This window comes from Hydrogenophaga luteola, from assembly GCF_042648585.1.
GTDB lineage: Bacteria > Pseudomonadota > Gammaproteobacteria > Burkholderiales > Burkholderiaceae_C > Hydrogenophaga > Hydrogenophaga luteola.
On record NZ_JBHRXX010000007.1, the window covers coordinates 497,296 to 552,430 of the forward strand.

A 55,135-nucleotide genomic window follows, 5' to 3' on the forward strand; every position below is an offset into this window, starting at 1 on the left:
TCGCCACGCCGGGTCCAGCTGCGTCTGGCTCTGGAAGAACACCACCGCCACGCCCACCAGCCAGGCCCCGATCCAGTTGGCCGCCAGCGTGCCCCAGGGCAGCACGGCGTGGCCCTGGTTGAGCCACAGACTCAGCTGCCAGCGCGAGAGGGCGCCGACGCTGGCGCCGAGGCTGATGGCGATCACTTGCAGCATGGTTCAGGTGCGGGTGGCGCGATCAGAACGGCGCTTCGCCGTCGCCCACGGCGGTGACGGCTTCCTGCTTGGGTTTGGCCGGCGCCGATGCAGGTTCTGCACCGGGCAGCGCCGCGCCGGGCTCGATTTCGCCGCCCAGGGCCTCGATCAGCGCCGGAATGAGCTGGCTCAATTCGCCGGTGGCCAGGGCCACATCGGTGTCGAAGCCGCTTTCGTCGGTGTTGGGCCGGTCGTCGAACACGCCTTCCAGGAAGGCCAGCTTCTTGAGCTGCATGGATTCGGTGAGCGTGAAGCCGATTCGTCCCTCCCAGCTCAGCGCCAGCCGCGTGGGCAGCTTGCCTTCGGCCAGGTGCTTGCGCACCTCGTCGGTCAGCAGGTGGTGGCGCGTGAACTTCACAGCCGACTTCTCTTCGTCGGCCGACTTGAGTTCACATTCGCGCTCGACGTTGAAGCCCTCGGGCCAGTCGTTCTCGGGCTCGGTTGTCGCCAGCCACTGCGTCATGGCGGTCTGCGGCGTCATGGCCGTCTGCAGCAGGGTGAGGGCAAGGCCATCAAACACGCGCACCAGCGCGGTCACGACCTCGTCGTTTTTGCCCTGGCTGCCGGCGTCGGTGACCAGCAGACCGTTCTTCATGTCGAACCAGACCCAGACGCTGCCGCGGCGCGGGAAGGCCTGGGGCAGCAGGGCTTGCAGCGCGTCCTCGCGCAGTTCCTTGGTTTCCTTCTTGCCGGGCTTGCGGCCGGTGGTGGCCTCGATGTGGTCGGCCGCTTCCTGCGCCTTTTCTTTCACCACGCTGCCGGGCACGGCCTTGGTCTCAATGAGCAGCTTGAGGATGCGCTGGCCGTTGACCGATTCGACCAGCGGGCCATGCTCCTCACCCCGGGGTTCGGTCCAGCCGACCGACTTGTCCTGCGAGGCGCTGCAGGGGACGAAACGCGCCGCGTCCAGCGCGGCCTCCATCGATTCCAGCGTCGCGTCCCAGCCGGGCGCGATGCGGTAGATCGTCACATTCTTGAACACGTATTTCCTTGGGTTGCAGGCCGTCAGCGGCCGACCTCTCCAGCCGGCGGCAGGAGAGGCCTGGGATCAGGGCGTTCGATGATACCGAGCCAGTGGGTGTGTCCGGGCGTTTGCCTATACTGCCGGCGGAACAGATCGGGCAGGGCGGCCAACAGATGTGCACCAGCCACCCTGCCAGCAAAACATCAAGGAGGTGTGTGTGCATGAGTTGCCTTTCAACCGCGGCGCCCGTCTGGCCTGCGCCACCGTCATGTGGGGGGCTCTGATGGCCTGCCAACCCACCGCCCCTGCCGCACCTGCAGCCCCTTCGCCGGGCGCATCCGCTGCGACCGACCAGCCCACCGGCGCGCAGAAGAACGACCAGTCGGAGCAGGCCCACCTCTTCAAGCTCAATCCGGCGCCCCGTCGGGTTTTCGAGGTCACGTTCGAGATCCACGATGCCCCCGGGCCGCTGATGGCTGTGCGAGGCAGCGCCGGTTACAGCGCGCCGCAGGCACCCAACTGCACCTTTGTCACCAATGCCTGGGCAGGCACCTGGGGCACGCCGTTCAAAGGTCTGAGCCTGCCCGTCACACCCGCTGGTCCGAATCGTTTCGTGATGACGGTGGCGCTGGATGCCATGCTGGACGAGGACTACTACGGCAAGGGGGTGTGTCGATGGGAGATGGGGGGCGCGGGGGCGGGTTTTGCTGCCAGTGAAGCAAAAGAGGACACCGTGTACGGTCTCAGCTTGGACGCGAAGGAATTCGTGGACGGTGCCACGTACCGGCAGTACTACTGGAAAGGGGACTATCCAAAGCTGGAGACGCGCGATTCGGCTGTTTCCGTGGGCAACCCCGGGCGGCGCGACCCTGACGGCTACAAGGAGCCCTTCCGCTCCAACCTGTTCTCCATCACCGCACAAGTGAAGGCCAAACCATGAGTGTCTCCAGTCAGCAATACGCAGACCTGGCGTGGCATGTGTACAAGCCAGCGCAGACGGCTAATTACGACCGTGGCGATGACTCGGCCCCAAAGGTTGTCTCGGATGGTGTCACGTTTCACGTACGTGCCCATGTGGACAACCCGAGAACCGGGTACCAGGGCACCATCTATCAGCGCAGAGATACCGGAGAGTTGGTGGTTGTCCACAGAGGCACCGAGTTTGATCGGGAGGCGTTCAAGGACGGCGCGTTGGCCGACGGCGGCATGGTTCTCAATCGTTCCAACCTCCAAGCGGAGGATGCAATAGCCCTGACGCGCGAAGCTCTACGTTTGAAAGTGGCGGATGAGGCGCGGAACTTGACTTCTGGCCCTGTTACCACCACCGGCCACTCCCTGGGCGGCACGCTGGCCCAGGTCAGCGCTCACCACTTCGGTCTCAAAGGGGAAACCTTCAACGCCTACGGTGCGGTCAGCCTGAGCCGGCGCATTCCCGAAGGCGGCCACTCGGTCATCAACCACATGATGGCGGGCGACGCGGTGAGTGCGGCCAGCCCGCACTTTGGAGAGACACGGATCTATGCCCGGCCCGAGGAGGTGAACACGTTGCTGTCCAAGGGCTACGACAACCAGACCCACTGGAGCGATCCGTTGCGGCCCTACTCTCCGGCGATGTGGGCGATGGGCATGACGCCGCCCAGCACCCTTGGCGCGGCGGTGGCGCTGGGGGGCAGCCACAGCATGCACCACTTCGTGGAGGTGGACGCCGGCGGCCAGCCCGACCGCTCCATCCTGGCCGATCCGCAGGCGCGCAACCTGGCACAGCAGCAGTCGGTGCAGATTGGCGAGTACCGCCGGGACGTGCGCCAGATGCGTGGTGTGCTGACGGCGGTGTCCCGCGGCATTGATGGCAACGCCCGCGACGCGATCGACACCATCCGCGGGCCGCTCGAACCGGGGGAGCCTGCCCAGCGTGAGCCGCGCAAAGGCGCCGCACTGGACCCGGCGGCCCTGCCCGAGACCGGCCGGCAGTTGCTCGAGGACAGCCGAGGTCATGTGCAGCGGCTGGCCGGCCAGCACGGACTGGCCTGGGACCAGGGCATGGAGAACACGGTGCACGCCGTGGCGCTGGGTGCGCGGGAGGCCGGCCTGTCGCGCATCACCCACCTGCGGGTGGATGCGGGTCAGATCCGCGTGGCGGAGTTCGATGGCATCGGCTTGAAGGAAGGTGCCGTCGATGCACGGCAGGCGGCCAACAGGCCTGCGGATGAATCGCTGCAACGGCTGGCCGTGGCGCCGGAGCCGGCTGCCGAGTTGGCGGCTGTTCAACCCCAGGAGAGACAGGTTCCGGTCAGGGCCTGAGCCGCGCCACTGCGAACCCGGTTCTCGGAGACCCTTTTCAGACCAGTGCTGGCAACCCCGCGAGGCGGTGGCCGGCGGCTTCCAGCGCCGCGCGGATCGCCCGCGCCGCCGCCACCGCGGCCGGCCCGTCGCCGTGCACGCAGATGCTGTGGATGGGCGTGGGCAGGCGCTGGCCATCGGCGGTGACGATGCCGCCGGCCTCAAGCATGCGCTGCACGTGCAGCACGCAGTCCTGCGCCGCATGCAGCACCGAGCCCGCCTGCGAGCGCGGCGTCAGCTGGCCGTCGGCCTGGTAGGTCCTGTCGGCAAACACCTCGCGCGCCACGCGCAGGCCGGCCGCCTCGCCCGCGTGCTCCAGCGCCGAAAGCGCGGGCGCGAGCAGGATGAGATCGCGGTCCAGTGCCCTGACGGCGCGCGCCACGGTGGCCGCCATCGCCTCGTCGGCGCAGGCCATGTTGTTGAGTGCGCCGTGCGGCTTGACGTGGGTGACGCGCCCACCTTCGGAGGCCGCCATGGCCTGCAACGCGCCCACCTGGTAGAGGATGGTCGCTTCGAGCTCTTTGGGCGAAAGCTGCATCATCCGCCGGCCGAAGCCCTGAAGGTCGGGGAAGGCCGGGTGCGCGCCCAGGCTCACGTCGTTGGCCATGGCCAGGCGCACGGTCTCGCGCATCACCACCGGGTCGCCGGCGTGGAAGCCGCAGGCGATGTTGGCGCTGTTGATCACCTGCAGCAGTTCCGCGTCGCTGCCCATGCTCCAGGCACCGAAGCTTTCGCCGAGGTCGGCGTTGAGGTTGATGGGGCTCATGGGGTGTCCTCTCCGGGGTGGGTGGCCAGCATGCCGCTGACCAGGTTCGATCCGTATAGCGCGGCCTCGTCGATGTGACCGGGCGGCAGGAAGGCCTCGCGGCCCGCGAGCCACTGCTGCCAGCGCGTGCGCTGGGCGATCAGGGCATCGTGCGCCTGTTCGGCGGTCACGGGCGCGAAGCGCACACGCGTGCCTGGCCTCAGGTGCGCCAGCCGCGGCAGGTCGGCCGTGATCACGGTGGCGATCTTCGGGTAGCCGCCCACGGTCTGCCCGTCGGCCAGTAGCACGATGGGCTGGCCGCTGGCTGGCACCTGGATCACGCCCGGTGTGACGCCGTCGGAGACGATGTCGGCGGCTTCGGCGCTGGTGTGTGCGAGTGGCCCGCCCTGCAGGCGCAGACCCATGCGGTCCTGCGCGGGTGTGGCCTGCCAGTCCTGCGCGAAGAAGCTGGCCAGGGCGTTGGGCGTGAAGTGGTCGTCCTGCGGGCCGGCCATCACGCGGATCGGTCCTGTGTCGGACTCCCAGGGCGAGCGGCAGCGCCATTCACGCGGGTCGTTGCTGCTGGACTCGCCACAGGGCAGCACGTCGCCCGGCTGGAAGGCGCGACCCAGCACACCGGACAGGCCGGCGCGCCAGTAGCTGGCGCGGCTGCCGAAGGCCGGTGGCAGCTCGATGCCGCCCGCCACCGCCAGGTAGGCGCAGCCGCTGTCGGCGCTGCCCAGTTGCAGCGTCTCGCCCTCGTGCAGTGTGGCGGTCTGCCAGGCGGGCAGGGGGGTGCGCGCACCGTTCTCGCGCACGCGCTGGGCGCCGATGCGACCGGCCATCGCCACGCGCACGGGACCGCTTTTCACGCGCAGCACCGTGCCGACGCCGCGCAGCTCCAGCACCGCAGCGTTCAGGTGATTGCCCAGCAGTGCGTTGGCCGCCTGCGCCAGCGGCGCATCCAGCCAGCCCGAGAGCGGCAGGCCGTGGTGGCGGTGGCCGGGCCGGCCCCGGTCCTGCACGGTGCTGCCGATGCCGGGCTGCAGGACTTCCAGCTGGCCGCTCATGCCGCTGACTCTTTCAGGAAGGTCTCGCGCGGCAGGCCGTTGGCGATCTCGCGCGCGAGCCGGTCGTGTGTGGTGCGGTCCACTTCGGTCCACTGCACCTCGTCGCCCGCAGCCAGCATCGCGGGTTGCGCGGCGTGCACCGGGTCGAACAGCACCACCGGCGTGCGCCCCAGCAGGTTCCAGCCGCCCGGGCTCTCCCAGGGGTAGACGGAGCACATGTCGAGCGCGATGGCCACCGACTTCGCGGGCACCTTCTGCCGCGGCGAGGGCAGGCGCGGCGTGACCAGGGCGGGCGGCAGCCCGCCCATGTAGGGAAAACCGGGCTGAAAGCCGAGCATGTAGACGCGGAAGCGGGCGCCGAGCAGCTGGTCCATTACCTCGGCTCGGCTCAGTTGCTTGAGCTCGCACACGCGCGCCAGATCGGGCGCGAAGTCCTCATCGAAGCACACAGGCAGTCGCCACTGGCGCCCTTGCACGGAGGTCTGCTGACCTTCTTGCGCCATCGAGAGCAGCTGCCGACCCAGCGCCGCGGCGTCACCCGCCCAAGGGTCGAAATGCACCGTGAGCGAGCGGAAGGTCGGCACCACGTCGGTGACCCCAGCCATCAGCGGATCGTTCTGCTGCACCGCCGCGACCCGATCCGCCAGGCCCATGACGCGCGCGTTGATGGCAGCGTCGATGGCGCGGCCGAATTCCACCGTCCAGGCGCTGTCGCCCAATGGAAGCAGACGGGGTTTCATGGCGGTCACAGCGACGCGGCCGAACGGGCGGCCTGGTCGTACATGCCCGAGAGCACACGCAGCAGCCGCGCCAGCTCGCCGATGTCCTTGTTCAGCGCGTCGTCGGCGTGCAGCGCCTGGATCAGGCATTGCTCGCGGATCTCACGGTAGCGCTGCACGTAAGCGCCACCCGACTCGGTGGCCGCGTAGGTCACTTCCTTGCCCGATTTGCTCGACGCCACCACGCCCAGGCTCACCAGCTTCTTGAGCGAGTAGTTCACCAGGTGCGTGTCCTCGATGTTCATGATGAAGCAGATGTCGGACAGGCGCTTGTCCCTTGCCCGGTGAGACACGTGGTGCAGCACCAGCACGTCCAGCGGCATCAGGTCCTTCAGGCCCGCGGCGGCCATGCAGTGCACCACCCAGCGGTGAAAGGCGTTGCTGGCCACGATCAGGCCGAATTCGAACTCACTCATTTCCGCGCTGCGAGGGGAAACCAGGTGCGCGGACGACACGATGTGCGATCGTGGTGCGGCAGCGACTGGCGTGGTGCTTGCTTTGGGTGCTTTGGCCATGGTGAGTTTTCGTGATTCGCGTACCGCTGTATTTGACGACAAATTGCCAACAATTTGTTGACGTTAAGGGAAAACACTGGTCACAATGTGTTGCCCCCGCTTCTACATTCCATGCACCCGTTTGCCGCAAGCAGGGCCTTGCGGTTCGTTCAACCCAGCAACCGGAGCTTTCATGAAACGTCGCGCCTTCCAACTCTCCATGGCCGCTGCCGCCATCGCGTTCTCGACCTCGGCGTTCGCCCAGGCCAAGTGGGACCTGGCTACCGCCTACCCGGCCACCAACTTCCACACGGTCAACATCAGCCAGTTCGCGGCCGACGTGGACAAGGCCAGCGGCGGCAAGCTCAAGATCACGGTGCATCCCAACGCGGCGCTGTTCAAGGCGCCCGAGATCAAGCGCGCAGTGCAGGGCGGCCAGGCGCAGGCCGGCGAGATCCTGCTGGTGAACTACCAGAACGAGTGGCAGCTGTTCGGAGCCGATGGCCTGCCCTTCGTGGCCGACAGCTACGACGAAGCCGCCAAGCTGTGGAAGGTGCAGCGCCCGATGCTGGAGAAGAAGCTGGCCGAGCAGGGCATGATGGTGCTGTTCGCCGTGCCGTGGCCGCCGCAGGGCGTCTACAGCAAGAAGCCGCTGAACAGTGCGGCCGACCTCAAGGGCATCAAGTGGCGCGCCTACAGCCCCGCCACCGCCCGCATCGCCGAACTGGTGGGCGCGCAACCCGTGACGGTGCAGGCCGCCGAGGTCAGCCAGGCCTTTGCCACCGGCGTGACCGAAAGCATGATGTCCAGCGGCTCCACCGGCGCCGACGCCAAGCTGTATGAGCACGTGAAGTACTGGTACGACACCCAGGCCTGGCTGCCCAAGAACGCGCTGCTGGTGAACAAGAAGGCCTTCGATGGGCTGGACAAGCCGACGCAGGATGCGGTGATCAAGGCCGCCGCCGACGCCGAAGCCCGCGGCTGGGAGGCCAGCAAGAAGGCCAACACCGAAAGCCTGGACAAGCTCAAGGCCGGCGGCATGCAGATCCTGCCCGCACCGGCGCAGCTGTCCGCCGACATGAAGAAGGTCGGCGACACCATGCTCAAGGAATGGCTGGACAAGGCCGGACCTGAGGGCCAGGCCCTGGTCGACGCGTTCCGCAAGTGAGCGGCGGCAGCAGCATGCGGCGCGCGCTGAACGCCCTGTACGACGGCTGCGCCTGGCTCGCGGCGGTGTTCATGATCGGCGTGCTGGTCATGGTGCTGCTGTCGGTGCTGGGGCGTCAGCTCCACTTCCACGTGCCGGGCACCGACGCCTATGCGGGCTACAGCATGGCGGCGGCCGGCTTCCTGGCGCTGGCGCACACGCTCAAGCGCAACGAGCACATTCGCGTCACGCTGGTGCTCGGCAAGCTCACGGGTGGTGCGCGCCGGGGCATGGAGCTGTGGTCTCTGAGCGCGGCGGTGCTGCTGTCCGGCCTGTTCGCCTGGTTTTCGCTGCGGCTGGTGATGCAGTCGCACGAGTTCAACGACATCTCGACCGGCAATGACGCCACGCCGCTGTGGATTCCGCAGCTGGGCATGGCGCTGGGCACGCTGGTGCTGTTCATCGCGTTTGTGGACGAGTGGGTGCTGGAGCTGCGGGGGCAGCGCGAGCACATCGGCGGACCGGAGACGCGCCATGAATGAGATGCTGGTCACCGGTCTTCTGATCGTCGCGCTGTTTGCCCTGCTGGGCAGCGGGGTCTGGATCGGCCTCACGCTGGCCGGCGTGGCCTGGATCGGCATGGAGCTGTTCTCCTCGCGCAGCGCCGGCGACGCCATGGCCGTCACCATCTGGGGTTCGGCCAGCAGCTGGACGCTCACCGCTTTGCCGCTGTTTGTGTGGATGGGCGAGATCCTGTTTCGCACCAAGCTGTCCGAGAACATGTTCAAGGGCCTGGCGCCCTGGGTCAACGCACTGCCGGGCCGGCTGCTGCACACCAACATCCTGGGCAGCACCATCTTCGCGGCGGTGTCCGGCTCGTCGGCCGCCACCTGCGCCACCATCGGCAAGATGACGATTCCCGAACTGACCGAGCGCGGCTATCCGCCCGAGCGCGTGATCGGCTCGCTCGGCGGTGCCAGCACGCTGGGTCTGCTGATTCCCCCCTCGATCGTCATGATCGTCTACGGCGTTGCGGCCGAAGTGTCGATCGCCCAGCTGTTCGTCGCAGGCGTCATCCCCGGGCTGTTGCTGGCGGGGCTGTTCAGCGGCTACCTGATGGTCTGGGCGCTGATGAACCCGGACAAGATCCCGAAGGCCGATGCGGGCATGAGTTTTTCAGAGAAGCTGCGCGCGTCCAGCGAGCTGATCCCGGTGATCCTGCTGATCGGTGGTGTGATCGGGTCGATCTATGTCGGCGTGGCCACCGCCACCGAGGCGGCAGCCATCGGCGTGGTCGGTGCGCTGCTGCTGTCGGCCTACCAGAAGTCGCTCTCGTGGCAGAGCTTCCGGGACGCGCTGCTGGGCGCCACGCGGCTGTACTGCATGATGGCTCTGATCCTCGCGGGCGCGGCCTTCCTCACGCTGTCGATGGGCTACATCGGCCTGCCGCGCCACCTGGCCGAATGGGTGGGTTCGCTGGGCCTGTCGCCGGGCCTGCTGCTGGTCGCGCTGGCGCTGTTCTATATCGTGCTGGGCTGTTTCCTTGACGGCATCTCGATGATCGTGCTGACCATGGGCGTGATCATTCCCACCGTGCAGGCCGCTGGCATCGACCTGATCTGGTTCGGCATCTTCATCGTGATCGTGGTCGAGATGGCGCAGATCACGCCGCCGGTGGGCTTCAACCTGTTCGTGCTGCAGGGCATGACGCGGCGCGAAATCAACTGGATCGCACGCGTCTGCATGCCCTACTTCTTTCTCATGGTCCTCGCGGTGTGCTTGCTGTACTGGTTCCCGCAGATCGTGATGTGGCTGCCGGGGAACATGTGATCACGCGGTTCAGGACTGCAGGAAGCGCTGCGGTCTGAACGGGTGCGGGTCGATGGCGGTCGGCTCGCCCAGCATCAGCTGAGCCAGCAGTTCGCCAGTGCCAGGGCCGGTGGAGAAGCCGATGTGTTGATGACCCAGCGCCAGCCACAGCGCGTCGTGTCCTGGGCATTCACCGATCATCGGCCGGCAGTCGGGCAGGGTGGGGCGGCTGCCCAGCCAGTCGGGGTCGGCTGTCCGTGCGCCCAGAGGCATCGCCTGGCGCGCCGTACGTTCGGCTGCTTCCAGCTGCGCCCGGTGCGGCGGCGCGAATTGTGCGTTCAATTCCACCCCCGTGGTCAACCTCAGCCCGCGCACCATCGGCGCCAGCACATAGCCGCCAGCGGTGTCGTACACCGGCCGGCCCAGCGCTGAGGCCCCGGCAGGGTGGAAGTGGCGGTGCTGGCCGCGCTCGAAACCCATGGGCAGGCGCAGACCGAACTGCCCTCGCAGGAAGTCGCGCGACCAGGGGCCGAGCGCCACCACGACGTGATCCGCTTCGAGCGGAGGACCGCTGCGGGTGTGCACCGTCCAGCCGCCGCTGTGGCGGTGCAGCCCGGTGGCGTCGTCCGTGCGCACCGTGCCGCCCATTGTCTGCAGCCACGCTGCATAGCCGCGCACCACCTCGCCAGGGCTGTCGACCGAGCTGGCGTCCTGCACCCACAGCGCGCGCGGGAACACTGGTTTCAGGTGGGGTTCCAGCTCGTGCAGCGCGGCCGCATCCAGCACGCGCGTCGCCACTCCGAAGCGCGCCAGTGTCTCGCGCCCGAGGGCGCCGCTCTCGAAGGCGACCTCGCTGCGGTAGAGGAACAGCCAGCCATTGTCCTGGCGGCGGTGTGCCACGCCTGCTTCGGCCATCCAGCGCCAGTGGACGATTCTCGAGTGGCGGATCAGTGCGTCCAGCGCGGTGGTGGTCTCCTTGAAGTCGGCTGCCCGTGCATGGCCCAGGAACGACAGTCCCCAGCGCCACTGGCCGAGTACCCAGGGCAGGTGGTATCGAAAGCCCGGGTTCTTCCCGCGCAGCAGCACCGGCAACTGGGCCCACAGCCCGGGGTGGTTGAACGGCATGAGCGAGCTGCGTGCCAGCACGCCCGCGTTGCCGTGCGAGGTGGCGGCGCCGGGGCCCAGCGGGTCGAGAACAGTGACCTCCATGGCTCGCTGGCGCAGCGAGAGGGCGCAGGCAATACCCACCATGCCGGCACCCAGCACCACCACGCGCTGTCCTGCTATGGCCTGTGTCATGCTTCAATCACTTTCTTGTTGCTTTGGATGTGGACACGCAGCTTATCGCTATGAATGGTTCGGACACCGGTGCAGTGGCCTTTCTCGGCGTGATCGTGCTCGACACGCGCTTCCCGCGCCCGCCCGGCGACATCGGCAGTCCGCAGACCTGGGTACGCGCCGGCATCCCGGCCCGGCTGCGTGTCGTGCCTGGGGCATCGGCACGGCGCGTGGTGCAAGAACAGGACCCGGCGTTGCTCGGGCCGTTCATCGATGCGGCTCGATCACTGGCTGCAGACGGGGCCTGCCTGATTACCACCAGCTGCGGATTTCTGGCCGGGTGGCAGGCCGAGTTGCAGGCCGCGGTGCCGGTTCCCGTGATCACCTCCAGCCTGTTGCAGTGTTCGGACCTGCCCGCGCCGGGCATCGTCACTTTTGACGCTGCATCCTTGCACCACGCGCTCCTGCGTCGGGCGGGCGTGCCCGACGGGACGCCGGTGGAAGGGCTTGCGCCAGGCTGTGAGCTGCAGTCGCGCATCCTGGCAGACAACACCTTGCTGGACCTGGCGCAGGCGCAGCGGGATGTGGTGGCGGCGGCCGTACAGCTGGTGTCCCGACATCCGCAGGTGCAGACGGTGGTGCTGGAGTGCACCAATATGCCGCCCTACCGTGCTGCGGTCGAGCAGGCGACCGGGCGGCCGGTGCACGACCTGGAGACCTTGATGCTTGCGGCCTGGCGCCGTGCTCAGAGTTCTTCGACGCGGCGGGCCGGGTAGCTGTCCCAGCTCTGGCAACCGGGGCAGTGCCAGAAGTGCTGGCGCGCCTCGAAGCCGCAGGCGGCGCACCGGTAGCGTTTGAGCGGAGCGGCCGCATGTTCGAGGGCCGCCTGGACCCGTTTCTGCGCCGCCGGGTCCGACAGGGTTTCGCCCGCCAGCCACTGGGTGGCCGCCACCAGCGAAGGTTCTCGTTCCAGGTGGCTGAGGTAGTGGCTCCGGGCTGCAGGGGCGCTACCACTCAGCGTGGCGAGCGCTTCGGTGATGTCCAGCGAAGGGCCGTGGGCCTGTGCCTCGTTGAGCAGGGCAATGGCCTCCTGTTGGCGCCCGGTCGTGATCGACAGATCAGCGATGGGCCGTGCAGCCAGCGGGAAGCCCTGAGGGGCATTGCGCACCAGTTGCAGCAGCGTGTCGAATGCGCCCTTCGCATCTCCCTGCTGTGCCTTTAGCGCGGACAACGCCATCCAGCCGCGGACCATCTGGGGCGCTCGTTCCACCGCCTTGTTGAGCAGGCGCTGGGCCTCGGCGGCGTCGCCCTGGCTCATCGCCAGTTCGGCTTCCTCGCACAGGTAATGCGCCAGACGGGGCGTGAAGCTGCCCTGGTGGGTGTCTTCCAGGCGTTGGGCGAGGGCTTGGGCCTGCGGCCAGTCGCGCGAGCGTTCGGCGATCGACAGCAGCGCCATCAGGGCTTCGCCTTCGTAGGCGGATCCTTCCAGTTTGTGCAGAGCGGACTCGGCACGGTCCAGCAGGCCTGCCTTGAGAAAGTCCAACGCCAGCGCGTGTTGGGCGCGGTCGCGGTCCTTGCGGCCGATGTCGGCCCGTGCAAGCAGGTGTTCGTGAACGCGCACCGCTCGGTCGTAGTCACCGCGGCGGCGGAACAGGTTGCCGAGGGCGAAGTGCAACTCGGCGGTGTCGGGGTCTCCCTGCACCGCCTCGATGAAAGCGTCGATGGCCTGGTCCTGCTGTTCGTTGAGCAGGTGGTTCAGACCGCGGAAATAGGCTTTGGGTGTCTGGCGGCTTTCCATGCGCCACTGGCGCAGGTCCAGGCGCGAGGCCAGCCACCCGAGCGCAAAGGCCAGGGGGAGGCCCCAGAGGAGCCACGTGAGATCAAGTTCCATTCGGGGGGCGGGACGCGGTGGACACCGCATCCGGGACGGTGGGAGGCAAAGGCGCGGGAGCGGTTGCCGGTCTGGCAGCTGAACGCCGACGCGCCCGCAACCACAGCGGCAGCATCACCACGACACCCAGTACCACTCCCAGCAGCAAGGCACACAGCAGAATCAGCACCAGCGGAGCCTGCCAGCGGGCCCCAAAGAACAGGTGCATGGTGACCGTGTCCTGATTGTTCAGCGCGAAGGCGAACAGAACAAAAAAAATGGCTGCATTGAGCAGCCACGTCAGGTATTTCAAATCATCCCCTCTGTGGTGGGACGATTGTAGCGATCAGGCCGTATTTTTAGGCTCGCGACCCAGGATCTCCGCCGTCTTGGCATCGACCTGTTCGCGCAGGGCTTTGCCAGGCTTGAAGTGAGGCACCCGCTTCTCGGGAATCATCACGCTTTCGCCCGAGCGCGGATTGCGTCCGATGCGGGGCGAGCGGCGGTTGACAGAGAAACTGCCGAACCCCCGGATCTCGATCCGGTGGCCTTTCACCAGGGCATCACCCATCGCGTCCAGGATCGCCTTGACGGCGAACTCGGCATCGCGGTGGGTGAGCTGGCTGAAGCGGCTGGCCAGTGCTTCGACAAGGTCGCTGCGGGTCATGTCTGATCTCGGGCGTTGGGGAGTCCGGAGCAGCGCTGGGCCCTGCCGGAGCGTGAAGCACCGGCAGAAGCCTCAGGCGGGATCTCAGTTGTTGCTGTCCAGCTTGGCCTTGAGCAGGGCGCCCAGGTTGGTGGTGCCGGCGTTGCCGGTGTTCTGGTTCAGGCTGGCCATGGCTTCGTTCTGGTCGGCCATGTCCTTGGCCTTGATCGACAGCTGGATGTTGCGGGTCTTGCGATCCACGTTCACCACCACGGCCGTGACTTCGTCGCCTTCCTTGAGCACGTTGCGGGCATCTTCCACGCGGTCGCGGGAGATTTCCGAGGCGCGCAGGTAGCCGATGACGTCTTCGCCCAGGTCGATTTCAGCGCCCTTGGCGTCCACGGTCTTGACCTTGCCGGTCACCACGGAGCCCTTGTCGTTGACCGACACGAAGGTGGTGAACGGGTCGCCGTCGAGCTGCTTGATACCCAGGGAGATGCGCTCGCGCTCCACGTCGATGGCCAGCACGATGGCTTCGACTTCCTGGCCCTTCTTGAAGTTGCGCACGGCGGACTCGCCCGGCTCGTTCCAGGACAGGTCGGACAGATGCACCAGACCGTCGATGCCGGCGGCCAGACCCACGAACACGCCGAAGTCGGTGATCGACTTGATCGGGCCCTTGACGCGGTCGCCGCGCTTGGTCTGCTCGGCGAACTCGTGCCAGGGGTTGGCGCGGCATTGCTTCATGCCCAGGGAGATGCGACGCTTGTCTTCGTCGATGTCCAGCACCATGACTTCGACTTCGTCACCCAGCGACACCAGCTTGGACGGGGCGACGTTCTTGTTGGTCCAGTCCATTTCGGAGACGTGCACCAAGCCTTCGATGCCCGGCTCGAGTTCCACGAACGCGCCGTAGTCGGCGATGTTGGTGATCTTGCCGAACATACGGGTGCCTTGCGGGTAGCGGCGTGCCACGCCCATCCAGGGGTCGTCGCCCATCTGCTTCAGACCCAGCGAGACGCGGTGCTTCTCGGTGTCGAACTTCAGGATCTTGGCGGTGATTTCCTGACCAGCCGTCACCACTTCGGACGGGTGACGGACACGGCGCCAGGCCATGTCGGTGATGTGCAGCAGGCCGTCGATGCCACCCAGGTCCACGAACGCACCGTACTCGGTGATGTTCTTGACCACGCCGTTGACGATGGCGCCTTCCTTGAGCGTGTCCATCAGCTTGGCGCGCTCCTCGCCCATGGAGGCTTCCACCACGGCGCGGCGGCTCAGCACCACGTTGTTGCGCTTGCGGTCGAGCTTGATGACCTTGAACTCCATGGTCTTGTTCTCGTACGGCGTCAGGTCCTTGGTCGGACGGCTGTCGACCAGCGAGCCCGGCAGGAAGGCGCTGATGCCGTTGACCATGACCTTGAGGCCGCCCTTGACCTTGCTGGAGGTCGTGCCGGTGACGAACTCGCCGGATTCCAGGGCCTTTTCCAGAGCCATCCAGGAGGCCAGGCGCTTGGCCTTGTCGCGCGAGAGCAGGGTGTCGCCGAAACCGTTTTCCACGGAGTCGATCGCCACGGACACGAAATCACCGACCTGGACTTCGAGTTCGCCCTGGTCGTTCTTGAATTCGTTCAGAGGCACGTAGGCTTCCGACTTCAGACCAGCGTTGACCACCACGTGGTTGTGCTCGATGCGCACGACCTCGGCGGTGATGACCTCGCCCGAGCGCATTTCAGCGCGCTTGAGGGACTCTTCGAAGAGGGCGGCAAAAGATTCAGACATTGAATTTCCTATGACCACTTGGCGTCGGACAGCGGCGGCACCGCAGAAGGGTGCGCGAGGTTTCGACGTGTGGGCGGCGTTTACGTTGCGGTGCGTGACACCGCGGGTTAAGTGAAAGAACCATCTGGCCTGCGGGCTGTGAGCACCCGGCGGGGCCTTCTGGGCCATCGAAAAGGCGGTTCAGTTGCCTGGGACCGCCGCTGTGCCCTGCCACCAGTCAAGAACCCGTTGCACCGAGGCTTCGATGCTCAGGTCCGAGTTGTCCAGCAACTGGGCGTCTTCCGCAGGTTTCAAAGGGGCGTGAGTGCGGGACATGTCCCGGTGGTCGCGCGTCTTGAGGTCTGCCAAAAGGTTGTCGATGCTAGCAGAAATTCCCTTGGAAATCAACTGTTTATGGCGTCTTTGCGCCCGTTGCTCGACGCTGGCGGTGAGAAACACCTTCAGCCTGGCGTCCGGGAAGATGACCGTGCCCATGTCGCGGCCATCGGCCACTAGCCCCGGCAGGCGCCGGAAGCTCTGCTGCAGGTCGTGCAGAGCCTCCCGCACCGCCGGGTGCTGCGACACCCTGGAGGCCATGCCACCGGTGGATTCCAGCCGCAACGGATCGGTGATGTCCCGGCCACCTAGAAAGACGCGGTGATCCCGGAAGGCCAGCGGCAGATGGGCCGCCAGACGGGCGAGGGCCGCTTCATCGTCCAGGTCCAGGCCTGCATCCTGAGCAGCCAGGGCCGTGGCGCGATAGAGCGCACCCGAGTCCAGCAGGTGAAACCCTAGCCGTCGTGCGACCTCCGAGGCCAGCGTGCCCTTGCCCGAAGCGGTGGGGCCATCGATGCAGATCACCGGAATGCGCGCCGTCGGCGTGGCACACAGTTCGAACAGGGTTTCGAAGTAGTCCGGGAAGGTCTTGGCCACGCACTTCGGGTCTTCAATGCGCACGGTGACGCCGTCCGGATTGAAGGCTGCCAGCGAAAAGCACATCGCGACCCGGTGGTCGTCGTAGGTGTGGATGCTTGCACCCGTCCAGCGGGCGGGCGGCGTGATGCGGATGAAGTCGGCGCCTTCTTCGACCGTCGCGCCCAGCTTGCGGCACTCGGTCGCCATGGCCGCGATCCGGTCGGTTTCCTTGACCCGCCAGCTCGCGATGTTGCGCAGCGTGGTGGTGCCGTCGGCATAGAGCGCCATGGCCGCGAGCGTCATCGCGGCATCGGGGATGTGGTTGCAGTCCAGATCGATGGCCTTGAGCGGCCACTGGCCGCGCCGGATGTGCAGGCGGTTGGCTTCGCCCGACACGTCGGCGCCCATCATCCGTGCCGCTTCGACGAAGCGGATGTCGCCCTGTATGGACGACAGACCCACGCCCTCAATGGTCACGCCATCGGTGTCCTCACGGGCAGGCGCCAGCGCACCCAGCGCAATGAAATAGCTCGCCGATGAGGCGTCTCCTTCGACGTGGACCAACCCGGGGGACACGTAGCGGCTGCCAGCGGGAATCGTGAATCGGGACCAGTCGTCGCGCTGCACGCGCACGCCGAACCGTTCCAGGAGGTTGAGCGTGATCTCGATGTACGGTTTGGAGATCAGTTCGCCAACCACGTCGATTACCACCGGGCGCTCGCGCGCCACCAGCGGCAGGGCCAGCAGCAGGGCAGTGAGGAACTGGCTGGAGACGTCACCACGCACCCGGATGGGCTGATCCAGCTGGAGCGCAGAAGGTGTGCCATTGCCCAGGCGCAGGGGTGGGTAACCTTCCTGACCCAGGCAATCGACGGGGCAGCCCAACTGGCGCAGCGCGTCGACGAGGTCACCGATGGGCCGTTCGTGCATGCGGGTAATGCCGCTCAGCTCGAAACGTCCGCCCTGCTCGGCGGCCAGCAGCGCGAGCGCTGCGGTGAGCGGCCGCATGGCGGTGCCGGCATTGCCCAGGAACAGCGCAGCATCCCGCACCGGCAGCTGACCACCCAGGCCGTGCACGCGCAGCAGGTTGTCGGGGCGTTGTTCGATGTGGCAACCCAGCTTGTCGAGCGCCGCCAGCATGACGCGGGTGTCGTCCGAATCGAGCAGGTCGGCAATGTCGGTGTGACCGGCACTCAGCGCCGAGAGCAGCAGCACGCGGTTGGAGATGCTCTTGGATCCGGGCAGGCGGACGGTTCCGCCCGCACTTTCCAGAGGCGGTATGTCGAGATGGGCAATGGCGTACATGCGCTGGGAGGGTCAGCTCTGGGGCTTGTGGGCGCTCATGCGCCACCGCGAGCGGGTCTGGCTGGCTTTGTCGATCAGGGCTTCGAGTGCGTCCGGATTGCCTGTAGCAATCGCGGACTCGAAAGCGTGCAGGGCACGCTGGAACTGGCGGGACTGTGCGATCAGTTCCTCGCGGTTGGACAGCAGGATGTCGCGCCACACGCTGGGATCGCTGGCAGCGATCCGCGTGAAGTCGCGGAAACCGGGACCGGCCAGGGAAAGGAATTGCTTTCCGTGTTCATGGCCGGCGATGGCGTTCATGAGCGCGAAGGCAATCATGTGAGGGAGGTGGCTGACCGCCGCATAGGCTGCATCGTGCGCCTCGGGTGACATGCGCTGCACATGGCAGCCCAGCGCCGTCCAGAGCTGATCCGCCTTTTCCAGCTGGACCGTCTGGGTGCGTTCGATGGGAGTGAGGATGACTTGGCGGCCCTGGTACAAGTCGGCGTCGACGTTCTCGACGCCTGCCAGTTCCTTGCCTGCAATCGGGTGCGCCGGCACAAACACGCCCACCTGGTCCTTGAGCACACGCCGCGCCGCGTCGATGACCTCCCGTTTGGTGGAGCCGACGTCCATCACCAGTGTGTCCTTGGTCAGCAGATGGCGGATCGCCTTGAAGGTGGCCTCGGTGGCAGACACCGGGACGGCGACCAGCACCAGATCGGCGCCCGAAACGGCCAGCAATGCAGAAGGCGCTTCGATGTCGATGACACCCATCTGGCGGGCGCGTTCGGTGGTGGATGGTGACTTGCTGTACCCGACGACACGTTTGACCAGCCCGGCCTTCTTCATGGCCAGGGCGAACGATCCGCCCATCAGGCCGCAACCGATCAGGCCCAGTTGTTCAAATTTGAGAGGAGGGGCGTTCATGTCATTCGCTGACCGGATAGGCACCCAGCACCTTGTAGAACGCGCACAGGCTCTGCAGTTCCTTCAGGGCCGCGGCCACATTGGGCTGCGAGGGGTGACCCGCGAGGTCGATGTAGAAGTAGTACTCCCACTGGCCGGACTTGGCCGGGCGGGACTCGAACCGCGTCATGGAGACGCCATTGTTCTTCAGCGGCACGAGCAGGTCGTGCACTGCACCCGGGCGGTTCGGAACCGACACCACGAGACTGGTGCAGTCGCGCCCAGAGGCCGGTGGTGTGGCCAGGGTCTGCGGCAGACAGATCACCAGGAAGCGTGTGCGGTTGTAGGCCTCGTCCTGAATGGCGTGCGAGACGATGTGCAGACCGAACTGTGCTGCGGCACGCTCGCTAGCAATCGCAGCCCAGGCGGGGTTGGTGGCGGCCAGCCGTGCGCCTTCGGCGTTGCTGGACACCGCACGTCGCTCGGCCCTGGGCAGATGCTGCGTCAGCCAGCCCTGGCACTGGGCCAGCGCCTGAGGGTGGGCCAGCACCACCTCGACCGCATCCAGGTTGTTCACCTGGCGCAGCAGGTTGTGGCGAACCAGCAGGCTGACTTCGCCCACCACGTGCACGGGGGAACGAAGGAACAGGTCCAGCGAGCGCGCCACCACACCTTCCGTGGAGTTCTCGACACCGACCACACCGAACTGGGCCGTGCCCGCGGCAGTGGCGTGGAACACCTCGTCGAAGCTGCTGCAGTAAATCAGGTTGGCGGCGCTGCCGAAGAACTCGATCGCGGCCTGCTCGGTGAAGGTGCCCTCGGGGCCGAGCACCGCCACGCGTTGCGGGGCTTCCAGCGCCAGGCAGGCCGACATGATCTCGCGCCAGATGGACGCCACGTGCTGGTTCAGCAGCGGGCCCTGGTTGGCGTGCTGGATCTTGTCTATCACCTGGGCCACGCGGTCGGGGCGGAAGAACGGCGAGCCTTCGGCGCGTTTGATCTCGCCCACCTGTTCGGCGACAAGGGCACGCTGATTCAGCAGAGACAACAGTTGCTGGTCGATGCTGTCGATCTGCACGCGCAGACCGGCGAGCGCTTCGGACTGGACGGGTTGTTGGCTCATGCGCAGGTCTTTTCAAAATCGCGCATGTAGTCCACCAGCGCCTGCACGCCCGCCAGCGGCATGGCGTTGTAGATGCTGGCGCGCATGCCGCCCACCGACTTGTGGCCTTTGAGCTGCAGCAGGCCGCGCTCTTTTGCCCCGGCCAGGAAGGCGTCGTTGCGGCCCTCGTCCCGCAGGAAGAAAGGCACGTTCATGCGCGAACGGCAGCCCTTGGCCACCTTGTTCACGTAGAACTGGGAATGGTCGATGAAGTTGTAGAGCAGGTTGGCTTTGCCCAAGTTGCGCGCCTCCATGGCGGCGATACCGGTGAAGTCACCTTCCTTCTGGCGCTTGAGCCACTGGAACACGAGCCCCGCCATGTAGATGCTGTAGGTGGGCGGGGTGTTGTACATGGACGCGTTGTCGGCCACGACGCGGTAGTCGAATGCGCTCGGGCAGATCGACAGAGCGTGGCCCAGCAGGTCCTCACGCACCACCACAAGCGTCACGCCAGCCGGGCCCAGATTCTTCTGCGCACCGCCGAAGGCGAGGCCAACACGCGACCAGTCCACAGGGCGCGACGCGACGTGCGACGAAAAGTCGATCACCAACGGAGCATTGCTGCCCAGGGCCTTGAGATCAGGCAGCTCATGAAACTCGACGCCGTGGATGGTCTCATTGCTGCAGATGTGCACGTACTTCGCATCGGCGCTGAGCTGCCAACTGGCAGGGGGCGGCAGGCTGGTGTGGCCATCGGCTTCATTGCTGGCGATCACCACCGGAGCGGCATACTTTCGCGCCTCTTTGGCCGACTTCTGGCTCCAGCTGCCGGTCACCACAAAGTCAACGGTGCCTCCGCGAGACAGGTTCATCGGGACGATCGCGTTTTCTGCCAGCCCCCCGCCCTGCATGAACAGGATGCGGAAGTGCGATGGCACCGCCAGCAGTTCGCGCAGATCGGTCTCTGCCCGCGCCGCGATGGACATGAAATCCTTGCCGCGGTGGCTCATCTCCATCACGCCCATGCCGCTGCCGTTCCAGTCCAGCATCTCGGTTGCGGCCTGCTGCAGCACCTCTTCGGGCATGGCGGCCGGACCGGCCGAGAAGTTGTAGGGGCGCTGGGTCATTCGGCGCCACCCGCCACTTCATCGTTTCCTTCTGCTGCTTCTGGTGCATTGGCATCGTTTTCCACGATGCGCTGCAAGCCCGACAGCTCGGCCCCTTCGTCCAGCGCGATCAGTGTCACGCCCTGTGTCGCGCGGCCCATCTCGCGGATCTCGCTCACGCGGGTGCGCACCAGCACGCCCTTGTCGGTGATCAGCATGATCTCGTCATCGCTGTGCACCAGCGTGGCAGCCACCACCTTGCCGTTGCGCTCGCTCTGCTGGATGGCGATCATCCCCTTGGTGCCGCGGCCGTGGCGGGTGTATTCGCCGATCGGTGTGCGTTTGCCGTAGCCGTTGACCGTGGCCGTCAGCACGCTCTGCTGTTCGTCCTCAGCCACCAGCATGGCGATCACGCTCTGGCCATCTTCGATCATCATGCCGCGCACGCCGCGCGCGTTGCGACCCATCGGGCGCACATCGTTCTCGTCGAAGCGCACGGCCTTGCCGCCGTCGCTGAACAGCATGACGTCGTGCTGACCGTCGGTCAGCGCGGCACCGATCAGGAAGTCACCCTCGTCGAGGTCCACCGCGATGATGCCTGCCTTGCGCGGGTTGCTGAACTCGTCCAGCGCCGTCTTCTTCACCGTGCCCATGCTGGTGGCCATGAACACATAGTGGTCGGCCGGGAAGCTGCGGAACTCGCCGGTCAGTGGCAGCACCACGTTGATCTTCTCGCCTTCCTGCAGCGGGAACATGTTGACGATCGGACGGCCTCGCGAGCCGCGCGAGCCGGCAGGAACTTCCCAGACCTTGAGCCAGTACAGCCGGCCGCGGTTGGAGAAGCACAGGATGTAGTCGTGCGTGTTGGCGATGAAGAGCTGGTCGATCCAGTCGTCTTCCTTGGTCGCCGTGGCCTGCTTGCCGCGACCGCCGCGCTTCTGGGCCCGGTACTCGGACAGCGGCTGGCTCTTGATGTAGCCGCTGTGCGAGAGCGTGACCACCATGTCGGTCGGGGTGATCAGGTCTTCGGTGCTCAGGTCCTGGGCACTGTGCTCGATTTCGCTGCGGCGGGCGCCCAGCTTGGTCTGACCGAACTCGGTCTTCACCGCCACCAGTTCGTCACCAATGATGGTCGACACGCGCTCGGGCTTGGCCAGGATGTCCAGCAGGTCGTCGATCTCGGCCATCACGTCCTTGTACTCGGCGACGATCTTGTCCTGCTCCAGCCCGGTCAGGCGCTGCAGGCGCATCTGCAGGATTTCCTGGGCCTGCGTCTCGGACAGACGGTACAGGCCATCGCTCTGCATACCGAATTCGCGCTCGAGGCCCTCGGGGCGGTAGTCATCGGCGTTGACCGTGCCGCCATCGGCCTTGGCGCGGGTGAGCATCTCGCGAACCAACTGGCTGTCCCAGCTGCGGGTCATCAGCTCGGCCTTGGCCACCGGCGGCGTGGGGCTCTCGCGGATGATCTTGATGAACTCGTCGATGTTGGCCAGCGCCACCGCCAGACCTTCGAGCACATGGCCACGGTCGCGTGCCTTGCGCAGGTTGAACACGGTGCGGCGGGTCACCACCTCGCGGCGGTGTTCCAGGAAGACCGTGATCAGGTCCTTGAGGTTGCACAGCTTGGGCTGACCATCGATCAGCGCCACCATGTTGATGCCGAAGGTGTCCTGCAGCTGCGTCTGCTTGTACAGGTTGTTCAGCACCACCTCGGGCACTTCACCGCGCTTGAGCTCGATCACCAGACGCATGCCCGACTTGTCCGACTCGTCCTGGATGTGGCTGATGCCTTCGAGCTTCTTCTCGTGCACCAGTTCGGCGATGCGCTCCTGCAGCGTCTTCTTGTTGACCTGGTAGGGGATCTCGTCAACGATGATCGCCTGGCGCTGGCCCTTATCGATGTCCTCGAAGTGAACCTTGGCGCGCATCACCACGCGGCCTCGGCCGGTGCGGTAGCCGTCCTTGACGCCATTGATGCCGTAGATGATGCCGCCCGTGGGGAAGTCGGGCGCGGGGATGATCTCCATCAGCTCGTCGATGGAGCAGTCCGGGTTCTTCAGCGAATGAAGGCAGGCGTCCACCACCTCGTTGAGGTTGTGCGGCGGGATGTTGGTGGCCATTCCGACCGCGATACCGCCCGAGCCGTTGACCAGCAGGTTGGGCAGACGGGTTGGCAGCACCAGCGGTTCTTTTTCGGAACCGTCGTAGTTCGGGCCGAAGTCCACCGTCTCCTTGTCGATGTCCGCGAGCATCTCGTGCGCGATCTTGGACATGCGGATTTCGGTGTAGCGCATGGCGGCGGCGTTGTCGCCGTCCACCGAGCCGAAGTTGCCCTGACCGTCCACCAGCATGTGGCGCAGAGAGAAGTCTTGTGCCATGCGAACGATGGTGTCGTACACCGCGCTGTCGCCGTGCGGGTGGTACTTACCGATCACGTCGCCGACGATACGGGCCGATTTCTTGTACGGACGGTTCCAGTCGTTGTTCAGTTCGTGCATCGCGTACAGCACGCGGCGATGCACCGGCTTGAGGCCGTCCCGGGCATCCGGCAGGGCACGCCCCACGATCACGCTCATCGCGTAATCGAGATAGCTGCGGCGCATTTCCTCCTCAAGGCTGATCGGCAGGGTTTCTTTGGCGAACTGGGTCATGAGCTTTGAAGGGGTCCGTGACGGAGAGGGAAAGCGAATAATTTTAGTGGACGGGTCGGCCGCAGGTCCGGGTGCAGCCATGTTGTGTGTGGGCAACGTGCAAACGGGCTTCGTGGATGAGCTTCTCCCTGTGCCGACCTTGGTATTCCAGAGGCTTGTGGCACAATGATTTGAGCGTTACAGGTGGTGGTCACCTCGAGCGCGCTCAATCAGAAATCAGCCGTCTGCGGCTTACTCCAAGAGGAAAACCATGAAAAAACTGAACTCAGTGGCAATGCTGTTCGCAACCGCCGCCATGGCATCGGCTGCTTTCGCTGCTCCCTCGAGCGGGACTGCGACGAACGACAACTGGCGCAGCGGCCATGGCAACCTCCAGTGGAAGAACGGTGATGGCACTTTGTGCTGGCGTGATGCCAACTGGACGCCCGCCACTGCAGCCAAAGGCTGTGACGGCGCCATTGTGCCGGCTCCTGCCCCGGCACCAGCTCCGGCCCCCGCACCTGCCGCAGCCCCGGCACCGGCCCCCGCACCGGCTCCTGCCGCCCCGGCTGCTCCCGCCGCCACCAAAGTGACCTATGCCGCCGACGCCTTCTTTGATTTCGACAAGGCTGTTCTGAAGCCCGAAGGCAAGGCCAAGCTGGATGATCTGGCCGACAAGGTCAAGGGCATCAACCTGGAAGTGGTGATTGCCGTCGGCCACACCGATGCCACCGGTTCCGATGGCTACAACCAGAAGCTGTCCGTGCGTCGTGCTGAAGCCGTCAAGGCCTATCTGGTGAGCAAGGGCATCGAAAGCAACCGCGTCTATACCGAAGGCAAGGGCGAAGGCCAGCCGGTGGCAGACAACGGCACCAAGGAAGGCCGTGCCAAGAACCGCCGCGTGGAAGTCGAGGTGGTGGGCACCCGCACCAACAAGTAAGACTTGCCCGACTCGTCTCTTCAAAAAAGCCCCAGGCGTGCAAATGCCTGGGGCTTTTTGCTGGGCGCCCGATGCTGCTTCCTGGGCTTCGCTAGCATTTTGATGGCACCGTTGCATGCGGGTGAGGCCCTTATCCTCTCGCCAGAATGTCTCGACGTCGTTGTGCGCTCGGAGTTCCGGCGTCCGATCGTGGTGGCCGTGTTGTCGCCAAGGATGGTTTACAGCATGACCGAGTGGCCCCGCATGAGGGCGGCGGCGGAGGGCGCCGGGTTCGATGTTGTCGCCTGGTGGGCTTCCGACCTGGCGGAAGACGAGGGTGCTATGGCAGCGGAAAAAGCAGGGTGGTCGACCCACGAGATAGCCCATCTTGTCCGGGTGCCCCACGCGTGCTCCGTATTGCTGGGGCATCCGAATCATTACCCTTACAGTCAGGTGCTGGATCGAGGGAGGCTGCACGCTTGGCCGATCTGGGGTGTGATGCCGAATCAGGCTTGGGTTGAATCCTTGCGCTGGCGGTGGCGGTCGTTGCAGCAAGCCGGGGAGGGGCTCGGACCATGACACAGGCGGTGTTGCAGCGAATGGCGCCGTGGACCCTGGCCTGCTGCGTTGGTCTGGCTTGGCCCGCGCGCGCCACAGAGGCTTCATGCATTCCCGCGGTCAGCTACCTGCCCCTGGACGCTGCGGTCGTGGGGGCTGACGCGAACGGTCTGCCCGCCTTGGGCACCTATGAACGCATCAGCCCTGACGGGCGGTTTGTGTTGCGCTCGTACTCGGGCAAACGCCTGGGGGAGGTGTCGCTGATGGAGCTGCCCTACGAGCCGGATGACCGTATCCGCGCCTACCGGACGCCCTTGAGCAACGAGGCCTTTCCTGTGCAAGGCAGCTGGCGATACCTGGTGGATGTGGATGGGCGCCACTTCCGACTGCGCGATGTGCTGCGGTCTGAGGACGGTGCCAAACCGCTGTTTCAGGGCGGAATGCGTGGCTTCTACGCGGCCGCATCCGAACTGGATGCCCGCGAAGCGCCAGATTCGTCACTGGTCTGGATCAGGTCCATGAGCTGGCCGCAAGGAGACCGGTCCGGTCAGGGCACGGGGCCGTTGCAGGTCCGGACCATCGCGATCCGCGACGATGGCCGGGTGGCAGAGGTCGTGTCCGACACCGGTCCCCAGTTCATCTGTGGCTCGCGGCAGGCCGCCGACGGTGGGGTGTACACCTTGCCCATGATTTCTGTGGATGGGCGCGAGTTTTCAGCCATACCCATCAACCCACGGGTGGGCCAACCCTCGATGCGCGTGTATGGGCTGTCGACCGTGATTCCTGGTGCAGATCATGGTTGTCAGCCTAAGATGGACCTCAAGGCTTCGCCAGGGAAGGCTGTGTTCGCATTTCCGGGCCGTGGCTCCGCGATGCTGGCCTTCACCGACAACGCCAGCGTGTACTTCGTCGACCGGCGCACCCCGCTGCAGGATCAGGTGTTTCGCATTGACGACGAGCGTACGCAGGTGCTGGCGAGCGCTTTTCCTGGATTCACGCGCGACGGCCGCATTGTTTTTGGCGCCACTTGGCAGGATTGCACGGCCGATGGTCGGTGTGAAAGCCGGGCTGGCTACGTGGTGGCCGACCCGTATCAGAACGCCGACTACCGGCAACAGGTTCAACGCCTCGGCCTGTTGCCAGAGAAGGTCTGTATCACGCGCGCCGATGTCCAGGGGGAGCGCAAGCGCTTTGCGTCCGAGAGGGGGCTGGCGCCTTGAGCACATGGGACAATAAAAACATGAACAACGTCAATGCCGACCCGGCCGAACTGGCCAAATTCTCCGATCTGGCTCATCGCTGGTGGGACCCCGACAGCGAGTTCAAACCCCTGCATCAGATCAACCCTCTGCGACTGGGCTGGATTGATGCCCAAGTGACGCTGGCAGGCAAGCGCGTTCTGGACATCGGATGCGGCGGCGGCATTCTGTCCGACTCCATGGCGCGCAAGGGCGCGGACGTCACGGGCATCGATCTCTCAACCAAGGCGTTGAAGGTCGCGCAGCTGCATGCGCTGGAAGCCGGAACCCAGAACGTGTCGTATCGCGAGGTCAGTGCCGAGGATCTGGCACTGGAGCAGCCCGCCGGCTTCGATGTGGTGACCTGCATGGAGATGCTTGAGCATGTCCCGGACCCCGCTTCGGTGGTGCGTGCGTGTTCCACTCTCGTAAAGCCTGGCGGCTGGGTCTTTTTCTCGACCATCAACCGCAACCCCAAATCGTTCCTGTTTGCGATCGTCGGCGCCGAGTACCTGTTGCGCATGCTTCCCAAAGGTACGCACGAATACGCCAAGATGATCCGTCCGAGCGAGCTGGCGGCGCACTGCCGTGCCGCTGGTCTGTCGCTGGAGCAAACCCGGGGCATGGAATACAACCCCTTGACCCAGCGCTACTGGCTCAGTAGCGACACCAGCGTGAACTACCTGGTGTCCAGCCGCAGGCCATGACGGCTTTCGCGGGCATCCGGGCGGTGCTGTTCGATCTGGATGGCACCCTGATCGACAGTGCCCCCGATCTCGCGGGCGCGGCCAATGCAATGCGCATCAGCCGCCAACTGGCGCCTATTCCCGTGGATCGTTACCGCGCGCATGCGGGCTCCGGTGCGCGCGGCATGTTGCGGGTGGCTTTTGATACCGGGCCTGGCGATCACGGCTTTGAAGACCTCAGGCAGGAATTTTTCGATTGCTACCAGGACCGGTTGCTGCTGCAGACCCGTCCGTTCGAGGGTGTCGAGACGCTGCTGGACACGCTGTTGAGGCAGGGTCGCTTTTGGGGCGTGGTGACCAACAAGGGTGAGCGCTTCACCCGGCCTCTGACCCAGTCCATGCCGCTGTTTGCCAGGGCCTCTGCCGTCATCAGTGGCGACACAACGCCACACACCAAGCCCCATCCTGAGCCCCTGCTGGAAGCAGCCCGCCGCATCGGGGTTGCGTCCGCGGATTGTCTCTACGTCGGCGACGACATTCGCGACATACAAGCCGGCCGAGCTGCGGGAATGCGCACAGTGGCTGCGATGTACGGCTATCTGGGGCCAGAGGCCGACGTTTCGACCTGGGGAGCGGACGAAATCATTGAAGGGCCCCTTGGGCTCTTGAAATGCCTGGGACTGCCTTAAACTACCGACTCTAAGGGGCTGCACTGGTTTCGACGTGGGTTCGGACACGCAGCAGGGCATGTCGAGGTTCTGTCACCTCGTAAAACAGCAGAAAAAAACTAACTGCAAACGACGAACGTTTCGCACTCGCCGCTTAATTGCCGGTGAGCTTTGCAACAGCAGGCCTATGGGCTGGGCAAGGGTCTGATCAGCGCAAGCTGTGAGGGTCCAGGCTGCAAAGTTATTTACATAGGCTGGTCGTGCGACGGGCAACTTGTCGCACGGTGAGATCCAAGGTTGCTGGCGTCCTGGGCAGCGTGCCACTGCGCGGCTCAGGGGGTGAGATCCAAAACAGACGGCTACACATGTAGAACTGCTCGAAGAAGGCTTGCGGACGGGGGTTCAAATCCCCCCAGCTCCACCACCTACCCAACCCCAGCCGTCACCGGCTGGGGTTTTTCATTGCCGTTTTGTCATGCTTGCGTTGCAGGACATCCTTTTCAGTCAGGGTTTCGGAACCCGCCGTGTCTGCTGCGGACTGGTCCAGCAGGGGTTCGTGCAACTGGGCGAGGCGCGGGAGCCTTGCACGGACCCCGGAGCCATGCTGGATGAGGTCGGCCTGGTTTTCTGGGTGCAGGGCGAGCGCTGGATCTATCAGGAGTACGCCTACCTGATGCTGCACAAACCGGCTGGTTTCGAGTGCTCCCAGAAGCCTGGGGCTCATCCAAGTGTGTACACGCTGCTGCCGGCCCCACTGCGCCTGCGGGGTGGTGGTGCCGCTGCTGGGGTGCAGGCGGTGGGGCGGCTGGATCAGGACACCACGGGATTGCTGCTGCTGTCCGACGATGGCAAGTTCATTCACCGGATGACGTCACCCAAGCACCATGTGCCCAAGGTGTACCAGGTGCAGGTGAAACATCCGCTCGATGAGCGCCAGACAGTCCGTCTGATGGATGGCGTCGTGCTGGACGATGACCCGAAGCCGGTTCGTGCAGCCGCATGCCGGGCTCTGGGGCCGAACCGTCTGGAATTGACGCTCACGGAGGGCAAGTACCACCAAGTCAAGCGCATGGTGGCCGCTGTCGGAAACCGGGTCGAGGGGCTTCACCGCTCCCGGATTGGAGCCATTGCACTGACCGATGAGCTGCCCGTCGGGCATTGGCGGTGGCTAACCGCCAGCGAGGTGGCTGAGCTGAGCCGCAAACATTGAGCCCCGGTCGCGGTCTGCACCGGTCAGAGCAGATCGCCTTTACGGCTGTCGAGTGGCATCAGGAACGAATTGTCCTGCCACTGGGAGCCCAGGTCGCTGACGCGTGAATCACCTGTGGTGCTGCCGGGCCAGGTCGACAGGGGACTGAAGTCGCTGTGACGGGTGTTGCGCTGGCGGTTCAACGCCGAGCGCAGATTCGCCTGAGCCGCGATGATGGCACGCTCTTCCTGCTCGTGCTCGCGCATGCTCTGGGCAGTGGGGGTCTCGCCGAGAAACTCGCTGCGGATTTCGGAAACCGTGGGCAGGCTGGACGAACGAACCACCCAGTAGGGGAGCCCGCATTGCGTGAGAAGGGAGTGTTTGAGTTGGCGCGTGCTCCTCGGGATGCCCGCCCGTCCAGGCACGTCCAGACAGCCGACCACCCGTCCGTCGGACTTGCAGATGGTGAACGTGCAGTAGACGCCCCCAAGCAGCCGGTACCAGTCCATTCCTTGTTGCTTCTCCCGGGGCAAGGTGAAGCGGGTGACCGGTAGCTTGATCATCACGTGGTGATCGTAGAAGGCCCGGGACAGCCAGTGCCACACCTGCAACTCTTCGGAGTTTGCGATCACGCGGGTATCCAGCGGCCACCGCTTGGGAATCCTTCGCTGGGCCCGGGCTTTTCGGCTCTCCCAGAGGCGATATATCCACGCGCCGGTCCCCAGCAGAGCGGGCACCAGCATGGACAGAAGCCAAGGGTTGTTCCAGGCGGTCATGCAAATTTCAGTGACGGAGTGTGACCAAATGTAGTCGGATGATCGCGCAAACAGGCGGTTTTGTCGCAATTTGACACGTCGTTTGCGTGATTTCCTTGGGGATTGGAGCTACTCGCCAACCACAGCTCGCGGTTGTGAGTGCGCGTATCACGCTGGTCTCCGAACGGCAAACCCTACATTCTGCCGGCGCTTGAGGCTTGTTGCCATCCCACAAACAGGGGATTCATGGGAGCTCGGAAAGAAACGTCCCAATGGCTGCGAGCACAGCATCGGGCTGGTCCCGATGCGGGCTGTGCCCGCAAGCCGACAGGACCAGGGTGTGTGCTGCAGCATCCTTGGGCTGTACATCCCATATCTGCTGGAGGGTGCCGTACTCGTCGTTGGCTCCTTGAATGGCCAGTACCGGGGCACGAATGTTTCGGCATTCGCTGCGGATATCGAAGTTCAGGAATGCGGGGTCGAGCCAGATGTCGTTCCATTGCCAGAAGGCGTTGTCGACATTCTTGTGATGGCGCGCCAGGCGCGACCGCAGGCCCTGTTCCCCGGGTTGCATGTATACGGACCTGGCCTGCTTGATGGACCGGATCGAGACCTCCTCCACAAACACATGGGGTGCCATGACGACGCAGGCTGTCACCGGATGTCGGCTGGCGTACAGCAGCGCGATGGTGGCCCCGTCGGAGTGGCCCACCAGCACGGGTGCGTCGATGCCCAGTGTCTCCAGCAAGGCCGGCAGCACATCCAGGGCCTCTCGGTGCATGTAGTCAGGTTCGTGCCGCCCGGTGTGCCAGAACTCCCCGACCTGAGGCGTTCCGCGCACGTCCGGCACTGGGTCAGAGTGCCCGTAACCTCTTCGGGAATACACCCAGCCGGACCGTCCGGTGGCGTTGCACAGTTCCTTCGTCCAGTTGCGGCCTCGTTGGGTCCACATGGACACGCTGCCCAGCCCTTCGTGCAGGAACACCAGCGGCGAGCGGCCGGTCTGGCCTGGGATGTGTCGAACCTCCAGGCGGGTGCCATGGATGATGACGCTGTCCATCGTGTCTCCGCTTCGCGTGCCGCCGGGCTGGCGGGAAAACCGGTATTCTCGTTGCATGACTCAGCTGTTTGATGCGTTCTGGCGGGCGGTTGCTTACTGCATGCACCCGCGGGTGATCGGTTTGTCGTTCCTGCCCCTGGTACTGATGGTCGCACTGTCGTTTGGCCTGGGCTATTTCTTCTGGGACACGTCGGTCGATGCCGTCACGCAGTGGCTGCAGACCTATGAACTGGTTCAGGGCTTTCTGGGCTGGCTGGATCGCGTCGGTCTTGGCTCCATGCGGACGGTGTTTGCACCGCTGGTGGTCCTGGCTCTGGCGACTCCGGTGATCGTGTTGCTGTGCCTGCTGCTGGTCGCCGTGTTCATGACTCCGTCCATGGTTGAGCTGGTTGAGCAGCGACGCTTTCCGTCGCTCGAACGCAGGCGTGGTGGCTCCTTCGTGCTCGGCCTTTTGTGGTCGCTGGGTTCCACGCTCGTGGCCCTGGTGGTGCTGGTGCTTTCCATGCCCCTGTGGCTGGTTCCGCCGCTGGTGCTCATCCTGCCGCCGCTGATCTGGGGCTGGCTGACCTACCGCGTGTTTGCTTACGACGCACTGGCGCAGCATGCCAGCATTGCCGAGCGCAAGACCATCCTGCGTGAAAACCGCGGCAGTCTTCTGGTCATGGGAATCCTCAGCGGCTATCTTGGCGCAGCACCCAGCCTGCTCTGGGCATCCGGTGCCATGTTTGTGGCGCTGGCGCCGTTGCTGGTGCCGGTGGCCATCTGGATTTACACCCTGGTGTTTGCCTTTGCGTCTCTGTGGTTCGCACATTTCACGCTGGCGGCGCTGCAGCGTATGCGAGCTGCGCATGTGGTGGAGGTCCTGGATGCCGAGCCAGGAGGCCAGGCAGCCATGCCGCTGGAAACTCCACCGCCTACCACCGTTCTGCCGCCACCTGGCGCCTGACTTTCATGAGCACCAGTCAAGAGAATCTTCCGACGTTTGGACTGATCATCGTCGGCGATGAGATCCTGTCGGGCAAACGCGCTGACAAGCACCTGCCGAAGGTGATCGAACTGCTGGCGGAAAGGGGCCTCTCGCTGGCGTGGGCGCGTTTCATCGGGGATGACCGAGAGCGCATCACCGATGCGTTGCGAGAGGCTTTCGCCAGCGGTGATGTCGTGTTCAGCTGCGGTGGCATCGGTGCCACGCCCGACGATCACACCCGCCAGTGCGCAGCTGCGGCGCTGCAGGTGGACCTGGTGCTGCACCCCGAAGCCCGTGAGCTCATCGAGCAGAGGATGAGAGATGTGGCTGCAGAGAAGGGCGAGGTCTTCGATCCAGCAAGGCCAGACAACGTGCACCGCCTGAACATGGGGGTGTTTCCGGTCGGTGCCCGGATCATTCCCAACCCCTACAACAAGATTCCCGGGTTCAGTTGCGATGGACCCGGCGGGGGCTCGGTGCATTTTGTTCCCGGGTTCCCGGTGATGGCGTGGCCGATGATCGAGGCTCTGCTGGATGGGCCTTACCGCCACCTGCACCGGCAAGGCGTGTGGCAGGAGCGTTCGGTGGTGGTCATGGGGGCCATGGAAGCCACATTGACACCTCTGATGGAGGCCATCGAGCGCGAGCACCCGGTGAAGGTGTTCAGCCTGCCCAGCGTGGACCACCCAGAGTACGGGCGGCACATCGAGCTGGGTGTCAAGGGAGTCCCCGACGCTGTTGCCCCGGCGTTTGCGTCGCTGCTCGATGGGCTAGAACGGTTTGGTGCGAAATTGGGCCCCGAGTTGGTGCGTCAGTAGATTGCACCAGTGTGGTGCTTTATGCTGGAATGCACCAAAAAAATGCGAAATGAATGCGGTGAACTGCAATCACCCCAAGTACCGGGTGTGGCAGACCGCCGGCTCAACGCACTGCGCCATAATCTGCGCCGCCTTGGGGATTGGCGAGTCGTTTATTGATCCCGACGGCACAACTTTGGCACAGAAACTGCTTCATGCCTTTGTCAAATTCAGTTTTCCACTCACACAGCAACAGGAGTATTTGATGGCCAAGACCGTCGCAGACGTGATGCAAATGGTGAAGGACAACGAAGTCAAGTTCGTTGACTTCCGTTTCACCGACACCCGTGGCAAGGAACAGCACGTCACCGTGCCGATCTCGCACTTCGACGAAGACAAGTTCACCTCGGGCCACGCGTTCGATGGTTCCTCGGTGGCCGGCTGGAAGGGCATCGAAGCGTCGGACATGCAGCTCATGCCTGACCCGAGCACTGCCAACATCGACCCCTTCTTCGAAGAGACCACGCTGTTCCTGCAGTGCGACGTGATCGAGCCGGGCGATGGCAAGGCTTATGACCGCGATCCCCGCTCCATCGCCAAGCGCGCCGAAGCCTATCTGAAGGCTTCCGGCCTGGGAGATACCGCCTACTTTGGTCCCGAGCCCGAGTTCTTCATCTTCGACGGTGTGCGCTGGAGCAACGAGCCCGGCCGCGTGTTCAGCGAAATCGAAGAGTACGAGGCCCCCTGGAACAGTGGCGCCAAGCTCGAAGGCGGCAACCGCGGCCACCGTCCCACCACCAAGGGTGGCTACTTCCCCGTGCCCCCGGTCGACAGCACGCAGGACATGCGCGCCGAGATGGTCCTGATCCTCGAATCCCTGGGCATTCCGGTCGAAGTGTTCCACCACGAAGTGGCGGGCGCCGGCCAAAACGAAATCGGCACCAAGTTCTCGACCCTGGTCGAGCGCGCCGACTGGACCCAGGTTCTGAAGTACGTGGTCTGGAACGTGGCGAACGCCTACGGCAAGACGGCCACCTTCATGCCCAAGCCCTACGCTGGTGACAACGGCTCCGGCATGCACGTGCACCAGTCGATCTGGAAGGATGGCAAGAACCTGTTCGCAGGCGACGGCTACGCTGGTCTGAGCGACTTTGCCCTGTTCTACATCGGCGGCATCATCAAGCACGCTCGTGCGCTGAACGCCATCACCAACCCTGGCACGAACTCCTACAAGCGTCTGGTGCCCGGCTTCGAAGCCCCGGTCAAGCTGGCCTACTCGGCCCGCAATCGCTCCGCCTCGATCCGCATTCCTTACGTGGCCAACCCCAAGGGCCGCCGCATCGAAGCGCGTTTCCCCGATCCTTCCGCCAACCCGTACCTGGCCTTCTCGGCCCTGATGATGGCCGGCCTGGACGGTGTGGAGAACAAGATCCACCCGGGCGAAGCCGCCACCAAGGACCTCTACCACCTGCCGCCGGAAGAGGACAAGCTGGTCCCGACCGTCTGCCACAGCCTCGACCAGGCGCTGGAGTATCTCGACAAGGACCGCGCCTTCCTGACCAAGGGCGGCGTGTTCACCGACTCCATGCTGGACGCCTATATCGAGCTGAAGATGAGCGAAGTGACTCGCTTCCGCATGGCGCCGCACCCGGTGGAATTCGACATGTACTACAGCCTGTGATGGCGGGCCCGGTGACCGGGCCTCGCTCCGCAGCCAAAAAGGGACGGCCAGGCCGTCCTTTTTTTTGGCCGTTCGAACGAGCGCATGGGCATCCTGTCATGGCGGATACCATGCGGTCTGTTTTTGGGTCATACTGAAAAATGATTCTCAATGCGCCCACCGCGCCTGGAGCCCACGTGTTGTCGAAGCTGAACGTTGCCCGAAGAACGCATCGCGTCCTGATCCTTTCCATCGCCGCGGCGTGGTGGTTGCCGTCTGTGGCGCAAGAGCGAATCTATCGCTGTGGCAATGAGTACACCAACAACGCCACGGTGGCGAAGGCCCAGGGCTGCAAGCTGATGGAGGGCGGCAACATCACCGTCATTCAAGGCCCCGCGCCGCAGGCGGCTCCGCGGTCTGCCAGCTCCCCGGCAGCGCCCCGCAGTGCGCCTCGCAACGACTCGGCTGAGCAGCGTGCGCGCGACAGCGATGCCCGCCAGATCCTCGAGATGGAGTTGAGAAAGGCCGAAGAGCGCCTGGCTCAGGCCCAGAAGGCTTACGCCAATGGGCAACCCGAGAAAGAGGGCATCGAGTCGCGCAACCACCAGCGCTACCTTGATCGCGTGGCCGAGCTCAAGGCCGCGGTGAGCCGGGCCGAGGCCGATGTGAATGGTCTGCGGCGCGAACTGGCCCGCATGGGGGGGGCGCCAGCGGCGCCCGGCCCCGCGGGGCCTGCTCCTGCAGCGCCGGGTGCGACCGGGTCGTCTGATCCTGCCGCAAAATAGCCGGCTTGAAAAAACCAGACCTCTCTCCCACCCTTTCCCGTGTCGCCGCGGCCATGCTGCCGGGCAAGGCTGCTCAGCGCGCGGCTTCGGCGCACGGCAAATTCCACTCGCTCGATCTGCTGGCCACGCTGGTGGCGGTGGTGTCGCTCGACGGGCAGGTGCTCTTTGCCAATGCGGCGCTGGAGGATGCCCTGGGCATGTCCCGCCGCAGCATCACGGGCACGCTGCTTCAGGACTGCTTCACCGAGCCGCAGCTGCTCCAGAACGCGCTTGGTGGTGCGGCTGTCAACGAGTTCGCGGCCTTGCGGTACGACGCCTGGCTGCGACGCCTTACCCATGAGCCGCTGCCGGTCCATGTGGTGGTGGCGCAGACCGACACGGCGGGTGAGGTCATCGTCGAGCTGCTTCCGCTGGAGCAGCAGGCCCGGCAGGAACGGGAAGAGCGGCTGATCGACCAGGCACAGGCCAACAAGGAGTTGATCCGCAACCTGGCGCATGAGATCAAGAACCCGCTCGGCGGCATCCGCGGCGCGGCGCAGTTGCTGGAGCTGGAGCTCGACAACAAGCAACTGACCGAGTACACGCAGGTCATCATCCACGAAGCGGACCGGCTGCAGTCGCTGGTGGATCGCCTGCTGGCGCCGCACCGTCGGCCTCATGTGGTGGGCGACGTGAACATTCATGAGGTGTGCGAGCGTGTGCGCTCGCTGATCGTGGCTGAGTTCCCCCGGGGTCTGAAGGTGGTTCGCGACTACGACACCTCCATTCCCGAGTTCCGCGGCGATAAGGAGCAGCTGATCCAGGCGGTGCTCAACATCGCACACAACGCGGCGCAGGCGCTCGCGGAGCGCATCGCGGCGGGGGATGCGCAGATCACCCTGCGCACGCGCGTGGGCCGGCAGGTGACCTTCGGCAAGCAGCGCTACCGCCTGGCACTGGAATTGCATGTGATCGACAACGGGCCTGGCGTGCCCGATGCGATCAAGGACCGCATCTTCTTCCCGCTGGTGTCGGGTCGTGAGGGAGGTTCCGGGCTGGGGCTGACCTTGGCCCAAACCTTCGTGCAGCAGCACCATGGACTGATCGAGTGTGAGAGCGCGCCAGGCCACACGGATTTCAAATTGCTGATTCCGTTGCCATGAAACCGAAACGCCTCGCCTGAGGAAGGGAAGACGCACACATGAAGCCGATCTGGATAGTGGATGACGATCAATCGATCCGCTTTGTTCTGGAGAAGGCGCTGTTGAGGGAGAACCTGCCCACCCGCAGCTTCACCAATCCGCAGGAAGTCCTCAAGGCACTGAACGAGACGCCCGAAAGCGAAGGGCCGCAGATCCTCGTGAGCGACATCCGCATGCCGGGTGGGTCGGGCCTGGACCTGCTGGAGAAGGTCAAGGAGAAGCTGCCGGGTCTGCCGGTCATCATCATGACCGCGTTCTCCGATCTGGACAGCGCGGTGTCGGCCTTCCAGGGCGGCGCGTTCGAGTACCTGCCCAAGCCCTTCGATCTGCCCAAGGCGCTGGAGCTCATCCACCGCGCGGTGGAGGAGAGCCAGCGCGAGGAAGTGGCGCAGGAGTCGCTGTCGGCAGCGCCCGAGATGTTGGGCCAGGCACCGGCCATGCAGGACGTGTTCCGCGCCATCGGGCGGCTGTCGCAGAGCAACGTGACGGTGCTCATCACCGGTGAGTCTGGCTCGGGCAAGGAGCTGGTGGCGCGCGCGCTGCACAAGCACTCGCCGCGCGGTGGCGGTCCGTTCGTGGCGATCAACACCGCCGCCATTCCGAAGGACCTGCTGGAGTCCGAACTGTTCGGTCACGAGCGCGGCGCCTTCACCGGCGCGCAGACCATGCGCCGTGGCCGCTTCGAGCAGGCCGAAGGCGGCACGCTGTTCCTGGACGAAATCGGCGACATGCCGTTCGACCTCCAGACGCGCCTGCTGCGCGTGCTGTCCGACGGGCACTTCTACCGCGTCGGTGGCCACAGCGCCGTCAAGGCCAATGTGCGCGTGATCGCGGCGACCCACCAGAACCTGGAGCAGCGGGTTAAGGAAGGCGTGTTCCGCGAAGACCTGTTCCACCGCCTCAATGTGATCCGCTTGCGCCTGCCCGCCCTGCGGGAGCGGCGCGAGGACGTGCCCATGCTCACGCGCTTCTTCCTGCAGCAAAGCGCCAAGCAGCTGGGTGTGGAGCCCAAGCGCATTTCGGATGCGGCCCTGCGCCTGCTCAGCGGCTTCGATTTCCCCGGTAACGTGCGCCAGCTCGAAAATGTGTGCCACTGGCTGACGGTGATGGCGCCCGCGCAGATGATCGAGGTGAAGGACCTGCCGCCGGAGGTGCTGTCCGCGGTCGGCGACGTGGTGCCGCCGGATGTGCCGCTTCCCGCCGATCCGGTGGCGCCGGTGTTTGCTGCGCCGGCACCGGCGCCGTCGGCCGCCCCGGTGGAGTGGACCCCCGCGGTGCCCGAGGCGCCAGCGGTGGCCGCAGTCGCCGGTGCGCCGGCCGTGCCAGCCCCGGTGGCGGCCTGGGAACTGGGTCTTCAGGCCGAAGCCCGCTCGTTGCTGGAGGCCGGGCGCACCGACGTGTGGGACGTGCTCACGCGCCGCTTCGAGACCGGCCTGATCCTGACCGCTCTGGCGAATACGCGCGGCCGCCGCATTGAGGCCGCCCACAAGCTGGGCATCGGTCGCAACACGATCACCCGCAAGATCCAGGAGTTGAACCTGGAGTGACCCGTGCTCAGCTCAGTGTCAGCACCACCGGTGCGTGGTCGCTGGGCTGGGGGTTCTTGCGTGGGGCTCTGTCAATCTCGCAAGCGGTAGTGCGTGCCTTCAGCGCGTCGGTGATCAGGATGTGGTCGATGCGCAGGCCGCGATTCTTCTGGAAGCCCAGCATGCGGTAGTCCCACCAGCTGAAGGTCTTGGGCGGGTGTTCGAACAGCCGGTGGGCGTCGTGCAGACCCAGGCCGATCAGTCCCTGCAGCTGCGTGCGCTCTTCGGTCGTGCAGTGGATGGTTTCGCGCAGGCCCACCGGGTCCCACACGTCGGCGTCGTCGAAGGTGATGTTGTAGTCGCCCATCAGCACCAGCTGCGGGTGCGCCGCCATCTCGGCCCGCACCCATTCGCGCAGCGCGTCGAGCCAGCGCATCTTGTAGGCGAACTTGTCGCTGCCCGGCTCCTGGCCGTTGGGGAAGTAGGCGCCGATCACGCGCACGCCGTCGATGGTGGCGCAGAGCACGCGCGACTGTTCGTCGTCGAGACCCGGAATGTTTTTGATGACGTCGGCGGCGGGTGTCTTGCTCAGCAGTGCCACGCCGTTGTAGGTCTTCTGTCCGAACCACTGCGCGTGGTAGCCGGCGTCGGTGAAGGCCTGCACCGGGAACTTGTCGTCGGTGAGCTTGAGTTCCTGCAGGGCGAGCACGTCGACCGGGTTGGCGGCCAGCCAGGCCAGCACCTGGGGCAGGCGCACGTTGAGGGAGTTGACGTTCCAGGTGGCAAGTTGCATGGCGTGTCCGCGGCGTTCAAAGAGCTGCATTCTAGGGAGTGGGGCCAATATTACGTTTCGCATAAGACTCCCTTAATCTGGTCCGCAGACCATGCGTCCGTGTCTGGCCGAACCGGCTGGAAAAGGAAGCACGATGTCTCTGGCCATTGCCACCACGGGTGGACCATGTGCCCCCATGTTCCCCCCGGCGAACCTGCCGACTTCGCTGTGTGTGTGCACAGAGTCCGATCCGGGGCGCGAAGCCGTTGAGCGTTTCATTCAGCGGGTGTTTGCGCGCCGGTTTGGTGCACGCGTGCAGCGCTTCGCCCCCGAACTGGTGTGCCTGCGCGATCCCGACAGCGGCGACATCGTGGCCGCGGCGGGCTACCGCTTTGCCGACCACGGAGCCCTGTTTCTGGAGCGTTACCTGGACCGACCCATCGAACAGTGCCTGGCCGAGCCGGGCCAACCGGCAGAGGCCCGCGCAGGCATCGTTGAGGTGGGGCATCTGGCCTCCGAGCGCGCCGGTGAAGGCCGCCGCCTGATCGTGCGGCTGGCCCACCACCTGGCGGCACAGAACACACAGTGGGTGGTCAGCACGCTGACCGAAGAACTGCGCCACCTGTTCGTGCGCATGGGCATCACGCCGCTGGCCCTGGGCCGTGCGGACGCCACGGCACTGGGTCCGCAAGCGGGCGAGTGGGGCAGCTACTACGAGCACCACCCGGTGGTGCTGGCGGGCCAGATGCAGCCGGCGCTGCGCTGGTTGCAGCGCCGCCAGGCCCGGGGGCTGGACGCATGACGGCGCTCGACACATTGAACGCTCTCGGTAACGGCAGAGCCGGCCTGACCCGCGACGAACTGACCACCGAAGTCACGGCCCTGGTCATGCGGCTGCAGCAGGCCGGCACCCGGGTGCTGGCCACGCTGCTGGACAACGGCATGCCCTGGGTGGTGGCCGACCTGGCCGCCGAAGACGCGGGCGTGGTGCACGTGCCGCTGCCGCTGTTCTTCACGCCCGAGCAGACCGCACACGCGCTGCAGGCGGCGGGCGTCGACACGCTGCTCACGGTGGCGCCTCTGGCCTTGCGCTGGCCACAAGCTCCTTGCGAGCAGTGGAACGTGGCCGGCGAGCCGGTGTGCGCGGTGCGCCTTCCGGCGCAGGGCCTGCCCATGCCGCCCGGCACGGCCAAGCTGACCTTCACCTCCGGCACCACCGGCACGCCCAAGGGCGTGTGCCTCGGCGCCGCGGGCCTGCACCGGGTGCGCGATGCGCTGGTGCAGGCACTGGAGCCGCTGGACATCCGCCGCCACCTGTGCGCACTGCCGCTGGCGGTGCTGCTGGAGAACGTGGCCGGTGTGATGGCACCGCTGGCGCGTGGCGCCGAGTGCCTGGTGCCGCCGCTGGCAGAACTGGGGCTGAGTGGTTCGTCGTCTTTTGATCCCGCCGTGTTCAACGCGGCGGTGGAGCGCCATCAGCCGCACAGCCTGATCCTGCTGCCGCAGATGCTGCGCGCGTGGGTCGGCTGGCTGGCCGGGCAGGGCCGCCGGGCACCGGAGGGCTTGCGCATGGTGGCGGTCGGCGGTGCGGCCGTGGGCGCGCCGCTGCTGATGGCCGCGCGCCAGTTCGGCATTCCGGCCCACGAAGGCTACGGCTTGTCCGAAGGTTCATCGGTGCAGACGCTCAACCTGCCCGGTGCCGACCGTCCAGGCAGTGCCGGACGTGCCCTGCCACACGCACAACTGCGTGTGAATGAACGCGGCGAGATTGAGGTCGCTGGCGGCCTGATGCTCGGTTACCTGGGCCATCCTCCGCTGAAAGGCCACTGGTGGCCCACCGGCGACCTGGGTGAGATCGACGCCGACGGCTTCGTGCACGTGCGCGGCCGCATCAAACATGTGCTGATCACCGCCTTTGGCCGCAACGTCTCACCCGAGTGGGTCGAGACGGCGCTGCGCAGCGGCCGGACCATCGCGCAGGCGGTGGTGCTCGGCGACGGCGAGCCCGCCCTGTCTGCCGTGGTCTGGCCGGTGAGCGACGCGCTGCCCGACGCGGCCATCCAGGCCGAGGTCGACGCCGCCAACGCGGCCCTGCCCGACTACGCCCGCGTGCTGCGCTGGGTGCGGGCGCAGGCGCCGTTCGCCGCTGGCAGCGGCATGGCCACCGCCAACGGCCGACCGCGCCGCGACGCCATCCTGGCCCTTCATTCCCCCTGGCTCGGTCTCACCGCCCGCGATGCGGTGACCGCCTGAGCGTTTTTCTGGAGTCCTCATGTCCTTTCACGCCCAACTGCTGCAACAGACCGAACAGGCCCGCATGGGCCTGCTGTCGGCACCGATCATCCAGGGCTGCCTGCGCGGCGAAGTTTCGCTGCCCAGCTACATCGCCTTCCTCACCGAGGCCTACCACCACGTCAAGCACACCGTGCCCCTGCTGCAGGCCTGCAAGGCGGCACTGCCGGCGCACCACGCTTGGCTGGCCCCTGCGCTGGACGAATACGTCGAAGAGGAAAAGGGCCACGAAGAGTGGATCCTCGACGACATCCGCGCCTGCGGCGGCGATGCCGAGGCGGTGCGCCACGGCCGGCCCGGCCACGCGGCCGAGGTCATGGTCGCCTATGCCTACGACACCATCCACCGCGGCAACCCACTAGGTTTCTTTGGCATGGTGCATGTGCTCGAAGGCACCAGCGTCTCGCTGGCGCTGCTGGCGGCCGACAGCATCCAGAAGCCGCTGAACCTGCCCGACGCGGCCTTCAGCTACCTGCGCTCACACGGCACGCTGGACCAGGAGCACACGGCCCACTTCCAGCTGCTGATGGACCAGATCAGCGACCCGAGGGACCAGACCGACATCGTGCACAGCGCCAAGGCCTTTTTCCGTCTCTACGGCGACGTGTTCCGCGGCCTGCCACTGCCGCAAGTGGCGACGGCACAACCCACACGCGAGGCGGTGGCCGCATGAAGGCCGCGAATGCGCGTGTGGTGATCACCGGCGCGGCCGGTGGCATTGGCGCCGCCAGCGCCGAGGCGCTGCTCAAGGCCGGCGCGGCGGTGATGCTGGTGGGGCGCTCGGCGTCCCGCCTGGAAGAGCTGGCGAGCCAGCTCGGACGCAGCACCGGCGCCCATCCCGCGCGCATGGCCTGCCGGGTGGCGGACCTGACGCAGCCGAAGGATCTGGACAGCCTGTCCGCGCAGGCGGCGGTCTGGGGCTGCAACGTGCTGGTGCACAACGCCGGGCTGCCCTCGTTCGGACGGCTGCAGGACCAAACCCCCGAGCAGATCACGGCGGCGCTGCAGACCAACCTGCTGGCGCCCATGCTGCTCACGCGCCGCCTGCTGCCGCACCTGCTGGCCCAGCCGGCATCACAGGTGATGTGCGTCGGCTCGGCGCTGGGGGCCATTGGCCTGCCGGGCTACAGCGTCTACAGCGCGAGCAAGTTCGGTCTGCGCGGCTTTGCGCAGGCGCTGCGCCGCGAGCTGGCCGAGACGCCCGTGACGGTTCAATACCTGGGCCCGCGCGCCACGAAAACCGCCTTCAACAGCGAGGCCGTGGAGGCCTACAACCGCGCCACTGGCACCGCCAGCGACCGCCCCGAACAGGTGGCCGCCGAGCTGGTGGCCCTGCTTGAGAGCGGGGCGGGGGAGCGCTTCGTCGGCTTTCCCGAGAAGTTCGCTGCGCGCCTCAACGGCCTGGCGCCTGCGCTGCTGGACGGCAGCTTCAAGCGCCACAGCCGACACCTGCAGGCGACCGGCGATGTCCGGCCCGTCCTGAGTTCCTGAATTACCGATGTTCCCTTCCGGAGGTATTGCCATGTCCCTTTCTTCGAACCACACCCTCACCACGTTCTCGCGCCGCCACCTGACCTCTGCCCTGCTGGCGCTCGCCGGCCTTTCCCTGCTGCCGGCGGCCCAGGCAGCCACGGTCGAAGAATCCGTGACCGAGCTGCAGCAGGCCTGGGAGGTCATCAACTACAAGACGCCTGCGGCCGAAAAGGAGAAGAAGTTCGAGGCCCTGGCCGCACGCGCCCACAAGATCAGCGAGAGCTTTGCGGGCCGCCCCGAGCCCCTGGTCTGGGAAGGCATCATCCTCAGCTCCTGGGGCGGCGCCAAGGGCGGCCTGGGCGCGCTCGGCCTGGTCAAGCAGGCCAAGGTGCTGTATGAGCAGGCGATCCAGATCGACGGCAACACGCTCGACGGTTCGGCCTACAACAGCCTGGGCGTGCTGTACTACAAGGTGCCCGGCTGGCCCATCGCCTTCGGCGACAAGGACAAGGCCCGCGACCTGCTGCAGAAGGCGCTGACGATCAACCCCAAGGGCATCGACGCCAACTACTTCTTCGCCGACTACCTGGTGGAGACCGGCGAGCCGCAGAAGGCCGTGGCCCACCTGGAGAAGGTGATGCAGGCCGCGCCCCGCGCCGGCCGCCAGATCGCCGACGAAGGCCGCCGCGCCGAGGCGCGCGAGCTGATGGAAAAGATCAAGTCGAAGTGACGTCCGACGGGCGGCGGACGCTCAGGCGTTCGCTCGCCGGTAGGTGACGAAGGCCAAGGGCAGGCCGCTGGCGCTGACCTGCTCGTCCCGTGCAACCTCGCGCCAGTCGCTGCCCAGCACGGGCGCGAAAGCGTCGCCCTCGAAGTCCTGAGCGATCTCGGTCACCACCACTTCGCTGGCCAACGGCAGCGCCTGCGCATAGATCTGCGCGCCGCCGATCACCCAGGCGGTGCCGCCGGCGGGGCAGAGCCCGCGCGCGGCTTCGAGCGAGTGCGCCACCGCGGCCCCTTCGGCGACAAAGGCGGGGTCGCGCGTCACCACAATGTTCAGCCGGCCTGGCAGGGGGCGGAACTTGGGTGGCAGCGAGTCCCAGGTCTTGCGACCCATGATGACCGGGCAGCCGAGGGTGGTGCGCTTGAAATGCGCCAGGTCCTCGGGCAGGTGCCAGGGCAGCTGGTTGTCCTTGCCGATCACGCCATTGGCGGCGCGGGCGTAGATCAGGTGGAGCGAGGCGGGGGCGGTGGTCTCAGGCATCCGGCGATTGTGCAGCGCCGGGGCTTCTGCGAAAAAAGCCGGCGGGCAGCAACACGCTGGCGATCGCCACCATCACGAACACCATGGCCAGCCAGTCCTGCCAGTGCGGCACCTCGCCGGTGATGAAGGTGGCGCTGAGCGTGCCCACCAGCGGGATCGCCATCACGCTCATGGCGCTGGTGGCCGGCGGCAGGTCGCGCGCCATGCCGAACCAGATCAGCTGCGCGAAGCCGTAGTTGATGAGCACGCCGTAGGCCAGGCTGATCCACATCAGCGACGTGAACGTGGCTGGCTGCGGCAGCGGTTCAAGCGACAGCGCGAGCGCCCAGACGACACCACTGCCCAGCAGCAGCATCCAGACCGTGACCACCAGCGGCGAGAGCGTGAGGTGGGCGCGGCGGAACATCAGCGTGCCCAGCGCCCAGCAGGCGGCGGCGCCCAGCATCCAGGCCACGCCCGCTGGCCGACCACTGAGCCGCTGCAGCTCGTGCCACAGCAGCAGGCCAATCGCCAGGCTCACGCAGACCACGGCCAGCCGCACGCGTGGCGTGATGCGCTCGCCGAAAAAGGCCGCGCCGATCAGCACGGTGAAGATGGGCATGGTGAAGCCCAGGATGGCGGCGCGGCCCGAGGCCAGTTCCTGCACGCCGAAGATGGACAGCGTGTGCCAGCCCAGCACGTTGGGCAGGCCCAGCCAGGCGATGGTCAGCCATTCCTTGCCGGAAGGCCGCATGCGCTCGCCTTTGGAGGCCACGAAGGCGAACAGCCAAGCCGCGCCCAGCAGCATGGTGCTGGCGCGGAAGTACAGCGGTGAGAGCTGCTGCAGCGAGAGCTTCATCATGGGCCAGTTGACCCCCCACATGAGCGTGAGGGCCAGCAGCGCCCAGAGCTGGCGGCGCGAGATCACGGACAGATCGTCAGACGGCGACAGGCGCCTTGATCGCCGGGTGGCACTCGTAGCCCACGACTTCGAAGTCTTCGTACTCGTAGTCGAAGATCGAGGCCGGCTTGCGTTTGATATTCAGCGTCGGGTAGGCGAAGGGCTGGCGGCTCAGCTGCAGCTCCACCTGTTCGTGGTGGTTGCTGTAGATGTGGCAGTCGCCACCCGTCCAGATGAAGTCGCCCACGTCCAGATCGCACTGCTGCGCCAGCATGTGGGTCAGCAGCGCGTAGCTGGCAATGTTGAACGGCACGCCCAGGAAGATGTCGGCGCTGCGCTGGTAGAGCTGGCAGCTGAGCTTGCCGCGGCCGCCAGGCTCGGTGGCAGGCGCCACGTAGAACTGGAAGAAGGCGTGGCAGGGCATGAGCGCCATCTGGTCCAGGTCGGCCACGTTCCAGGCGCTGACGATGATGCGGCGGCTGTCGGGGTTGGTCTTGAGCTGCTTGACGACTTCGCTGATCTGGTCGATGTGGCCGCCGCCCGGCTTGGGCCAGTTGCGCCACTGCACGCCGTAGACCGGGCCCAGTTCGCCGTCTTCACGCGCCCATTCGTCCCAGATGGTGCAGCCGCGTTCCTGCAGCCACTTCACGTTGGAATCGCCGCGCAGAAACCACAGCAGCTCGACGATGATGGCCTTGAGGAACACCTTCTTGGTGGTCACCAGCGGGAAACCTTCGTTGAGGTCGAAGCGCATCTGGTGGCCGAACACGCTGCGCGTGCCGGTGCCGGTGCGGTCACCCTTCTGCACGCCGTGCGTGTAAACGTGGCGCATGAAATCTTCGTACTGGGAGCGGACGGGGCGGTGGGTCGGGGCGGTCATCCCGCCATTTTGCCTGCTCGGTTGTGGCGCACCTGCGCAGCCGCCGGGATCGCCCTAGCTCACGATCGGCGTCCGATTGCTGTCCGACGGATCAGCGCAGCACCCGGCCGGGGTTGAGGATGTTCTGCGGGTCCAGCGCCTGCCTGATCGAGCGCATCAGCGCCAGCGCCACCGGGTCCTTGTAGGCCGGCAGTGTGTCCACCTTGAGGCCACCGATGCCGTGTTCGGCGCTGATCGAGCCTTCGAAGCGCGCGACCTGGTCGAACACCAGGTGATTGACCCGTTCCTCCTGCTCGCGCAGGAAGGCGGCCGGGTCGCCACCCTCGGGCGCCTGCACGTTGTAGTGCAGGTTGCCGTCGCCCAGGTGGCCGAAGTTCACCAGGCGCACGCCGGGAATCTCGCGCCGCAGCAGCGCGTCGGTCTCGGCGCAGAAGGCCGGGATCTTCGAGACCGGGATGCTGATGTCGTGCTTGATGTTCAGACCCTCTTCGGCCTGTGCCAGCGGGATGCTCTCGCGGATGTGCCAGAGCGCGTGGGCCTGCTGCAGGCTCTCAGCCACGACGGCGTCGCTGACCACGCCGTTTTCAAATGCGGTTTCCAGCAGCCGCTCGAACTGGCCGCGCGCATGGTCTTCGGACTCGCTGTCGCTGTTCTCCAGAAGCACACAGTACGGGTGATCGGCCCACAGCGGCACACGCTGCTGCGGAAAGTGCTTCGCCACCAGCGAGAGGGCGAACTGGCCCATCACCTCGAAGCCGGTCAGGCCCGCGCCCAGGTGGCGGTGCGCCAGACCCAGCAGCTGCACCGCCGCTTCCAGCGAGGGTACGGCGGCCCATGCCGTCAGCTGCGCGGCGGGCAGGGGGTACAGCTTCATGGTCGCGGCAGTGATCACGCCCAGCGTGCCTTCGCTGCCGACGAACAAGTCGCGCAGGTCGTAGCCGGTGTTGTCCTTGCGCAGGCCCGAGAGGCCGTTCCAGATCTCGCCCTGTGCGGTCACCACCTCCAGCCCCAGGCACAGCTCGCGCGCATTGCCATAGCGCACCACCTGCGTGCCACCGGCGTTGGTGGCGAGGTTGCCACCGATGGTGCAGCTGCCCTCGGCCGCCAGCGAAAGCGGGAACAGAAAGCCGGCCTTCTCCGCGGCCTCCTGCAGCATCTGCAGCACGCAGCCGGCCTCGACCGTCATGGTCAGGTTATCGCCGTCGATGGTGCGCACGGCGTTCATGCGCGTGAGGCTGAGCACCACCTGCGTGCCGCTGTCGTCGGGCACCGCGCCGACCACCAGGCCGGTGTTACCGCCCTGGGGCACGATGCTCACGCCGGCCGCGGCGCAGGCTTTCACCACCGCCGCCACCTCGGCCGTGCGGCCGGGGCGCACTACCGCGAGGGCTCGGCCGTGCGAGCGCTTGCGCCAGTCCTGTTCCCAGGCCGAGAGGTCGGTGGCCGGATCGTCGTGCGTCAGCACCTGGGCCGGGCCGACGATGTCGCGCAGGGTGGTGATCAGTTCGTTCATGGGGCCTTGGTTGGAGGAACCGGGTCGGCGGCAAAGCCGGCCTCGGCGGCCCGGCGGGCCGCGTCGGCGGCAATGGCCTCCTTGCCGGCGGCGCGCAGCCGGGTGCGGATGTGCCAGGTGCAGGCGACGAAGAGCACGACGCACAGCAGCAGCTCGATGCCGGCGAGCAGGGCCGAGAGAGCGTTGGTGTCGCTGGTCATGCGCACCGCGCCCTCGGCGGCGTAGATCCAGACCAGCAGGCTGAGCCAGCGGTAGGTGTACATGCGGTTCTTGAGCAGACCAGCCAGCGGCAAGGTCAGCGGCAGCGACTTGAGCACCAGCCACGAACCGCCAGGCCGCAGCGGCGCCAGCCAGAGTTCCCAGGCCAGGCACAGCGCAATCAGCGCGACCAGACTGGCCACGGCCAACTGGCGGGAGCGGGCCACGCCCGCGGGAACCGGGGCCATGGCGGTCGCGGGGTAAGAGGGAGGGTGCGGGTCTGTCATGGCGGGTGGCATGATACCGGGATGACTGTTTCCGAGCGCCTTGCCGACGCCCAGACCCTGCTGGCCGAGCTGTGGCAGAACCTGCTGCGATTTCCCTGGCGCACCACTGCGCTGACCCTGCGCGAGCGCTTCCGCGAAGACCGCCTGGGCGTGACCGCGTCCAGCCTGACCTTCACCACCACCATCTCCCTGGTGCCGTTGTTCACCGTGGCGCTGGCCATCTTCAGCGCTTTCCCCATGTTCGGGCGGTTGCAGATCACGCTGCAGCGCTGGCTGGTCGAGAGCCTGGTGCCGGACAACATCGCCAAACAGGTGCTGAGCTACCTCAACCAGTTCGCGGCCAAGGCCGGCCAGATCGGCTGGGTGGGCGCGCTGGTTCTGCTGGGTACTGCGCTGGCGCTGATCCTGACGATTGACCGAAAGCTCAACGACATCTGGCGCGTGCGCACCTCGCGACCCCTGACGCAGCGCGTGCTGGTCTACTGGGCCGTGCTGACGCTGGGGCCGCTGCTGCTGGCGGCCAGCCTGACCGCCACCTCCTACGCCGTCACCAGCACGGGCGTGACGCGCTCGGGCAGTGTGCGGGTGCTGCTCGATTCGCTGCAATTCGTGCTGATGACCGGTGGCATGGCCGCGCTCTACCGCTTTGTGCCGAACACCAAGGTGCGCTGGTCGCACGCGCTGGTGGGCGGCCTGTTCACCGCGGGTGCGCTGGAGCTGGCCAAGGGGTTGCTGGCCTGGTACCTGGGCCAGGTGCCGACCTACTCGGTGGTCTACGGCACTTTTGCCACCGTGCCCATCCTGCTGGTCTGGTTCTACGTGGCCTGGGTGATCGTGCTGCTGGGCGCGGTCGTCGCGGCCTACCTTCCCAGCCTGCTCTCGGGCATCGCCCGCCGCGGCAACTACCCTGGCTGGCGCTTCCAGCTGGCGCTGGAGACACTGGCGCAGCTGCAGCTGGTGCGCGAGGCACCCGCGCGGGGCCTGAGCCTGGACGCACTGGCGCAGGCCCTGCAGGTCGACCCGCTGCACCTCGAAGAACCCATCGGCGCGCTGGTGGCGCTCGACTGGCTGGGCCGGCTGGACGAAGCGGACGAGCGCTATGTGCTGCTGCAGGACCCGGCGAACCTGCCGGTGGCCCCGCTGGCGCAGCGCCTGCTGCTGCCCGACTCACCCAGCACCGAGGCCTTCTGGGCAGTCAGCGGGCTGCGCAGCATGACCGTGGCGCAGGCGCTGGCAGCGCCCTCGGTGCCTTGATCAGGCGGTCCTGAACGGCGCCGAGAGGAAGCCACGGAACCGAGCCCGGCCTCCGCGCACAGGTGGCGCGCTGAGTTCAAACCGGGGAAAACGAACCAGAAAGCGCCCGATGGCGATGCGGCCTTCGAGCCGCGCCAGGCTCAGGCCCGCGCACTGGTGGATGCCGAATCCGAAGGCGAGGTGTTTGTTGCCTTCGCGGCGCAGGTTCAGGGTTTCGGGCTGCTCGTACACGGCAGGGTCGCGGTTGGCGGCGCCGATGCACAGCGTGACCAGGGCGCCGGGCTCCAGCGCCGCGCCGCCCACGGTGGCCGCCGACAGCGCGCGCCGGTTGCCCAGCTGGTTGGACGATTCGAAGCGCAGGCATTCGTCCACCGCCAGCGTCAGCACCTGTTCATTCGTGGCGGCATCGGTGGCCGCGCGCAGGTCGGCCAGCAGCTGTTCGCGCTGCGCCGGGAACTCCTGCATCAGGATCAAGCCGTTGCCGATCAGGTTGGTGGTGGTCTCGTGGCCGGCATTGAGCAGGAAGATGCAGTTCTGCAGCAGCTCGACCTCGCTGAGCTTCTCACCATTGGCTTCGCCCTGGATCAGGCGCGTGAGCACGTCGCGCTCCGGGTCGCCCGGGGCTTTGCGCCGCTCGGCGACCAGTGTGCGCAGGTAGGCCAGCATTTCGGTCACGCTGCGGTTGCCGGCGGCGTGCTGTTCGGGCGTGGGCACCGGTTCGAGCGCGCCCAGGATGGCCAGCGACCAGTCGCGCAGCGGGTCGCGGTCCTGGTGCGGTACGCCGAGCAGGTTGCCGATGATCTCGACCGGGATGGCCGAAGCGAAGTCCTCGATCAGATCACCGCCGCCCTGCGCCTCGATGCGGTCGAGCAGCTGGTCGACCAGCGCGACCAGACCCGGCTCCATGTCGGCAATCGCGCGGCGGGTGAGGGCGCCCATGATGAGCTTGCGCACCCGTGTGTGCAGCGGCGGGTCGTTGAACACCAGGCTGGTGGTGTGGTGCTCGTACAGCGGCGAATCCACGCCGTACTTGGGTGCGAACTCGACGTGCTTGTCGGAGCTGAACACGGCGGCGTCGCGGTACACCGCCATCAGGTCGGCGTGGCGGGTGAGGAAGAGCGAGCCGTCGGGCATGCGCCGCACCGGTTCGTGTTCGCGCAGCGTGGCGTAGACCGGGAACGGGTTGGCCAGGAAATCGGCGGGCAGGGCGCGCAGGTCGAAGCTGGCGGCGATCGCTTGCGCCCGCTCGGCGCTCATGGGCGAGGTGATCTGTTGCGGCTGGATCATGGTGCGCCCATTCTGGCGCCGCCGGTTGGCACTCAGGCGCGCTTCTTCTCGGGGTTTTCCTGCAGCATCTGCCGCGCGATCTCGCCGATGCGCGCCAGCGCCTGCATCTGCAGCGTGGTCCACGGGCCGGAGAAGTTCAGGCGCAGGCTGTTCCGGTACCGGTCGGTGGCGGTGAAGAACTCGCCGGGGCCGAAGGTGATGCCTTCTGCGGCGCAGCGACGGAACAGCTCCATGCTCGAAAAGCCCGGGCTCAGTTCCAGCCACAGCGTGTCGCCCGAGGGCGGGTTGCTCACCTTGGTGCCCGGCGGGAAGTGGTGCGCGATCAGGCGGCGCGCCTCGTTGCGGCGCTGGTTCATATAGGTGGTCAGGCGCCGCAGGTGGGCCTCGTAGCTGCCCTGGTTCAGCAGGTCGGCCAGGGCTTCCTCCAGCACCACCGGCGTGGCGGCGCCCTGCAGCCGCTTGTGCGAGGCCACGCTGTCGCGCCAGCGGCCGGCCTCCACCCAGCCCAGGCGGATGCCGGGCGTGAGTGTCTTGGCGAAGGAGCCGCAGACCATCACATTGCCCTCGCTGTCGAAGGACTTGGCGGCCTTGCGGCGCTCGTCGCCGGCCAGCAGATCGTTGAACACCACATCCTCGATCAGCGGCACGCCGCGCTGCGCCAGCAGCTTCACCAGCTTGTGTTTGGCCGCCAGCGGCATGACCGAGCCCAGCGGGTTGGACAGCGTGGGCGCGGCCAGCACCGCCTTGACTGGTTGCGTGTCCAGCGCGAGTTCAAGAGCGGGCAAGGACAGGCCGGTGGCGGGGTGCGTGGGGATTTCCAGCACGCGCAGGCCCAGTGATTCGATCAGGTCGAGGTAGCCGAAGAAGGTGGGCGACTCCAGCGCGACCACATCGCCGGGCTGGGTGACGGCGCGCAGGCACAGGCTCACGGCCTGGGTGCAGCTGGCGGTGATGACGATGTGCGCCGCGTCCAGCGCACAGCCCAGGTGCAGCGCGCGCCGGGCCACGGCCTGGCGCAGGGCGGGACGGCCGGCGTCGGCCTTGTTGTATTCGGTCAGGCTGTGGCGGTGCACGCGCGAGGCGCGGCCGATGGCGACGCGCAGGCGCTCCTCGTCGAACAAGGTGCTCTGTTCGGGTGCGAAGCCGCCGAAGCTGGCCCGGTCGCCCGGCTGGTGCAGCATCGCAAAACCTTCGGATCGGGTCTGGCGTTCGACCAGAAAGCTGCGCTGTGGCGGCGTGCTCAGGCCAGGCTGGGCGATGCGCTGCGGGCGCCGCACGAAGTAGCCGGCCTTGGGCCGCGCCTGCGCCAGGCCCTGTTCCTCCAGCTGGCGGTAGGCCTGCAGCGCGGTGGAGATCGACACGCCATGCGCCACCGAGGTCTCGCGCACCGAGGGCAGGCGCTGGCCGGCCTTGAGGGTGCCGCCGTGGATGAGCTGTGCCAGGGCTTGCGCGATCTGCTGGTACAGCGGCGTGTCGGAGGGCGGAACCGGTGGAACCGGGCGCAGCGCAGGGGGCTGGGAGGGCTCGGGCATGGCTGGTCCATGCTAACCGACCGCCGTCCCTGCCAGTGCACCGGCGGTCCGCCGCCGACCAGCACAGTTGGCCGCCAAGCCGACCACACAGATGCGGGTCTGTGTGGCATTGCGCTGGCATGCTGGCGCACACCTGTGTCTGTTGCGATGCGGCGGAACACCGGACAGTGGGGCCTCATTCACGAAAGGTCCGACATGTCCTCCAGCCAGCCCACCCCCACCCGCCTGTTCCCGCTGCAGACCCGCGTGATCCACGCCAGCGCCGGCATGCGCCTGCGTGTGGTCAGCGGCCGGCTCTGGTTGACGCAGCCCAATATGGCGCAGGACCTGTTCCTCGGTCCGGGCGCAGTGGTCGACCTGCTGCAGGACTGGGTGGTGATCGGTGCCGATGCGGAGCCCAGACCGCAGAGGGGTGCGCCGGAGGTGTACAGCGAGTACCAACTGGTGTCGCTGGTGCCGGCGACACCGCGCCCGCGCATCCTGGCCGCGTTGCGGGATGCCCTGGTGGCGGTGGGCCGCAGGCTCGGCGCGCTGGGGCCGGCCCTGGTCAGGCGCTCGTCTTAGGCAAGGAAACGTAGAAGGTGGCGCCAAAGTCGATGGCGCCTTCGGCCCATGCCCGGCCCCCGTGCCGGGCCACGATCCGGAACACGGTGGCCAGGCCAACGCCTGTTCCCTCGAAGTCCTCGATGCGGTGCAGGCGCTGGAAGACACCGAAGAGCTTGTCGCTGTACTTCATGTCGAATCCCGCGCCGTTGTCGCGCACAAAGATCACCACTTCATCGGGCCGCTCAGGCAGACAGCCGATGGTGATTTCCGCCCGCTCGCGCTTGCGGGTGTACTTCAGGGCGTTCGAGATCAGGTTCACCAGGACCACGCGCAGCATCGCCTGATCACCCTCGACCACCGGCAGTTGGGCCATCTCCCAGTGGATGTCCCGGCCACGCGTTTCCAGTGCCATCTCCGCAAGCACATCGTTCACCAGCGCCTCGAGGTCGACCGCAGAACGATTCATCTGCGCGCTTCCCGCCCGCGAGAACGACAGCAGGTCGTCGATCAGCGTGCTCATGCGACGGGTCGCACGGGCGATCATGTCGACATGCCGCCGCTCCTCCTCACCGAGCATGGGTCCGGCGCTGTTCCGCAGCAGCGTGACGTAGCCGTCGATGTGGCGCAGGGGCGCCCGCAGGTCGTGGGAGACGGATGAGGAGAAGGCCTCCAGCTCCTTGTTCTTGGCGGCCAGCTCCGCGGTCCGTTCGCACACCTGCCGCTCCAGCTGCTGGTTGTAGTGCCGGATGCGACGCATGCGAAGTCGGTCAACGCCGTACACCAGGCCCGCGAGAAGCAACACTGCCATGCACAGGAACCACCAAGTGTTCCACCAGGGCGGCGTGATGACGACGGTGAGGTTGACGCCCTGGGTGTTCCACACGCCGTCCTCGTTCGATCCCTGCGCCTGGAACAGGTAGTTGCCCGGGGGCAAGCTGGTGTAGACCGCCAGACGCTCGGTGCTGTCGACTTCCCGCCAGTTGGATTCAAAGCCGAGCAGCCGGTAGCGGTACCGGTTCTTGGGCGGTGCGACGTAGCTCAGCGCGGCGAACTCGAACGATAGGCTGTTCTGAAAATGGGGCAGGGTCAGCGAGGACACCCTGTTGATGTTTTTCTCCAGCACCGCCGGCTCGCCACCGACCGGCACAGACTCGCCGAACAGGCGGAAGTCGGTGAGCAGCACCGGTGGCACGAACGGGTTGTCCTCCATGCGGGCAGGGTCGAAGACGTTGAAACCGTTGATGCCGCCGAAGTACATCTCCCCGGTGCGGGCACTCTTGTGGAAGGCGGTGAAGACGTTGAACTCGTTGCTTTGCAGGCCATCCAGCACGTCGTAGTTCCGGAACGTTTTCTTCTCGGGGTTGAACCGGGCGAGGCCGTTGTTGGTGCTGATCCAGAGCGTGCCCTGCCCATCTTCCAGAATGCCTTCGATGGTGTTGTTCGGAAGTCCCTCCTTCTGCGTGTAGACATCCGTGCAGACGCCACGGGTCCGGTCGAAGGCACACAGGCCACCGGTGGTGCCCACCCAGAACCGGCCGGCCTGGTCTTCGTGCAGCACCCGTACGGCGTCGTCGGGCAAGCTGGACAGGTCCTTCGGATTGCTCCGGTACCGGATGAAGGTCTCCGTGGCTGCGTCGAACCGGTTGAGGCCGCCACCTTCTGTGCCCACCCACAAGGTGCGAGCCCGGTCCTCGTAGATGTCGGTGACCGAGCCGCCGCCCAGGCTGCCTGGGTTGTCTGGCTCATGTCGGTATTGCCGGAAGGTTTCCGTTGCGCGGTCAAAGCGGTTCAGCCCGTTGTTCCATCCACCCGCCCAGAGGACGCCGCTCGCGTCGCGGTAGAGCGCACGGATGATGTCGTCGCTGAGGGCCTGGGGATTGTTCGCGGACGCTCGGTAGGTCTTGAACCGGTTGGTTGCGGGATCGAAGCGGTTCAGCCCGCCGTTGTAGGTGCCGAACCAGAGCGTGCCGTCCGGGTCTTCCTGCGTAGCCGTCACCGAACCATTGGAGATGCTGGTCGGATCGTTCGGGTCGTTGTGATAGGTTCGCCAGGTGTTGGAGCTTCGGTCCCATCGGTTGAGCGTGCGGTCGTTGCCGATCCACACGATGCCGTTGCGGTCTTCGAAGACGGAGAGGATGAAGTTGTCGGCCACGCTGTGGGCGTCTGGCCCATGCCGGTAGCGTGCGAACTTGGGTGGTCGCGTGGAGAGCTTGTTCGCGCCGCCACCCAGGGTGCCCACCCACAGCGTTCCAGAGGGGTCGTTCCAGAACGAGCTGACGAAGTTGTTGCGCAGGCTGTGCGGGTTGCTGGGGTCGTTCTTGTACTGGATGACCTGGCCCAGGGTGAGGTCCAGTCTCAAGACCCCCGCGCCTTCGGTGCCCAGCCAGAGCGCGCCATGGGCATCCTCATGGAGGTCCTTGACAGCGTTGAGGCTGGCAGCGTCTCGCAGACCGGTCGCGATGGAATGGCGGGTGATGCGACCGGTCTGGCGATCCAGCGAGGCCAGGCCCCCGCTGGTCAGCACCCAAAACCGCCCTGCGCGGTCTTCGTGGACCGCATGCACGCGAGGGGCGGGCAGCGTGTGCGGGTCTTCGGGGCGCGAGGCGTACCGGGTGATTCGGCCGGTGGCCGGATCCAGCCGGTCGAGTCCCGCGTCAGTCGTGCCGATCCAGAGCATCCGCTCCGAATCCTGGTAGACGCTTTCGAGGTTGTTGCTGCTCAGGCTGTTGGCGTTTTGCGGGTCGTGGCGGAAGTAGGTCACGGCACCGGTGCGCAGATCGATCCGGTTGAGACCGCTGTCGTTGGTGGCCACCCAGAGCACACCCTCCGGGTCTGCCACCAGGCCTTTTCTGGCGATGCTGTTGCTGCTCAGGCCGGTGGGGCTGGACGGGTCGTGGCGATAGTGCGTGAAGGTCTCCGTCGTCGGGTCGAACCGGTCGACGCCGCCGCCGGTGGTGCCCAGCCACAACACCCCATCTCGCCCAGGGAGTATGGCGTGGACGGTGTTGTGTGCCAGGCTGTTGGGGTTGTCCCGGTCGAAGCGGAAGGTCCGCAGCGAATAGCCGTCGTAGCGGCTCAGGCCGTCACCGGTGGCAAACCACAGGAAGCCCTGGGCGTCCTGCGCGATGCCGTACACATTGCCTGAAGGCAGTCCGGCGTCTCCTGTCAGGGCCGTGAACTGTGCGTCCCTGCCAGGCACGACGGTCAGTTGGGCGAGATCCGGGATCCCGCGGGCATGGGCCGACGACACCACCGAGCCCGCAAGCACCAGCCCTGCAAGAAAGCGTGTGATCAGCGTTCCCAAGGATGCGCAAGCGTTCATCACTGTTGTCGCCAATCAGGTGCATTTCGGTATTTACTTTTCGCTACACATTCTTCAGTATTACAGGCCTTCCCGCGATTGACAAATGTCACGGATCCTGCTCCCACGTCGAAAGAGCCAAGCCTTTGAGCGTGGCTCCGTTGCGCTGGCGCCCTTTCAGCGTCAGCGTGTGAGGAAGTCGCGGATCGCGAACAGGGTGTGGTCCGGTGTTTCGGTCATCTGGTGATGGCCGACCGGCAGGGTCACGACCTGCACCGTCTTGCCCGCCGCCTGGGCAGCCTTGACCAGCCCTTGTGCCGCCTTGGGCTGCGTCATCTGGTCCTGACCACCGAGCAGGAACAGCACCGGGCAGGTGAGGGCGGCCATGGCCGCTTCGCCGCCCGCATACCGGTCGCAGGCCACGAAGCCGCGGTGGAACACGTTGACTTTGGGGTTGCTGCGCAGCACGCGCCGGCCCAGCGCCATACCGGCGCCGTAGACCCAGGTGCCCGGGCCCAGCGCCGAGGGCGGCGCGGCCAGCGTGGAGCGCGAGAACACGTTGACCATGGTCAGCGCCTTCT

52 protein-coding genes and 1 other RNA gene (2 of these 53 running past the window's edge) are annotated in these 55,135 nt (G+C 66.2%); 25 read left to right on the forward strand and 28 right to left on the reverse strand.

Annotated features, from left to right (window positions below; translation table 11 throughout):
• Both crcB and ACFOPI_RS17100 read right to left on the reverse strand, forming a co-directional pair.
• Positions 1–195 carry the 5' portion of a fluoride efflux transporter CrcB gene (gene crcB / locus ACFOPI_RS17095; RefSeq protein ID WP_382176348.1) on the reverse strand. It extends 189 nt beyond the left edge of the window, so only the first 195 of its 384 coding nucleotides appear in the window; it begins with the start codon at positions 193–195; its stop codon lies beyond the left edge, outside the window.
• 22 nt (positions 196–217) lie between these two features.
• Complete coding sequence (locus ACFOPI_RS17100) at positions 218–1,216, reverse strand: recombination-associated protein RdgC (RefSeq protein ID WP_382176350.1); 999 nt, start codon at positions 1,214–1,216, stop codon at positions 218–220.
• Between the two features lie 199 nt (positions 1,217–1,415).
• On the opposite strand from ACFOPI_RS17100, the gene ACFOPI_RS17105 reads away from it, so the two are divergent.
• Positions 1,416–2,138, forward strand: coding sequence for a hypothetical protein (locus ACFOPI_RS17105; protein WP_382176353.1), 723 nt, complete (start codon positions 1,416–1,418; stop codon positions 2,136–2,138).
• Between the two features lie 359 nt (positions 2,139–2,497).
• Complete coding sequence (locus ACFOPI_RS17110) at positions 2,498–3,499, forward strand: XVIPCD domain-containing protein (protein ID WP_382176356.1); 1,002 nt, start codon at positions 2,498–2,500, stop codon at positions 3,497–3,499.
• A 37-nt stretch (positions 3,500–3,536) separates the two neighbouring features.
• Here ACFOPI_RS17110 and ACFOPI_RS17115 read toward each other — a convergent pair whose 3' ends face one another.
• From ACFOPI_RS17115 to ACFOPI_RS17130, 4 genes are read right to left on the reverse strand one after another with little or no spacing between them, the layout of a single operon-like run.
• Complete coding sequence (locus ACFOPI_RS17115; RefSeq protein ID WP_382176359.1) at positions 3,537–4,304, reverse strand: LamB/YcsF family protein; 768 nt, start codon at positions 4,302–4,304, stop codon at positions 3,537–3,539.
• On the reverse strand, positions 4,301–5,353 hold the full coding sequence (locus tag ACFOPI_RS17120; RefSeq protein WP_382176362.1) for a 5-oxoprolinase subunit C family protein: 1,053 nt from the start codon (positions 5,351–5,353) through the stop codon (positions 4,301–4,303). The genes ACFOPI_RS17115 and ACFOPI_RS17120 overlap by 4 nt, the downstream gene beginning before the upstream one ends.
• Positions 5,350–6,093 (reverse strand): 5-oxoprolinase subunit PxpB, encoded by a 744-nt coding sequence (pxpB, locus tag ACFOPI_RS17125; RefSeq protein ID WP_382176364.1) that lies wholly within the window; start codon positions 6,091–6,093, stop codon positions 5,350–5,352. Before pxpB ends, ACFOPI_RS17120 begins: the two co-directional genes overlap by 4 nt.
• Before the next feature lie 5 nt (positions 6,094–6,098).
• Positions 6,099–6,647, reverse strand: a complete 549-nt coding sequence (locus tag ACFOPI_RS17130; RefSeq protein ID WP_382176367.1) for a winged helix DNA-binding protein — start codon at positions 6,645–6,647, stop codon at positions 6,099–6,101.
• A 172-nt stretch (positions 6,648–6,819) separates the two neighbouring features.
• On the opposite strand from ACFOPI_RS17130, the gene ACFOPI_RS17135 reads away from it, so the two are divergent.
• From ACFOPI_RS17135 to ACFOPI_RS17145, 3 genes are read left to right on the forward strand one after another with little or no spacing between them, the layout of a single operon-like run.
• Positions 6,820–7,794 carry a TRAP transporter substrate-binding protein gene (locus tag ACFOPI_RS17135; protein WP_382176370.1) on the forward strand — a complete coding sequence of 325 codons (975 nt, stop codon included), beginning with the start codon at positions 6,820–6,822 and terminating at the stop codon, positions 7,792–7,794.
• Between the two features lie 14 nt (positions 7,795–7,808).
• On the forward strand, positions 7,809–8,315 hold the full coding sequence (locus ACFOPI_RS17140; RefSeq protein ID WP_382176373.1) for a TRAP transporter small permease: 507 nt from the start codon (positions 7,809–7,811) through the stop codon (positions 8,313–8,315).
• Positions 8,308–9,603 (forward strand): TRAP transporter large permease, encoded by a 1,296-nt coding sequence (locus tag ACFOPI_RS17145; RefSeq protein ID WP_382176376.1) that lies wholly within the window; start codon positions 8,308–8,310, stop codon positions 9,601–9,603. The genes ACFOPI_RS17140 and ACFOPI_RS17145 overlap by 8 nt, the downstream gene beginning before the upstream one ends.
• 9 nt (positions 9,604–9,612) lie before the next feature.
• On the opposite strand, the gene ACFOPI_RS17150 is transcribed toward ACFOPI_RS17145, so the two are convergent.
• Complete coding sequence (locus ACFOPI_RS17150; protein WP_382176378.1) at positions 9,613–10,881, reverse strand: NAD(P)/FAD-dependent oxidoreductase; 1,269 nt, start codon at positions 10,879–10,881, stop codon at positions 9,613–9,615.
• Positions 10,882–10,931: 50 nt separating this feature from the next.
• Here ACFOPI_RS17150 and ACFOPI_RS17155 point away from each other — a divergent pair, with 50 nt between their 5' ends.
• The gene (locus tag ACFOPI_RS17155; RefSeq protein WP_382176381.1) at positions 10,932–11,636 is read left to right on the forward strand and encodes an aspartate/glutamate racemase family protein; all 705 of its coding nucleotides are present in this window, start codon (positions 10,932–10,934) and stop codon (positions 11,634–11,636) included.
• Here ACFOPI_RS17155 and lapB read toward each other — a convergent pair.
• The 9 genes from lapB to gyrA form a co-directional block, all read right to left on the reverse strand.
• Positions 11,606–12,751 carry a lipopolysaccharide assembly protein LapB gene (gene lapB / locus ACFOPI_RS17160; RefSeq protein WP_382176384.1) on the reverse strand — a complete coding sequence of 382 codons (1,146 nt, stop codon included), beginning with the start codon at positions 12,749–12,751 and terminating at the stop codon, positions 11,606–11,608. The two genes, ACFOPI_RS17155 and lapB, sit on opposite strands and share 31 nt — an antisense overlap.
• Positions 12,741–13,043 carry a lipopolysaccharide assembly protein LapA domain-containing protein gene (locus ACFOPI_RS17165; protein WP_382176387.1) on the reverse strand — a complete coding sequence of 101 codons (303 nt, stop codon included), beginning with the start codon at positions 13,041–13,043 and terminating at the stop codon, positions 12,741–12,743. The genes lapB and ACFOPI_RS17165 overlap by 11 nt, the downstream gene beginning before the upstream one ends.
• Before the next feature lie 33 nt (positions 13,044–13,076).
• Complete coding sequence (locus ACFOPI_RS17170) at positions 13,077–13,397, reverse strand: integration host factor subunit beta (RefSeq protein ID WP_066254364.1); 321 nt, start codon at positions 13,395–13,397, stop codon at positions 13,077–13,079.
• A gap of 84 nt (positions 13,398–13,481) precedes the next feature.
• Positions 13,482–15,158 (reverse strand): 30S ribosomal protein S1, encoded by a 1,677-nt coding sequence (gene rpsA, locus ACFOPI_RS17175; RefSeq protein WP_382176391.1) that lies wholly within the window; start codon positions 15,156–15,158, stop codon positions 13,482–13,484.
• Between the two features lie 180 nt (positions 15,159–15,338).
• A complete protein-coding gene (locus tag ACFOPI_RS17180; protein ID WP_382176393.1) occupies positions 15,339–17,357 on the reverse strand; it encodes a bifunctional 3-phosphoshikimate 1-carboxyvinyltransferase/cytidylate kinase in 2,019 nt (672 codons plus the stop codon).
• 12 nt (positions 17,358–17,369) lie between these two features.
• A complete protein-coding gene (locus tag ACFOPI_RS17185; RefSeq protein ID WP_382176395.1) occupies positions 17,370–18,266 on the reverse strand; it encodes a prephenate dehydrogenase in 897 nt (298 codons plus the stop codon).
• A 1-nt stretch (position 18,267) separates the two neighbouring features.
• Positions 18,268–19,368 (reverse strand): prephenate dehydratase, encoded by a 1,101-nt coding sequence (gene pheA, locus ACFOPI_RS17190; protein WP_382176398.1) that lies wholly within the window; start codon positions 19,366–19,368, stop codon positions 18,268–18,270.
• A complete protein-coding gene (serC, locus tag ACFOPI_RS17195) occupies positions 19,365–20,474 on the reverse strand; it encodes a 3-phosphoserine/phosphohydroxythreonine transaminase (protein ID WP_382176400.1) in 1,110 nt (369 codons plus the stop codon). Before serC ends, pheA begins: the two co-directional genes overlap by 4 nt.
• Positions 20,471–23,107 carry a DNA gyrase subunit A gene (gene gyrA / locus ACFOPI_RS17200; protein WP_382176403.1) on the reverse strand — a complete coding sequence of 879 codons (2,637 nt, stop codon included), beginning with the start codon at positions 23,105–23,107 and terminating at the stop codon, positions 20,471–20,473. The genes serC and gyrA overlap by 4 nt, the downstream gene beginning before the upstream one ends.
• Positions 23,108–23,357: 250 nt before the next feature.
• Here gyrA and ompA point away from each other — a divergent pair, with 250 nt between their 5' ends.
• The 6 genes from ompA (at position 23,358) to ACFOPI_RS17230 (ending at position 28,365) form a co-directional block, all read left to right on the forward strand.
• A complete protein-coding gene (gene ompA / locus ACFOPI_RS17205; protein ID WP_382176405.1) occupies positions 23,358–24,026 on the forward strand; it encodes an outer membrane protein OmpA in 669 nt (222 codons plus the stop codon).
• A 554-nt stretch (positions 24,027–24,580) separates the two neighbouring features.
• Entirely contained in the window at positions 24,581–25,783 is a 1,203-nt protein-coding gene (locus tag ACFOPI_RS17210) for a hypothetical protein (protein WP_382176407.1), read from the forward strand.
• Between the two features lie 20 nt (positions 25,784–25,803).
• Complete coding sequence (ubiG, locus tag ACFOPI_RS17215) at positions 25,804–26,508, forward strand: bifunctional 2-polyprenyl-6-hydroxyphenol methylase/3-demethylubiquinol 3-O-methyltransferase UbiG (RefSeq protein ID WP_382176410.1); 705 nt, start codon at positions 25,804–25,806, stop codon at positions 26,506–26,508.
• On the forward strand, positions 26,505–27,176 hold the full coding sequence (locus tag ACFOPI_RS17220) for an HAD-IA family hydrolase (RefSeq protein ID WP_382176413.1): 672 nt from the start codon (positions 26,505–26,507) through the stop codon (positions 27,174–27,176). The genes ubiG and ACFOPI_RS17220 overlap by 4 nt, the downstream gene beginning before the upstream one ends.
• Positions 27,177–27,190: 14 nt before the next feature.
• Positions 27,191–27,579: a transfer-messenger RNA gene (gene ssrA, locus ACFOPI_RS17225) on the forward strand.
• Between the two features lie 51 nt (positions 27,580–27,630).
• A complete protein-coding gene (locus ACFOPI_RS17230) occupies positions 27,631–28,365 on the forward strand; it encodes a 16S rRNA pseudouridine(516) synthase (RefSeq protein WP_382176416.1) in 735 nt (244 codons plus the stop codon).
• A 23-nt stretch (positions 28,366–28,388) separates the two neighbouring features.
• On the opposite strand, the gene ACFOPI_RS17235 is transcribed toward ACFOPI_RS17230, so the two are convergent.
• Both ACFOPI_RS17235 and ACFOPI_RS17240 read right to left on the reverse strand, forming a co-directional pair.
• Positions 28,389–29,120, reverse strand: a complete 732-nt coding sequence (locus ACFOPI_RS17235; protein WP_382176419.1) for a DUF2726 domain-containing protein — start codon at positions 29,118–29,120, stop codon at positions 28,389–28,391.
• A gap of 223 nt (positions 29,121–29,343) precedes the next feature.
• On the reverse strand, positions 29,344–30,159 hold the full coding sequence (locus ACFOPI_RS17240; RefSeq protein WP_382176422.1) for an alpha/beta fold hydrolase: 816 nt from the start codon (positions 30,157–30,159) through the stop codon (positions 29,344–29,346).
• A gap of 55 nt (positions 30,160–30,214) precedes the next feature.
• On the opposite strand from ACFOPI_RS17240, the gene ACFOPI_RS17245 reads away from it, so the two are divergent.
• From ACFOPI_RS17245 to ntrC, 6 genes are all read left to right on the forward strand, one after another.
• Positions 30,215–31,105, forward strand: a complete 891-nt coding sequence (locus ACFOPI_RS17245; RefSeq protein ID WP_382177211.1) for an EI24 domain-containing protein — start codon at positions 30,215–30,217, stop codon at positions 31,103–31,105.
• A gap of 5 nt (positions 31,106–31,110) precedes the next feature.
• A complete protein-coding gene (locus ACFOPI_RS17250) occupies positions 31,111–31,944 on the forward strand; it encodes a competence/damage-inducible protein A (protein ID WP_382176425.1) in 834 nt (277 codons plus the stop codon).
• 244 nt (positions 31,945–32,188) lie between these two features.
• Positions 32,189–33,604 (forward strand): type I glutamate--ammonia ligase, encoded by a 1,416-nt coding sequence (gene glnA / locus ACFOPI_RS17255; RefSeq protein WP_382176428.1) that lies wholly within the window; start codon positions 32,189–32,191, stop codon positions 33,602–33,604.
• A 257-nt stretch (positions 33,605–33,861) separates the two neighbouring features.
• Positions 33,862–34,368, forward strand: coding sequence for a hypothetical protein (locus tag ACFOPI_RS17260; protein WP_382176431.1), 507 nt, complete (start codon positions 33,862–33,864; stop codon positions 34,366–34,368).
• A 53-nt stretch (positions 34,369–34,421) separates the two neighbouring features.
• Positions 34,422–35,510 carry a nitrogen regulation protein NR(II) gene (gene glnL, locus ACFOPI_RS17265; RefSeq protein WP_382177214.1) on the forward strand — a complete coding sequence of 363 codons (1,089 nt, stop codon included), beginning with the start codon at positions 34,422–34,424 and terminating at the stop codon, positions 35,508–35,510.
• 38 nt (positions 35,511–35,548) lie between these two features.
• On the forward strand, positions 35,549–37,096 hold the full coding sequence (gene ntrC / locus ACFOPI_RS17270) for a nitrogen regulation protein NR(I) (protein WP_382176433.1): 1,548 nt from the start codon (positions 35,549–35,551) through the stop codon (positions 37,094–37,096).
• Between the two features lie 7 nt (positions 37,097–37,103).
• On the opposite strand, the gene xth is transcribed toward ntrC, so the two are convergent.
• Complete coding sequence (gene xth, locus ACFOPI_RS17275) at positions 37,104–37,868, reverse strand: exodeoxyribonuclease III (RefSeq protein WP_382176436.1); 765 nt, start codon at positions 37,866–37,868, stop codon at positions 37,104–37,106.
• A 175-nt stretch (positions 37,869–38,043) separates the two neighbouring features.
• Here xth and ACFOPI_RS17280 point away from each other — a divergent pair, with 175 nt between their 5' ends.
• Genes ACFOPI_RS17280 through ACFOPI_RS17300 form a run of 5 tightly spaced genes read left to right on the forward strand, consistent with a single transcriptional unit; the run spans position 38,044 to position 42,342 of the window.
• A complete protein-coding gene (locus ACFOPI_RS17280) occupies positions 38,044–38,649 on the forward strand; it encodes a thermostable hemolysin (RefSeq protein WP_382176439.1) in 606 nt (201 codons plus the stop codon).
• Positions 38,646–40,100, forward strand: a complete 1,455-nt coding sequence (locus ACFOPI_RS17285; RefSeq protein ID WP_382176441.1) for an AMP-binding protein — start codon at positions 38,646–38,648, stop codon at positions 40,098–40,100. Before ACFOPI_RS17280 ends, ACFOPI_RS17285 begins: the two co-directional genes overlap by 4 nt.
• Before the next feature lie 19 nt (positions 40,101–40,119).
• Positions 40,120–40,812: a TenA family transcriptional regulator gene (locus tag ACFOPI_RS17290; RefSeq protein WP_382176444.1), complete on the forward strand. Its 693-nt coding sequence runs from the start codon at positions 40,120–40,122 to the stop codon at positions 40,810–40,812.
• Positions 40,809–41,630, forward strand: coding sequence for an SDR family oxidoreductase (locus tag ACFOPI_RS17295; protein WP_382176447.1), 822 nt, complete (start codon positions 40,809–40,811; stop codon positions 41,628–41,630). The genes ACFOPI_RS17290 and ACFOPI_RS17295 overlap by 4 nt, the downstream gene beginning before the upstream one ends.
• 31 nt (positions 41,631–41,661) lie before the next feature.
• Positions 41,662–42,342, forward strand: a complete 681-nt coding sequence (locus tag ACFOPI_RS17300; protein WP_066254440.1) for a tetratricopeptide repeat protein — start codon at positions 41,662–41,664, stop codon at positions 42,340–42,342.
• Positions 42,343–42,363: 21 nt separating this feature from the next.
• Here ACFOPI_RS17300 and ACFOPI_RS17305 read toward each other — a convergent pair whose 3' ends face one another.
• The 5 genes from ACFOPI_RS17305 to ACFOPI_RS17325 all read right to left on the reverse strand — a co-directional run bounded on the left by ACFOPI_RS17305 (position 42,364) and on the right by ACFOPI_RS17325 (position 46,595).
• Complete coding sequence (locus tag ACFOPI_RS17305; protein WP_382176450.1) at positions 42,364–42,876, reverse strand: dihydrofolate reductase; 513 nt, start codon at positions 42,874–42,876, stop codon at positions 42,364–42,366.
• The gene (locus ACFOPI_RS17310; RefSeq protein WP_382176452.1) at positions 42,869–43,783 is read right to left on the reverse strand and encodes a DMT family transporter; all 915 of its coding nucleotides are present in this window, start codon (positions 43,781–43,783) and stop codon (positions 42,869–42,871) included. Before ACFOPI_RS17310 ends, ACFOPI_RS17305 begins: the two co-directional genes overlap by 8 nt.
• Positions 43,784–43,793: 10 nt before the next feature.
• Positions 43,794–44,636 carry a thymidylate synthase gene (locus ACFOPI_RS17315; protein WP_382176454.1) on the reverse strand — a complete coding sequence of 281 codons (843 nt, stop codon included), beginning with the start codon at positions 44,634–44,636 and terminating at the stop codon, positions 43,794–43,796.
• Between the two features lie 91 nt (positions 44,637–44,727).
• Positions 44,728–46,149, reverse strand: a complete 1,422-nt coding sequence (locus ACFOPI_RS17320; RefSeq protein WP_382176457.1) for an FAD-binding oxidoreductase — start codon at positions 46,147–46,149, stop codon at positions 44,728–44,730.
• Positions 46,146–46,595, reverse strand: coding sequence for a DUF2069 domain-containing protein (locus tag ACFOPI_RS17325; protein ID WP_382176460.1), 450 nt, complete (start codon positions 46,593–46,595; stop codon positions 46,146–46,148). The genes ACFOPI_RS17320 and ACFOPI_RS17325 overlap by 4 nt, the downstream gene beginning before the upstream one ends.
• Positions 46,596–46,655: 60 nt before the next feature.
• On the opposite strand from ACFOPI_RS17325, the gene ACFOPI_RS17330 reads away from it, so the two are divergent.
• Positions 46,656–47,888: a YihY family inner membrane protein gene (locus ACFOPI_RS17330; RefSeq protein ID WP_382176463.1), complete on the forward strand. Its 1,233-nt coding sequence runs from the start codon at positions 46,656–46,658 to the stop codon at positions 47,886–47,888.
• Here the strand turns inward: ACFOPI_RS17330 and ACFOPI_RS17335 are convergent, their stop codons facing one another.
• Positions 47,889–49,175, reverse strand: a complete 1,287-nt coding sequence (locus tag ACFOPI_RS17335) for a cytochrome P450 (protein WP_382176466.1) — start codon at positions 49,173–49,175, stop codon at positions 47,889–47,891.
• 32 nt (positions 49,176–49,207) lie between these two features.
• Positions 49,208–50,707, reverse strand: coding sequence for an aminotransferase-like domain-containing protein (locus ACFOPI_RS17340; protein WP_382176468.1), 1,500 nt, complete (start codon positions 50,705–50,707; stop codon positions 49,208–49,210).
• Between the two features lie 195 nt (positions 50,708–50,902).
• On the opposite strand from ACFOPI_RS17340, the gene ACFOPI_RS17345 reads away from it, so the two are divergent.
• The gene (locus tag ACFOPI_RS17345; protein ID WP_382176470.1) at positions 50,903–51,271 is read left to right on the forward strand and encodes a DUF2917 domain-containing protein; all 369 of its coding nucleotides are present in this window, start codon (positions 50,903–50,905) and stop codon (positions 51,269–51,271) included.
• On the opposite strand, the gene ACFOPI_RS17350 is transcribed toward ACFOPI_RS17345, so the two are convergent.
• Both ACFOPI_RS17350 and ACFOPI_RS17355 read right to left on the reverse strand, forming a co-directional pair.
• The gene (locus ACFOPI_RS17350) at positions 51,255–54,575 is read right to left on the reverse strand and encodes a two-component regulator propeller domain-containing protein (protein WP_382176473.1); all 3,321 of its coding nucleotides are present in this window, start codon (positions 54,573–54,575) and stop codon (positions 51,255–51,257) included. The two genes, ACFOPI_RS17345 and ACFOPI_RS17350, sit on opposite strands and share 17 nt — an antisense overlap.
• Before the next feature lie 162 nt (positions 54,576–54,737).
• Positions 54,738–55,135, reverse strand: the 3' portion of a protein-coding gene (locus ACFOPI_RS17355; RefSeq protein WP_382176476.1) for an alpha/beta fold hydrolase. Its footprint extends 421 nt past the window's final position; the window shows 398 of its 819 coding nt (coding positions 422–819); its start codon lies beyond the right edge, outside the window — the gene reads right to left on this strand; its stop codon occupies positions 54,738–54,740.

Excerpts from the sequence above, each read along its gene's own strand:
- ACFOPI_RS17115 (WP_382176359.1), bottom strand. The coding sequence starts at position 4,304 with ATGAGCCCCATCAACCTCAACGCCGACCTCGGCGAAAGCTTCGGTGCC.
- ACFOPI_RS17120 (WP_382176362.1), bottom strand. The coding sequence starts at position 5,353 with ATGAGCGGCCAGCTGGAAGTCCTGCAGCCCGGCATCGGCAGCACCGTG.
- pxpB (WP_382176364.1), bottom strand. The coding sequence starts at position 6,093 with ATGAAACCCCGTCTGCTTCCATTGGGCGACAGCGCCTGGACGGTGGAA.
- ACFOPI_RS17130 (WP_382176367.1), bottom strand. The coding sequence starts at position 6,647 with ATGGCCAAAGCACCCAAAGCAAGCACCACGCCAGTCGCTGCCGCACCA.
- ACFOPI_RS17135 (WP_382176370.1), top strand. The coding sequence starts at position 6,820 with ATGAAACGTCGCGCCTTCCAACTCTCCATGGCCGCTGCCGCCATCGCG.
- ACFOPI_RS17140 (WP_382176373.1), top strand. The coding sequence starts at position 7,809 with ATGCGGCGCGCGCTGAACGCCCTGTACGACGGCTGCGCCTGGCTCGCG.
- ACFOPI_RS17145 (WP_382176376.1), top strand. The coding sequence starts at position 8,308 with ATGAATGAGATGCTGGTCACCGGTCTTCTGATCGTCGCGCTGTTTGCC.
- ACFOPI_RS17150 (WP_382176378.1), bottom strand. The coding sequence starts at position 10,881 with ATGACACAGGCCATAGCAGGACAGCGCGTGGTGGTGCTGGGTGCCGGC.
- ACFOPI_RS17155 (WP_382176381.1), top strand. The coding sequence starts at position 10,932 with ATGAATGGTTCGGACACCGGTGCAGTGGCCTTTCTCGGCGTGATCGTG.
- lapB (WP_382176384.1), bottom strand. The coding sequence starts at position 12,751 with ATGGAACTTGATCTCACGTGGCTCCTCTGGGGCCTCCCCCTGGCCTTT.
- ACFOPI_RS17170 (WP_066254364.1), bottom strand. The coding sequence starts at position 13,397 with ATGACCCGCAGCGACCTTGTCGAAGCACTGGCCAGCCGCTTCAGCCAG.
- rpsA (WP_382176391.1), bottom strand. The coding sequence starts at position 15,158 with ATGTCTGAATCTTTTGCCGCCCTCTTCGAAGAGTCCCTCAAGCGCGCT.
- ACFOPI_RS17180 (WP_382176393.1), bottom strand. The coding sequence starts at position 17,357 with ATGTACGCCATTGCCCATCTCGACATACCGCCTCTGGAAAGTGCGGGC.
- ACFOPI_RS17185 (WP_382176395.1), bottom strand. The coding sequence starts at position 18,266 with ATGAACGCCCCTCCTCTCAAATTTGAACAACTGGGCCTGATCGGTTGC.
- pheA (WP_382176398.1), bottom strand. The coding sequence starts at position 19,368 with ATGAGCCAACAACCCGTCCAGTCCGAAGCGCTCGCCGGTCTGCGCGTG.
- serC (WP_382176400.1), bottom strand. The coding sequence starts at position 20,474 with ATGACCCAGCGCCCCTACAACTTCTCGGCCGGTCCGGCCGCCATGCCC.
- gyrA (WP_382176403.1), bottom strand. The coding sequence starts at position 23,107 with ATGACCCAGTTCGCCAAAGAAACCCTGCCGATCAGCCTTGAGGAGGAA.
- ompA (WP_382176405.1), top strand. The coding sequence starts at position 23,358 with ATGAAAAAACTGAACTCAGTGGCAATGCTGTTCGCAACCGCCGCCATG.
- ACFOPI_RS17210 (WP_382176407.1), top strand. The coding sequence starts at position 24,581 with ATGACACAGGCGGTGTTGCAGCGAATGGCGCCGTGGACCCTGGCCTGC.
- ubiG (WP_382176410.1), top strand. The coding sequence starts at position 25,804 with ATGAACAACGTCAATGCCGACCCGGCCGAACTGGCCAAATTCTCCGAT.
- ACFOPI_RS17220 (WP_382176413.1), top strand. The coding sequence starts at position 26,505 with ATGACGGCTTTCGCGGGCATCCGGGCGGTGCTGTTCGATCTGGATGGC.
- ACFOPI_RS17230 (WP_382176416.1), top strand. The coding sequence starts at position 27,631 with ATGCTTGCGTTGCAGGACATCCTTTTCAGTCAGGGTTTCGGAACCCGC.
- ACFOPI_RS17235 (WP_382176419.1), bottom strand. The coding sequence starts at position 29,120 with ATGACCGCCTGGAACAACCCTTGGCTTCTGTCCATGCTGGTGCCCGCT.
- ACFOPI_RS17240 (WP_382176422.1), bottom strand. The coding sequence starts at position 30,159 with ATGGACAGCGTCATCATCCATGGCACCCGCCTGGAGGTTCGACACATC.
- ACFOPI_RS17245 (WP_382177211.1), top strand. The coding sequence starts at position 30,215 with ATGACTCAGCTGTTTGATGCGTTCTGGCGGGCGGTTGCTTACTGCATG.
- ACFOPI_RS17250 (WP_382176425.1), top strand. The coding sequence starts at position 31,111 with ATGAGCACCAGTCAAGAGAATCTTCCGACGTTTGGACTGATCATCGTC.
- glnA (WP_382176428.1), top strand. The coding sequence starts at position 32,189 with ATGGCCAAGACCGTCGCAGACGTGATGCAAATGGTGAAGGACAACGAA.
- glnL (WP_382177214.1), top strand. The coding sequence starts at position 34,422 with ATGCTGCCGGGCAAGGCTGCTCAGCGCGCGGCTTCGGCGCACGGCAAA.
- ntrC (WP_382176433.1), top strand. The coding sequence starts at position 35,549 with ATGAAGCCGATCTGGATAGTGGATGACGATCAATCGATCCGCTTTGTT.
- xth (WP_382176436.1), bottom strand. The coding sequence starts at position 37,868 with ATGCAACTTGCCACCTGGAACGTCAACTCCCTCAACGTGCGCCTGCCC.
- ACFOPI_RS17280 (WP_382176439.1), top strand. The coding sequence starts at position 38,044 with ATGTTCCCCCCGGCGAACCTGCCGACTTCGCTGTGTGTGTGCACAGAG.
- ACFOPI_RS17285 (WP_382176441.1), top strand. The coding sequence starts at position 38,646 with ATGACGGCGCTCGACACATTGAACGCTCTCGGTAACGGCAGAGCCGGC.
- ACFOPI_RS17290 (WP_382176444.1), top strand. The coding sequence starts at position 40,120 with ATGTCCTTTCACGCCCAACTGCTGCAACAGACCGAACAGGCCCGCATG.
- ACFOPI_RS17295 (WP_382176447.1), top strand. The coding sequence starts at position 40,809 with ATGAAGGCCGCGAATGCGCGTGTGGTGATCACCGGCGCGGCCGGTGGC.
- ACFOPI_RS17300 (WP_066254440.1), top strand. The coding sequence starts at position 41,662 with ATGTCCCTTTCTTCGAACCACACCCTCACCACGTTCTCGCGCCGCCAC.
- ACFOPI_RS17305 (WP_382176450.1), bottom strand. The coding sequence starts at position 42,876 with ATGCCTGAGACCACCGCCCCCGCCTCGCTCCACCTGATCTACGCCCGC.
- ACFOPI_RS17315 (WP_382176454.1), bottom strand. The coding sequence starts at position 44,636 with ATGACCGCCCCGACCCACCGCCCCGTCCGCTCCCAGTACGAAGATTTC.
- ACFOPI_RS17320 (WP_382176457.1), bottom strand. The coding sequence starts at position 46,149 with ATGAACGAACTGATCACCACCCTGCGCGACATCGTCGGCCCGGCCCAG.
- ACFOPI_RS17325 (WP_382176460.1), bottom strand. The coding sequence starts at position 46,595 with ATGGCCCCGGTTCCCGCGGGCGTGGCCCGCTCCCGCCAGTTGGCCGTG.
- ACFOPI_RS17330 (WP_382176463.1), top strand. The coding sequence starts at position 46,656 with ATGACTGTTTCCGAGCGCCTTGCCGACGCCCAGACCCTGCTGGCCGAG.
- ACFOPI_RS17335 (WP_382176466.1), bottom strand. The coding sequence starts at position 49,175 with ATGATCCAGCCGCAACAGATCACCTCGCCCATGAGCGCCGAGCGGGCG.
- ACFOPI_RS17340 (WP_382176468.1), bottom strand. The coding sequence starts at position 50,707 with ATGCCCGAGCCCTCCCAGCCCCCTGCGCTGCGCCCGGTTCCACCGGTT.
- ACFOPI_RS17345 (WP_382176470.1), top strand. The coding sequence starts at position 50,903 with ATGTCCTCCAGCCAGCCCACCCCCACCCGCCTGTTCCCGCTGCAGACC.
- ACFOPI_RS17350 (WP_382176473.1), bottom strand. The coding sequence starts at position 54,575 with ATGAACGCTTGCGCATCCTTGGGAACGCTGATCACACGCTTTCTTGCA.